This is a genomic window from Phaeodactylibacter luteus (assembly GCF_007993045.1).
Taxonomy (GTDB): Bacteria; Bacteroidota; Bacteroidia; order Chitinophagales; family Saprospiraceae; genus Phaeodactylibacter; species Phaeodactylibacter luteus.
In genome coordinates this window covers 1-47,449 of record NZ_VOOR01000043.1, presented here as the reverse complement: position 1 = coordinate 47,449, position 47,449 = coordinate 1, and the positions used below count along the sequence as shown (strand labels likewise).

Here is a 47,449-nt window from a genome sequence, read left to right as displayed (position 1 = left end):
GTGTAGAACATGGCCCTGATGTGTTGGGGTATTAAAAAAGCCCTGATGAAGACATCAGGGCTTTGCGCCTCAGCAAGGACTTGAACCTTGGACCTACGGATTAATCCCGCAATCCTGCGGGACCGCTCTAACCTCAAAGGCAGATTTTTTCAACTATGTACGACCGGTATGACGATACAGAGATGAACTGCTCAATGAAAGCACGGCTTTTGCGCTGCTTGATGTACTGCTCCAGGCGGAATGCCGCGGAACGGCTCTGCAGCTCGACGGTGCACGACAATTCCCAGGGGCGGTGCTTCGAGGTATAGGTGCCTTCGCCTAGCTCATTGTGAAAGCGAAGGCGGAGCGCCAAGTCCTGCGTATGTCCTATGTAATATCTGTCGGCCGAGGGGGAATAAAGGATGTAGGTGTAGAACATGGCCCTGAAGTGTTGGGGTATTAAAAAAGCCCTGATGAAGACATCAGGGCTTAGCGCCTCAGCAAGGACTTGAACCTTGGGCCTACGGATTAATCCCGCAATCCTGCGGGACCGCTCTAACCTCATATAAGGATGTAGGTGTAGAACATGTCCCTGATGTGTTGGGGTATTAAAAAAGCCCTGATGAAGACATCAGGGCTTAGCGCCTCAGCAAGGACTTGAACCTTGGACCTACGGATTAATCCCGCAATCCTGCGGGACCGCTCTAACCTCATATAAGGATGTAGGTGCAGAACATGGCCCTGATGTGTTGGGGTATTAAAAAAGCCCTGATGAAGACATCAGGGCTTAGCGCCTCAGCAAGGACTTGAACCTTGGACCTACGGATTAACAGTCCGCCGCTCTAACCAGCTGAGCTACTGAGGCAACTCTTAAAATAACCTTTCCTTTAAAAGGCGAGTGCAAATTTATACCATCCCGAATAAATGTGCAATATTTGTAGCAGAAAAAATTTTAAAAAATAAGACATGAGCCTCTTAGCTGTTGGAACTGTAGCATTTGACGATATCGAAACCCCTTTCGGCCGTGCTGAAAAGGTGGTAGGCGGAGCCGCTACTTACATCACCCTCGCGGCCTCCTATTTTACAGACAACCTGAAAATCGTCTCTGTGATTGGGGACGACTTCCCCGAAGATGAACTGTCCTATATGAAATCCAGGGGTATCGACCTTGAAGGGCTTCAGGTAAAAACCGGAGAAAAGTCCTTCTTCTGGGCAGGCAAATACCATGATAACCTTAATGAACGCGATACGCTGGACACTCAACTCAACGTATTGGCGGACTTCAAGCCTGTGTTGCCTGCCAGCTATAAAGATACCGATTTCCTTATGCTGGGCAACCTGACGCCTGCCGTACAGAAAGAGGTCATCGGCCAGCTCAATAAGCGCCCCAAGTTTATCGCGCTGGATACGATGAACTTCTGGATGGATACGGCTATGGACAGCCTGCTCGATGTGCTTCAGCACATCGATGCCCTCATCATCAATGATGAAGAAGCCCGTCAGCTGTCTGGGGAACACTCTCTGGTAAAGGCCGCTGAAAAAATCCATGCGCTAGGGCCACGCCACCTCGTCATCAAGAAAGGTGAGCACGGGGCGCTGCTCTTTGAAGGCGGCAAGGTTTTCTTTGCCCCGGCACTGCCACTGGCAGAAGTCTATGACCCTACTGGGGCAGGGGACACTTTCGCGGGCGGCTTCATGGGCTACATTGCGCGCACTGGCGACCTCTCTTTCGAGAATATGAAGCGGGCGGTCATTTACGGCTCAGCCATGGCTTCCTTCTGTGTAGAGAAGTTTAGCATTGAGCGCCTCAAAGAGCTGTCTAACAAAGAGATCAACAAGCGTATTTCACAATTTGTAGAGCTGGTCAACTTCGACGCCGACATCGAGCTTTAATAGCTCATTGGCGGTTCAAACAAGAAGCCCCGCGCAGTGCTGCACTGCGCGGGGCTTCTTGATGTTGGGGGGGATTGTTTAGCTGGGCGCAAACCAAAATGCCGAAAGGGCTTAAGCCTGACGGGCTACAGCATAGCGCCGGCCTAGCGCTGCGGAGGGGGGCAAGCCCGCTAGGGCCGAGCGGATAGCGAGCCCCGGAGCATAGCGGCACCTGCCGTTAGGCAGGGGCAGGCCCCATCACTCGAAGCAAGCTGGGCAAGCTCCAAAAAAGAGGCAATCTGGCTGGCGCGCTGTTCAGCCTTCCATTGCTTCTAGGATCTGCTCCGAGTGTGCCTTGGTCTTCACTTTGGCAATAACTTCTGCGATGACGCCTTCCTCGTTGATGATGAACGTAGTGCGGTGGACGCCGTCGTACTCCCGGCCCATGAACTTTTTCAGCCCCCATACGCCATAGGCATTGAGCACCTCCTTTTCGGTATCGGCCAGCAAGGGGAAAGGCAGCTCATGCTTGCTGATGAAATTCTGGTGCTTTTTCGCACTGTCTGGGCTTACGCCCAATAACGCATACCCTTTCTCCTGCAGGATGCTGTAGTTGTCCCTTAGGTTGCAAGCCTCTGCTGTACAGCCCGGTGTATTGTCTTTGGGGTAGAAAAACAGGATCAGCTTCTTCCCTTTGAAATCTGCCAGGGAAACAGTTTCCCCGTTTTGGTCAATGCCGCTGAAATCTGGGGCCTTGTCGCCTTTTTGAAGTGTAGTCATGTCTCGTTCTGTTTTTTGGAATGTTGGATATTCTGTTGGCATTCGCCCAAAAGCGAGCCGAATGCTTTCCCTGTGGAACAAACGGATACGGTACAGGTTTAAAAAAGGCTACACCCCGGATTTTGACCATAACATCCCGGCTTGGGACCTTTACACGGGCTGTCAGCCCCCGTATTTTTGCAACAGTTATTATGACTTAAAACACAGCAAATGATGCAAAAGACCATTCATAGGGCTGGCACCCGCGGCCACGCCAACCACGGCTGGCTCAATAGCCACCATTCCTTTAGCTTTGCCAGCTGGTACAACCCTGAGCGCATGGGGTTTGGGCTGCTGAGGGTCCTAAATGATGATGAAGTGGCACCCGGCATGGGGTTTGGGACCCACCCGCACGACAATATGGAGATCGTATCCATTCCTTTGTCGGGCGCGCTTGAACACCAAGACAGCATGGGCAACAAAACCATCATACGCGAAAATGAAGTGCAGATCATGTCGGCAGGTACTGGCGTCCGGCATTCTGAGTACAACCACTCCAAGGAGGAGGGCGTGAAGTTCCTGCAGATCTGGGTATTCCCCAAGGCCCGCAATATAGCGCCCCGATATGAGCAGCGGGTATACCGCCCAGAAGACCGGCGCAATCAGCTGCTGACGGTAGTGGCCCCTGACGAAGCGGGCGCTTTGAAGATCAACCAAGATGCGTGGTTCTCTTTGGGGGATTTTGATGCGGGCCAATCCGTCAGCTACCACTTGCATCAGCCTGGGCAGGGGGCCTATCTCTTCGTTTTGGAAGGCGAAGTAGAAGTGGCTGGGGAAACATTGGGCCGGCGTGATGCCATAGGCTTGTGGGGTACAGCGGAAGTGGCGGTCAAGGCGGGGGCCAAAGCACAGTTTCTCCTCATTGAGGTACCTATGGAGGCAACAGCCTAGGCGCTAGCACAGAGCAGGGCAGGGCTGAGGCATCATCCCTTTGTCGGTATGCTTCAGCCCTGCTCTGCCTGGCCCCAATCCGCCCAATGCGCTGGCGCTGGCGGATGTTTTTCCTCATTTTCGCCCAGCAAACGGAGGAAGGCTTCCCGGCTGATCAGCTCTGCGCCCAAGCTGCGCAGGTGGTTGGTTTCCTGTTGGCAGTCGATCAGGGTAAAGCCTCGGCTCCGAAGCGCTCGTACTAGAGCTATGAAGCCGAATTTCGAGGCATTAGACCTCCTGGCGAACATAGACTCGCCAAAAAAGACTTTGCCGAGGGCTACCCCGTACAGCCCGCCCACCAATTGCCCGGCCTCCCATACCTCCACAGAATGGGCAAAGCCCTTTTGGTGGAGCGCTGTATAACCAGTAATGATTTCATTGCTGATCCAAGTACCCTCCTGCCCCTGCCTCGGAGCCTTGGCACAAGCTTTTACGACTTCCGCAAAACATGTGTCATAACTGACCGTAAACTTCTGTTGGTTGAAATAAGGGCGCATGCTCTTGGACACCTTCAGCTGTTCGGGAAAGAGGACAAACCGGGGGTCGGGGCACCACCAAAGGGGCAGCTCTCCTGGGTTGTACCAGGGGAATATGCCAAGCTGATACGCAGACAGCAGCCGCTCTGCCGATAGGTCTCCGCCTATAGCGAGCAGGCCATCAGGGTTGGCTTCAGATGGGTGAGGGAATCTATTGTCCGAGGGGTCTAGCCAAAAAACAGGCATATTTGTTGGGTTTGAGTCAGACGATACGCAAGGTACGCATTAGACCGGTCCGGTGCATAATTTTGACTCGGCTGGGCAACTTGGCGGGCTGTTCAGCCCAGCCGGCGAGCACTCCCTTGGTTTTTGGCGGTAAGCCGCAAAAAGCGCAGCGTCAGTAAGATAGCACTGGCACTGAGCCCAATGACCAGCCCGATCCAAATACCGCCAACATCCATGCCATACCAAAATGCCAGGGCATAGCCAGAAGGGATCCCAATAGCCCAGTATGCCAGGAATACGAACAGGGTAGGCACCCTGACGTCCTGAAGCCCGCGCAGCAGCCCCACGCCAATGGCCTGCACGGCATCTGAAATCTGGAACACAGCGGTCAGGAATAAGAGGACAGCAGCGTAGGTTACCACCTTTGCTTCATCATTGAAGAGCAAGGGGAGCTGATGCCGGCCTAGCACGAAGAACACAGCACATAGCACACCGTAGGCGATGGCAATAAGCAGCGTCGATTGCCCGACCTGCCGTGCATGCGCCCAATCTTGCCGGCCATAGGCATAGCCCACGCGTATACTGCCCGCCGCGCTGATGCCCACTGAGACCATGAATGTGAAGGAAGCTATGCTGATGGCAATCTGGTGCGCGGCCTGCTGTACATAGCCCAGCCACCCTGCCATAATGCCCGATAAGGCAAAAGCGGCCGTTTCCATACCGTACTGCAGGCTGGCCGGTATGCCAATCCGGAAGATGTCTCTAAAACGCTTATAGCGGAACTGCAGCTGATCCGACAGATGCTGCCGGTAGGGGGCAAAATGCTCACCTTTGGCAATAAGCCAGAAAATGGCAATCATCACGACTATACGAGAAGCCAGTGTGCCCACGCCAGCACCTTCGAGCTCCATGCGCGGCGCGCCCCATTCTCCAAAAATGAAGGCGTAGTTGACCAGGACATTAATGGGTATAGACAGCAGCGCAAGGTACATGGGCACGCGGGTGCGGCCCAAGCCGTCGGCAAACTGTTTCATCGCCATAAAGGCAGCCATGGGTATCATTCCCCAGCCCATCCATATCAGATATGGGCGCGACAGCTCAGCCACAATTTCGTCTTGCCCGAAGTAGTAGACCATATCTGCCCCAAAGTGTATACCTATGGCGAAGAGCAGCGCCATGGCCGTTACGATCAGCCCCCCATTGAAGAGGATGCGCAGGGGCTTCACTTCGTCCTTTTCGCCTAGGGCAGAAGCGACCAAAGGAGAGATGGCGGTAGTCAGGCCTATGGCCAAGATCAGGGGCAGGGCAATCAGGTTGTTGACAAAAGCAGCAGCAGCCAGCTGAGAGCTGTGTATAGCGCCCACCATAGCGCTATCAATAATGCCCAGCGCTATTTGGGTCATATTGCCCAGAATGATGGGCCAGCCTAGGATAAGTGTCTTTTTTACTTCCTGCCACATAGTCTGATCATGGTTTGCGCCGCAAAGGTAAGCCCCGGCAGGGCATAACAAGCACCTGGCCGCGGGTATTTAGCCGCTACTTTGCCGTATTCATTCCAATGTGGCAGATCTCGGGGTTGGGGCTGTGGCCGGAATTTTTTTTCTTTGGGGAGACAACCCATCTCTTCATCCAGGTTTAATACATCATGAGGTCTGCTATTATAAGAATTTTGTTGCTTTTGCCTGCTGTGCTGTTGCTTTCCGCAGGTGCTCCCTACAGCAACGCCCGCCCATGGAAAGTCACGGCTTACATACAGAGCCACCTTTATCTGGCCAAAGAGCTACATTTGGAAACGGGCATCCCTGTGCCGTTTATCTTGGCCGTGGCCGGGCTGGAGAGCGATTGGGGGCGCAGCGAGCTGGCCCGGCATGCCAACAACCACTTTGGCTTGAAGGTCAAGCCGGAATGGCGAGGGCTGCAGTATTGTAAGCAGACTCAAGAGTTCAGCGGGCTGGATGCTTATCAAGAGACCGCCTGCTTCCGAAAGTACCCCCTTATCCGGAGGAGCTACCAAGATTTTGGGAGGTTCATTACTGCCCGCAAAAACTACCAGGCTACGCAAGGGCTTTCGGTTTGGGACTATCAGGGGTGGGCCGAGGCCATACAGCAAGGCGGCTATGCTACCGACCCCGAATACGCTCAAAAGCTGCGCGGCATCATCTGGAGATACCAATTGTCTGAATTTCAGCTCACCGACTGATTATTGTCACTGCTTTTGCCTTATGGGCCTGCTACTTTTGTAGCATCAGCCCTGCCAAATACCATACCTCACTAATTGACTCACAACGCTGCGGGCTTTCCGCAGCTCAAACCAGGAATGGCTATGATTGACCTCAAAATCCCTGTCACCCGCATCATGACCTCATCCCCCAAAACCGTAAAAGTGGACAGCCCGGCCTCCGAGCTCGACACCCTGTTCCGGGAAAACCGCATCCACCATGTGCCTGTAGTGGATGAAGACGGCAAGGTTGTTGGGATTGTAAGCAAATCAGACTTTCTGTACCTGCTGAGAGGGTATACCCACCACGAGAGCGACCGCTTTCGCGAAATGGCTAAGCTAAGGGCGTTTAAAGTACTTGAGCTGATGCAGACGGAAGTGGAAACCTTGCCAGATACGGCTACTGTACAGGATGCCGTGCGCCTACTGGCACAGAACCGCTATCAAGCACTGCCTGTAACCACATCAGAGCAGGCAATTGCAGGCATCGTGACCACTCATGATATCATTGACCTCTTGAACGAATAGGAAAGTGCTTTCCAATTGAGCAAGGGCATTGCGGCTAAAGCACGCAACGCCCTTGCTCTTGTAGCCCTACTCGCCCAGCACTTCCTCTATGCTCGCTTTTTCCAACTCCCGCCCCAAGTAGACCAGCATGATGCCTTCTTCAAAATCCAGCTCTTGCAGCGTAGGGGGGATGGGCTCCAGGCTGCCATCCGGGAATTTCAGGAACAGCGGCGCAGTATGATTGTTGACTGCGGTGCGGTCGATCATCCGCTCCAGCTCTTCCCGGCTCCTAACCTCCAGCTCATGTATTTCTGGGTAATCCCGCGCAACCTCATTGAGGTTCAGGAAGTCATCGGTGTAAGAAAAGATGCCGTGCTGGGGCAGATCTTCCCGGTCTTGTTTCAGCTCATCCGGGTTGATGAGGCGGAAGGAGCCGTTTTCACCAAAAATTTTCTGGTAAGCCCTCACAGCATATTGGTTGACATCGGGGCTGCTTGTCATAGCGATCATATACCCCATGTCTAGCAGTTCGAACTGATCGCTTAGGTCTTCGGTATAAATATTGGCCGTGTAAGCTTCCAGCCCGGCCTCTTTTGCTTTTTTGACACTGCTCTCGCTATTGTCCACCAAAACAACGTGCCGGTTCTGTCCTTCGAGGTATTGCCCGATGATACGGGAAGCCCCATTAGCGCCTACCAGCAGTATGCCCTCGGAGCCATCAAGGGTTACCTTGAGCAAACGGGCCACTGCACGGGCCGTTGTGGCATTGATCAAAACGGTGCCCAGCACAATCATAAAAACCAAGGGCACGAGGTACTCTGCGTCCTCCACTTGGGGGTCGCCAGAGGTAAGGGTCAGGCCGAAGAGCGATGCAATGCCAGCAGCCACGATGCCCCTTGGCCCTACCCAGGAAATGAAAACTTTTTCCCGAAAGTTGAGGTCTGACCGGTTGGTGCTCAGGAATACGCCCAAAGGGCGGAGCACCAGCGTAACCGTCAGGAAAAGCCCGAGCGCCCGCCAGTCGCTGATGATGATGTAAATATCCTCTACATTAATAAGCGCAGAGAGGATGATGAAGAGTATAGAAATGAGCAGTACACTAAGGGACTCCTTGAAGGATAAAATCTCCTTGAGCCTTGGCACATCAGTATTGCCCAGCACCAGCCCCATGATGACGACAGAAAGCAGGCCGGCCTCATGTGCGAGCAGGTCAGAAAATACAAAGACGAGCAGCACAAAGGCCAGGGTAAAGACATTGAGCAGGTAATGCGGGATAAGATCGCGCTTGATCAGGTGGTATAACGCAAAAGCCGCGAGGCTGCCCAAGGCCAAGCCAATGAGCAGGATCTGGAAAAACGTTACCAGGGCATGCGAGGTAAATTCTACCCCGCCCTCTGCCGACCGGATGAACTCGAACACCAAAACCGCTACCAATGCCCCTACCGGATCGATAAGGATGCCTTCCCACTTGAGCACTGTGCTCACGTTGCGGTTGAGAGGTATGTTCTGCAAGATAGGAGCGATCACGGTAGGCCCGGTCACGATGACAAGCCCGGCAAAAAGAAAGGAAATCGCCCAATTGAGGTCCATAATGAAATGGGACGCCAGCCCTGCGCCGATAAAGGTGACGAGGGAACCGACCGTGATCATCTTGAGGATAGCCGGCCCCACACCAGCAATTTCTTTGCGCTTCAACGTAAGCCCTCCCTCAAAAAGGATGATGCCAATGGCCAGGGACACAAAGGAAAACAGGTATTTGTCTGGAAATATGCCATAGCTCCCCCCTTCTCCACTTTCAATCAGCAAGGGCTCAAGGAGTTTCTGCCCATCGTGTGTGAAGAAAGTCGAGATTGGGCCTACGGCCAGCCCTGTGATGATAAGGGGTAGGATGGCCGGCACCTTGATGCGCCATGCCAGCCACTGAGCCATAATGCCCAATACGATGATTCCTGCGAGTTCTACCATTGGCTTTTGTTGATGTTCGTTTTTAATCAGGGCCTGCCCCGCCCTCTCGCGGTGCTCGGTGGCGGCGGGAAGGTTGTGCGTGACCAGTGATAGCGGATTTGGAAATAGCGCGCTACAGCAACTGCATGGGTCAAGGGTGCTTGGAGGGGTGTTGCAATCGAGGCTCTTCCCCTTCACATACCTGTCGGCAGCTGCCACCTGCGGCGCTTACAAGTTAATAAAATATACCTGCTGCTCCACAGTATTGCTCCCTACTTTAAACCCCTCTGCCGCTCGCTTGGTTCTAACCGCCGCAGAAGTGCCTTCCGGGAAAGCAGGCTTCGGCAACAGAGGGCGCGCCTCATTGGCACGAAATCATTACCTTTGCCGTTTTGAAAACAACTTGCAGGGTGCTGCCATTAGCCGCCCATTCATAATAGCATTTATGTCTGTCAACCTCAAAGAGCTCAAACGCCGCCGCACATTCGGCATCATCAGTCACCCTGATGCCGGCAAGACTACCCTCACCGAAAAACTCCTGCTCTTCGGTGGCGCCATTCAGGTGGCTGGCGCAGTGAAGTCCAATAAAATTAAGCGCAGTGCAACTTCCGACTTCATGGAGATTGAACGGCAGCGGGGGATCTCCGTCGCCACTTCTGTCATGGCTTTTGATTACCGCAACCTGAAAATCAACATCCTCGATACGCCTGGCCACCAAGATTTCCAAGAGGACACCTACCGTACCCTGACCGCTGTGGATAGCGTTATTGTCGTCATCGACGTAGCCAAAGGGGTGGAGGCCCAAACGGAGAAACTCGTCAATGTCTGCCGGATGCGCAACACGCCTATCATGGTTTTTATCAACAAATTGGACCGGGAGGGGCTCGATGGTTTTGACCTGCTCGATGAACTGGAGCAAAAGCTGGGCCTGACGGTCCGACCTTTGAGCTGGCCGATCGGCATGGGGCAGCGCTTCAAAGGGGTGTACAACCTTTACGAACAGAAGATCATCCTCTTCCGCCCACATGGCAAGCAGGATGAGGAGGACGTGGTCGAAATCACGGACTTATCTGATGGGCGCCTGGACGAGCTGGTAGGGACAGCTGCTGCTGATGAACTGCGCGAAGAGGTCCACATGGTGGAGTCGGTCTATCCTAAATTTGACCGGGAGGCTTACCTTAGAGGAGAGCTCTCCCCGGTATTCTTCGGCAGTGCCATCAATAATTTTGGGGTCCGGGAACTGCTCGACTGTTTTGTAGAGGTGGCGCCTCCGCCACTTTCCCGCCCGGCAGAGGAGCGGGAGGTCAAGCCGGAAGAGGGCAGCTTCTCCGGCTTCGTCTTCAAAATACACGCCAATATGGACCCCAAGCACCGCGACCGCATTGCGTTCATGCGTATTTGTTCGGGCACCTTCGAGCGCAACACCAATTACCTCCACGTACGCCAAAACCGGAAGATGAAGTTCCCCAACCCTACCAGTTTTATGGCGGAGAAAAAAATGGTGGTGGACGAGGCCTTCCCGGGTGATGTGATCGGCCTGTACGATAGCGGCAACTTCAAAATTGGCGATACCCTCACCGAAGGGGAGGAGCTCCACTTCAAAGGTATCCCAAGCTTCTCCCCTGAGCAGTTCCGCTATGTCAACAACGCAGACCCCATGAAGTACAAACAGCTGGATAAAGGGCTTGAACAGCTCATGGACGAAGGGGTCGCCCAGCTTTTTGTCAAAGAGGACAACGGCCGCAAAATTATTGGCACTGTTGGTGCGCTGCAATTTGACGTGATACAGTACCGCCTAGAGCATGAGTACGGCGCCCGCTGTACCTATGAAGGGCTCAACTTGCACAAGGCTTGCTGGGTAACGGCCAAAGACGAGAAAGCGCTGAAAGAGTTTATACAGCGCAGGAAACGGGACTTGGCCCGCGACAAGCACGGGCAGTTGGTCTACCTCGCAGAGTCGGCTTGGTCCCTCAAAATGGCACAGGAGAACCATCCAGAGATTGAATTCCACTTCAAAAGCGATTTCTAAGGGCCGGTTTGGGTTTTGCCCTTCTAGGCGAAAACTGGCAGTTTGGGGTTAGGCAAGGCACGAAAACCGGAGTTTAGCCAAGTCTCGCTTTTTACTTTATAACAACTGGGAAGGATCTTCGAAACGGGATATAAGCAAAAAGTGTCCCCCTGTCTAGCGGGATAGCCCGATTGCTAAAGCCTAAACAGGTGCCAACCAGATGGCCGTTTTTTTTGGGGGCCTGCCCCTGCCATCGGGCAGGTGCCGCTATGCTGCGGGGCTCGCTGTCCGCTCGGCCCTATCGGGCTTGCACCCCTTCGCAGCGCTAGGCCAATGCCAGCCTATAGCCCGGAAAGCATAAACGCCTGCGACATTTAAGCTCACGCCCGTCCAAACAGGCGCAAAGTTGCCCTTGGCCAATTGGGCGAATGCCCCAGGCAAAACAACTGCTAATCAAGCGGTTTGTCTGGCACCGGTGCACTTGCGTGAAAATCCTGGTGGATACGCTCGGCGTAGCCATCAAGCAGCTCCAGTACACGATCGCGCGAAGGCGACTGCACAATAGCGCCGACATGATAGGCTTTGTCCAGCTTCCACACCACTTCCGGTTCATTGAATACACTTTGGTCTGGGTGTTCGTACCGGGCTAGGGAGACCACTATGCCCGCGTGGTCCTGACGGGCTTCAGGAGCCGTATAAGGCAGGCCTTTGGCCATTGCGGTTTCCAGCCGAGCCCATTCTGCCCAGAGGTTGACCCCCGAAGAGTAATATACCATCTCGGCAAGGTGGGCACCACCGACCCGGGAGCTCGTCTCCAGGAAATAGTATTGCCCATCCTCTTTGGACCGGATAAACTCGGTGTGGGAAGCACTGAACTGCATGCCAAAGGCTTCCATGACACGAGCATTGACCGCTTGTAGTGCTTCGTCTTCCTCCCCTCCGAAAGGGACGGTGGCAGAACGGAATATCCCCCCTCCATGCGCCACTTCAAAAGGCGTGTTCAGATAGCGGGACACCCGGCTGAAGCCGACCTGCCCGTCTACTGTCAGGGCATCTACATGGTAAACATCGCCGGGCTTGAACTGCTCTACCAAGTATTGGTGGCGCTCGTCCCCCAAACTGTGGATGACCGCCCAGAGCTCATCGCCATTGTGCACTTTGCGTATGCCAGTGGCAGAAGCTTCAGACCGAGGCTTGACGACCCATGGGGCTGCTGTTTCTTCGATAAATGCATTGACGGCAGCATCGCTGAACAGCGAACTGAAAGGAGGGACAGGGATACCTGCGTCTGCTGCTTTCATGCGCATGGCCAGCTTGTCCCGGAAATAGCGTGCCGTCGTTTGGCCCATTCCAGGTATCCGGAAGGCTTCCCTTAGGAAGGCCCCTTTCTCCACATCGAAGTCATCAAGGGCGACGACGCGGTCCACTGGCTTATTGCGCATCAGCCAGGCCAGCCCTTTCTCCATGTTGGCATAGTTCTCCGGAGTATTCTCATCCGTATCGAGGTAGAAAAACTCATCTACCGCTTCTCGTGGCCAGTCTGCATGCTCCAGCTTTTTTGCGGTAAGCAGGTAAACCGTATTGCCGGCAGCTTTGCAGGCCTTCAGAAAATCACTGCCTTTGAAGTAGCAGGTCACGCAGAGGAATGTCAGGGGTCTGTCCATTGGTTCAACATCTGTGGGTGGAAGAAATATAGCAGCAGCCGATCGTACTGCCACATCGAAAGATAATCAATCCCCCTGCTTTTGCGCGCCTGCCGCTGATATTTTATCGCTTAAAAGGTTTCCAAAAACGCAGTCAGCAGCCTGAGCCCATAGCCAGATGCGCTTTTCTGCACAGAGAACTCATTGTCGCCAAATGCAACCCCTGCAATATCCAGGTGGGCCCAGTTGGGGTGCTGATGGGTAAAAAACTCAAGGAATTTGGCGGCATTGATCGCGCCGGCCATTGGGCGCCCGCTGAAGTTGCGCACATCAGCAGTATCAGACTTGAGGTCTTCCTCGTATACCTCCCAAAGGGGCAAAGGCCAAACCCGCTCCCCAGCTGCTTCGCCCAATGCCATCAGCTGCTGCTGCAGGCTTTCCGAGCTACTGAACAGCGCGGCGGCATGGTACCCGAAGGTGCGCACGGCGCTGCCCGTCAGTGTAGCCAGGTCGATAAGGGTATCTGGTGCGTAATGCTTCAGCATATAGGCAATGCCATCGGCCAGTATCAGGCGGCCCTCCGCATCCGTATCCGTTACCTCTATGGTTTTGCCGCTGTAAGATCCGATAACATCGCCTGGCTTGATGGCATTGGCATCTACGCAGTTGTCTGTCGCTGGCACAATCCCGATCAAGTGCACAGGCAGGCGCAATTTGGCGGCAGCCTCCATAGTGCCTAAGACAGCAGCAGCCCCTCCCATATCGCTCTTCATGTAGTGCATATTGGTAGAGGGCTTGATAGAGACGCCTCCCGTATCGAAGGTGACGCCCTTGCCGACTAAGCCTATTTTGGGCAGGTTGCCCCCCTGTCCTTGATACTCCATGATGATGAAACGGGGCTCTACCTCGCTGCCGCGGTTCACCGCCAGTAGAGCGTGCAGCCCCTCCTGCTGTATAGCAGCTTTATCGAGCACCTTCACGCTATATCCGTGGGCTTCTCCGGAGGCCAAAGCCCATGAGGCGAGCATTTCGGGGGTTTTGTAATTGCTAGGAGCGTTGACAAGGTCCATCATCTGCATCTGAGTAGCTGCCAGGTGCAGCCCCTTTTGCCCCGCGGCCGTCACCTCTTCCGCCGAGAGGCTTTCGCCAAAAAACATAAGCTGAGCACCTTCTTGAGCCAAAGGGTGCTCCTGCCCTGCCGGCTCCTGCCGGAAACGCCCCAACTGATACGTGCCCAACAGCAAGCCGTGTGCAGCTGCTTCGGCCCTGCGCAGGGCCTGTGCTGACGTCAGCCCACCTAGCCATACGCCTGTAGCGGCAGACAGCTGTGCAGCCTGCTTGTGAGAAAAGGACCGGAAAGGCTTGATGAGGTCTGCCCAATTTTTGGGCTCGCCCAGCCCGATCAGATGGATTTTCAGGCCATTGCCATACAGGGTCGTTTTCTCGCCTGCCGCCCCGGTAAAATCAGCAGACAACAGCTCACTGCCCTGTCCGGCCAGCCGGGCGGCTTTGGCCAGCTGATCCTTCACAGCATCAGTCTTGGCAATGGGGAATAGCAGGCAGGATATTGATTTTTCAATGGTGTTTTGGGATGAGATCTCCATCATGAGCAGGGTACTTTAATCTTTAGTGGTTTGGAAAAAAAGCCACTCCACGGCACGGGGGAACTCTTGTCCCCAGCGAGCTTCGTTGTGGGCCCCGTCGGGGTCCAGAGAAAGCTCAAAGGTAAATGAGGCTTCGGTTTGCTGTTCGGATGCATTAATGAAACGGCGGATATTGGGCACCATGTTCGCACTTTCGCCTTCGCCGGCATAAACGTAAACCCTCATATCCCGAGGGTCGAAAAAGTTCATATAATGGAAGTGGATATTGGGGCTCACCCAGAGAGAAGGGGAGAATATCATGAGCTTGCCATATACTTCCGGGTAGATGAGCCCGCCATAAATACTGATGAGCCCGCCCATTGAGCTGCCGCCAATGCCGGTATGCTCCCGCTCAGGGCGCGTCCGGAAGTGCTCATCCACGAAAGGCTTGAGCCGGTCGGCCAGGGCGCGTACGTACTTCTTGCCATTGCCAGAGCCCAGCTGTGTACGGAAGGAGGGGGTATATTCCGCAATGCGGTCTTTTTCTGCGTGGTCAATAGCAATAACGATGATGTCGCCAAAGCCTTGCTCTGCCATCATGGCCAGGCGTTTGTTGACGCCCCAGTTTCCGAAAGGGGCATACTCGTCAAAAAGGTTCTGCCCATCCTGCAGATAGAGCACCGGGTAGCGCTTTCCGCTCGCATCATAGTCGTACGGCAGCAGCGCAGTGATGCGCCGGGTCTTGATGAGCTTAGGCACTTTGAAGTCGGCGCTCAGGTCTACAATTTTCGGCAAGAAGGCAGGATTGTAGTACAGCCCATCTACCATCCAGCGTTCTACGCGGTCTTCAGGGCCGGGCCTTTCTGCAGCCCTCCATTGGCGGTTGGAAATGGCGTTGCCAAAGCGGTCGATCTCCACTTGCTCCCACCCGCCTCTATGGTATTTGTACTCCAGCACTTCTGGCAGTAGCTCGCCAGCCGGGAACTCAAAGGCAAACTGCCCAGGGGCGGTTTCTTGCATGCGGTAGGCCTCATCAGAGACGCGCCAGCTGTTGAAGTTGCCCGCTACGTACACGGGCCTGCCCGTGCCATCCTCAGGGGCTGTCAGGGCCAGCCTCAGCCCTGTGCCCGCTCCGGGCTGATGTTCCTGTGCGGATGAATCACCTGCTGTCATAAATTTGGATGGTGTAAAGTTGTGCAGCTCGCAGGCTTGCCGGGGTGTTCCCGGCAGCGGATGAAGCACTTAAAAAATTGCGTAAAAGTACAAAAATAATGCACAGACTCTTGTAGTTTCAGGGTGACCAATAAAATTCGGGATATGAAAAACCAACTGCTCTGGGGCATAGACCTTGGAGGGACAAAAATTGAAGGCGCTATTATCGAAAGCATCAGCCCGTTGAAAGTGCGTTCGCGCCTGCGCGTGCCGACGGAAAAAGAAAAAGGCTACGAGCATATTATCGGGCAAATTGAAAAAGTCATCCGCCTGCTCATCGACGACTGTGGCGAAAGGCCTGATGCTATAGGGATTGGCACCCCGGGCACTACCGACCCCGACTCCGGCCTGATCAAAAATGCAAACGCCGTGGTGCTCAACGGCAAGCCTCTGCATAAAGACTTGGAAGCCCGTTTGGGCATCCCTGTCGCTATGGCCAATGACGCCAACTGTTTTGCGATAGCCGAGGCACGCCTGGGCAAAGTGCCCCGAGAAGCGCCCAATGCACAGGTCGTGTTTGGGGTCATTATGGGCACAGGCGTAGGCGGGGGTGTTGTCATCAACGGGCAGGTGCGCAATGGCCGGCAGGGCATAGCCGGCGAGTGGGGGCACAACTTCCTCGATGATTCGGGCGGCCCCTGCTATTGTGGGCTCTCGGGCTGTGTGGAGACGGTGATTTCGGGCCCGGCCTTGGAGCGGTTTTATGAAAAAGAGGCCGGGCAAAAGCGCAGCCTCAAGGAGATCATGGCCCGCCTGGAGAATGATAAGGCTGCACGGGCTACGCTAGACCGGCTGCTGCATTTCTTTGGGAAAGGCATCGCCTCCGTCATCAATGTGCTCGACCCCGATGCGATCGTGCTCGGCGGCGGCCTGGGCAACATCCCCCAATTGTATACGGAAGGGGTTGAGGCTGCACGGCACTTTACTTTCAATCACCGGCTCGATACCCGTTTTCTGGCTCCAGAGCTGGGAGACAGCGCAGGGGTGTTCGGTGCCGCTATGCTGGTAGCTGACCGCTAAGGGCGCCCACAATAGTGGAAGGGGGCTAAGCCTTGGAGATACACGGGCCAATAGCAGCCTATTTGTGGGGAGGCTGCAAGGCCACATCTGAAATGCATAGGCCACCTTGATGCCAATCTGAACGTTTTCGTCTGGGCTTGGTACTCCTTACTTGAGGCTATCTTAGAGCATGAAATTGGGCAAGAACAGCCCGGAGGTTGGAAATGCAACGGGCGGAAGCCAGCATATTGCAGGCCCTAGCTTTAGGATAGCGCCGGCCTAGCGCTGCGAAGGGGTTTAAGAGCTGTTCGGATTTTACCCTTCGGGCTGCTCTTGCCAACTTTTGTCCTGCTCTTCGTTGTTTTTCGGTCACGTAGCTAGGCTATTGGATTCAAGAATGGGGCCCTTTGTCCCATTCTTGAATATAAAACGCCTCGATCAGGGCAAAATTTGGCTGCGTTCGCTCCAAAAGCAAAATCTGAACAGCTCTAAGCCCGACAGGGCCGAGCGAAGAGCGAGCCCCGTAGCATAGCGGCACCTGCCTGTTGGGCAGGGGCAGGCCCCAATCCTTTCGGAGGGGGCAGGCCCATCACGCGCAGCAAGCTGGAGGCCCCAAGCCTGACAGCAGATGCCCCAACACATGGGGCCACGGTAGGGGAGGAGCCCTGCACTTGCCCTGCAAACTGGAAACCTAATCGAATTATTAAACCAATATGACTTATGATGTACCGCTTCAACCTATTCATTCTGCTTATTTTTGCAGGCATGAATACAGGACTTGCTCAATACTTTTTCCCGAACACGCCGGCCCGGCCGGTTACAGATACCTTACATGGCTACACCTTGACCGACCCCTACCGTTGGCTGGAAGACAAGGATGACCCGGAGGTGAAAGCTTGGACGCAAGCGCAGCACGACGCTACGCTCCACTTTGTGAATACGCAGTTTGACGACATTCCTGGGCTGAGGGCAGAGATACAAGCTTATATAGACCGTGATGTGGAGAGCCCCATGCAACTGGTAGCCGACCGGCAGTTTTACACCCTCCGCCGTAAAGGCGATAAGCAGTCAAAGCTTTATACCCGCCTAGATGGCAAAGACCTGCTCCTTTTTGACCCGGAGCAGATAGACCCCTCTGGGAAATCTGCCCTCTCTGGCCGCAGCTTCACCAAAGATGGAAGCCGGGTGGCAGTGGGCATACAGTCTAAAGGTGCAGAGATCAACACCTATTATATCGTTGATACCCGTACGGGGAAAATATTGGGCGACCCAATTGAAGGGTTGAGGGGCTTTGCCTGGACCGATGATGAGGCGCATGCCTACATCTGGGTGAGGACACAGGAAATGATCAACGCTCAGCAACCTATTGAGATCCGCCTGCACAAGATTGGCAGCGCCCGGGCTACTGATCAGACCCTGCTGGTGCCTGAAGATGCAAAAAATACGGGCAGTGTGTTTGACGCCCGCTACAGCGATCTGACTTTCTTTAGCGAAGGCGACTTCTACGCCACGCATTCCCTGCGCATGAAGCGTACAGGCAGCAATGACAATCCGCAGGAGATTTATGCCAACCAAAAGTACCGGGCCAGCCCTTATGCCATTGGGGAAAAAATCTACTTCTACACCAACCACGAAGCGCCCAACTTTAAGCTCATGGTAGCCGACAAAAAGCGGCCGGGCTTTGAACATTGGAAAGAGCTTGTCCCCGAACGGGAAGATGTCGTGCTCGAAAGCTATACGATTACCGATGATTACCTGATCACGGTAGAAAAAAAGGACGTGCTGAGCCGGATGGTCCTCCGCCAACTCGACGGCACGATAATCAAAGAGATAGAAGCGCCTGAAGTCGGCAATATTGCCTCGGCCAGCTACAACCGAGATGTCGATGCCCTTTTTGTAGGGCTGAGCACCTTCACCAGCCCTTACAAGATTTTCCGGTTGGACCCTGCTCAGCTGGAATCCCAGAAACTGGACTGGGAGCTGTACTATGAGCAGGACGCCCCTATCGATACGGATGAGCTGGAAGCCAAAATCGTCTTTTACCCTTCCAAGGATGGCGTGAAGGTGCCCCTTTTCATTGTACACAAGAAGGGGCTCAAGCTGGACGGCAACAACCCCACCTTGCTATACGGATATGGGGGGTTCAACATTGGCATTTCCCCAAGTTTTGTAGGCCTTCGGGCTGCATTCATCAATCGGGGGGGCGTGTATGCTCATGCCGGCCTGAGGGGCGGGGACGAATATGGCGAAAGCTGGCATGAGGATGGTATGCTGATGAACAAACAAAATACTTTTGATGACTTTATAGCAGCGGGGGAATACCTCATCCGGGAAGGTTATACCAATACCGGCAAACTTGGCATAGAAGGGGGGAGCAATGGCGGGCTCCTGGTCGGGGCCGTCATTACGCAGCGCCCAGACCTGTTCAAGGCAGCCATCTGCGGGGTGCCCTTGCTCGATATGGTACGCTTCCACAAATTCCTCATCGCCCGCTATTGGATACCTGAATACGGTGACCCCGATAAAAAAGAGGATTTCCAGAACATCCTCACGTATTCACCTTACCACAATATCCGCATGGGCATAGACCACCCGGCTACCCTCATCACAGCGGGAGAAAACGACTCGCGGGTAGACCCCCTGCACGCTAAGAAGTTTGCAGCAGCCCTACAGAACAACCTAGGGCAGAAAAACCCTATCCTATTGTACATCAACTACGACAGCGGCCACGGATCAGGACAGTCGACAGATCAGCTGATCGACTATTATGAATTCCGTTACCGCTTCATGATGCGGCAGCTTGGCATGTAGCAAAGCCTCCACCTTCCGGGGAAAGGCCCACCAAGCGTTGTCGTTGATTGAACACAAAGCCCCGCTGCCCCCTTATCGGGAACAGCGGGGCTTTGTGCTAAAAAAGGGCACCGGCTTTATACAGCCAATGCCCTTTTTTCCTTATTCACCGAGTGGCAGAAGCCTAATCAAGGGTCTGTTTGATTTCAACAATCTCATAACCTTCGATGGTATCGCCCACCTTGATATCGTTGTAATTGTTTACCGAAAGGCCGCATTCAAACCCAGCTTTCACCTCGCGCACATCGTCTTTGAAACGCTTGAGGGAAGAGAGCTCTGCCGTCTGCCCTTCTTTGGTCGGGTAGATCACGATGCCGTCCCGGATAACGCGGACCAGCGTATTGCGGGTAATTTTGCCTTCCTGCACGTAGCAGCCGGCAACTGTGCCCACTTTGCTGATTTTGAACACCTCGCGCACTTCCACCTGAGCAACGATTTTCTCTTCCTTAGTCGGTTCGAGCATGCCCTCGATAGCCGAGCGGATTTCCTCAATCGCTTCGTAAATGATGGAGTAAGTATTGATCTCTACACCTTCGCGCTCAGCCAGTTTGCGGGCCCCCAATGATGGGCGCACCTGGAAACCAATGATAATAGCATCAGAAGCAGAAGCCAAGAGGACATCAGATTCGATAATCTGCCCGACAGCTTTGTGGATGACATTGACCTGTACGCTTTCGATAGACTGCTTGATGAGAGAGTCAGAAAGGGCTTCGACCGATCCATCCACATCACCTTTGACAATGAGGTTGAGCTCTTTAAAGCTGCCCAGTGCCAGACGGCGCCCGATTTCATCGAGGCTGATCCGTTTGGTTGCCCGGTTGGCCTGCTCCCTTGCAATCTGCGCCCGCTTAGTTGCCAGTTGGCGGGTTTCCTGTTCAGACTCTAGGACACGGAAGCGCTCGCCGGCTTGTGGCGCGCCGCCCAAGCCCAGTACGAGGACAGGAGTAGACGGCCCCGCCTCTTTGACCCGCTTGCCAAATTCGTTGAACATGGCCTTCACTTTGCCAGAGTGCTCACCGGCCACCATAGGGTCGCCGACTTGCAGGGTGCCAGTCTGCACCAAAAGCTTGGTGACATAGCCCCGCCCCTTGTCCAAAGAAGCCTCGATGACCGTACCGCTGGCAAAACGGTCAGGGTTGGCCTGCAGCTCCAGGATTTCGGCTTCCAGCAGGATTTTCTCCAATAGCTCATCGATGCCCTGCCCCGTTTTGGCGGAGATATCCTGGGATTGGTATTTGCCGCCCCATTCTTCCACGAGGAAGTCCATAGAAGCCAGCTCCTGTTTGATGCGTTCAGGCTGCGCCCCCGGCTTATCCACCTTATTGATGGCAAACACCATAGGCACACCCGCCGCCTGAGCGTGGCTGATGGCTTCTTTAGTCTGCGGCATGATGTTGTCGTCCGCCGCAATGATAATGATGGCGATATCGGTCACCTTAGCACCACGGGCACGCATAGCCGTAAAAGCTTCGTGGCCAGGGGTATCGAGGAAGGTGATCCGTTTATCATCTGCTCCTACATTGACTTCATAAGCACCGATGTGCTGTGTAATACCACCGGCCTCTGCATCAGCAACCTTCGCCTTACGGATGTGGTCGAGCAGAGAGGTCTTACCGTGGTCAACGTGGCCCATGACCGTAACGATAGGCGCACGGGGCTGCAGGTCTTCAGGGTCATCTACGATCTCTTCCTCCTCGTCATCCTGTTCGCCAGCATCAATGAATTTGACTTCATGCTCAAACTCTTCGGCTACGAGCTCAATGATTTCAGCATCGAGGCGTTGATTGATCGATACAATGACCCCCAAGTTCATACAGGTCATGATGACATCCGTGACCGGCACGTCCATGAGGTTGGCCAATTCCTGCACTGAAATAAATTCAGTGACTTCCAGGAATTTGGATTCCATTTCCATTTCCCGCTCTTCCTGCCGTTCCCGCAGGCGCTCCCGGTTATCGCGGCGCAATTTTTGGCGCTTGCGTTTTCCGCCACCAGAAATGCGGGCCATAGTGGCCTTGATCTTATCTTCAATTTCCTTTTGGGAAACCTCTTTGACTTCATCCTCTTTGCGGTTGCCGCGCTTGCGGGCTTTGCCTCCTCCGGCAGCAGTGCTGCGCTGCCCGGCCGTCTCTGTAGGCGCTACCTTTTTGCGCTTGCGCTTGCGCTTTTTACGAGGCTCGTCATTATTGCCCGCTGCGGGGGTTGCGCTTGGGGCATCCTTCTTTTCGTCCTTTTTCTTCTTTTTGCCACGGCCCGAACGATCAACTTTATCAACGTCGATTTTGCCCAATATCTTCAGCCCGCGCAGCTCGGGGGCTTCGGCTTTGAAAACACCGGGGTTGGCAGCAGCTTTTTCCGCAGCACCTGCATCAGCAGGCGCATCAGATTTAGGCTCCGCCTTTTGCCCTTCTTCCGCAGCAGGGGCTTTTGCAGCAGGCTGTTCGGTTTTAGGCTGTCCGGCGGCAGGCTTATCCTCGTTGGCAGCAGGAGCAGCCGGCGCTTCCGTTTCGGACGGTGCCGGCTTGGCTGTTTTCTTATCTTCTGCTTCAGCCGGCTTGGCCAGCTCTTTTTTCTCTTCCAGATCCTTGGCCTCAGGCTTTGGCGTTTCCGCCTTTTCTGTTTTCTGCGGCTCTTGGGCAGCGGGCGTTTCTGGCTGTTCTGTTTTCTGCGGCTCTTGGGCAGCAGGAGGCGTTTCTTCCACCACAGGCTTCTGCTTTAAGCGGCCTGATTTATCCCGGGCGTCAAGATCAATCTTGCCCAAGATTTTAGGGCCGCGCTTAGCAGGCTCCTCAGCCTTCTTAGGCTCAGGCTCTTTCTCGGCTGCGGCAGGCTGCTCCACGGCAGGCTTTTGCGCGGCAGGCTTTTCCTGATCCGGGATAAGCGGCTTAGGCTTCGGAGGGGCCTCTTTTTGGGGAGCTTCTGCTGCAGGGGGGACTTTGGGGAGAGGAGGAAGCCCGTTCGAGTCTTGCTCGGCTTTGGGCTTTTCATTTTCAGCGGCAGGGCGGCTGCCGATCACCAACTGATCGGCTTTCTCTTTGATAGCTATCGACTTCTGAAATTCCTTCAGGAGCTCGGTATACATCTCATCAGAGATTTTAGCCGTAGGCTTGTTCTCTATATCGAACCCACTCTTCGTGAGGTGGTCTACGATGGTAGAGGTACCTACGTTCAATTCCTTAGCTATCTTTACTAAACGTTTCGCCATTATGAAGTTTTACTACTTTGCAACGTTGGCAGATAGGCATCAGCTTCGCTCAGTCCTTTACATATCTTATTAATCTTGTTTGGATGAATAAAATAGAAGATGGCACTTAAAAATCAGCTATGGCCTATCATGCTTATTGAAGTGGCGTGCTTTCCGTCTTTCCCAGAAAATTTGCAGCACGGCCACAAAGATAAGACGATTACGGTCTAATCCGTAAATCTACAGGGCAAAAACCCTGAAAATCCTAATTATGAGCACTTTCATGACTCAAGGCTCTCCTGCAGCCAACGCAAAGTGGCCTTAAAGAGTTCGCCCATTTCTTTTTTTGTTCCCGCCGGGCTTATTTCTCCCGGCCCGCCTATGCATACACGGGCAGGCCGGGAGCCTTATTATTTAGCATTGAAGCTATGGGCACAAACCAGAGCGCTGTTTTTAGGGGGCTTCCCCTGCCCCACGGCAGGAGCCGCTATGCTGCGGGGCTCGCTCTTCGCTCGGCCCTATCGGGCTGGCCACCCCTCCGCAGCGCTAGCCCGATGCCCTATTGAAGCCAGGGCTAGCCAACTACCGCTCTGCTTAATCTTCAAACTCAGCAGCCAAGATCCCCATCACATCGTCGATGGTTTCCTCCTCCAAGTCTGTACGGCGCAGGAGCTCATCCTTGCTCAGCTCGAGCACAGAACGGGCGGTATCGCAGCCGATAGCCTTGAAGGCATCAATGACCCAGCTGTCGATTTCATCTGCAAATTCGTCCAGATCGACATCGTCGATTTCAATTTCCTGTACGGTATTGCGGAATACGTCGATTTCGTAGCCGGTCAGGCGGCTGGCCAGCTTGATATTGGTGCCGCCTTTGCCGATAGCCAAAGACACCTGATCGGGCTCGAGGAATACCTCCGCCCGCATAGTTTCCTGGTTGAGGTCGATACGGCTGATTTTGGCGGGCGTAAGGGCACGCTGTATGAAAAGGCTGTCGTTGTTCGTATAATTGACGATATCAATGTTCTCGTTGCGCAGCTCGCGCACGATACCATGAATGCGGGACCCCTTCATGCCCACACAAGCCCCTACGGGGTCGATGCGGTCGTCGTAAGACTCTACCGCTACTTTCGCCCGGTCGCCGGGGATGCGCTCAATGCGCTGAATGGTAATCAGCCCGTCCTCGATTTCAGGCACTTCCTGCTCGAGCAGTTTCTCGAGGAAGAGAGCATCTGTACGGGACATGATCACAGCAGGGTTGTTGTTCCGCATTTCTACGGCTTTGATCACCCCGCGCACCATATCGCCCTTGCGGAAAAAGTCGCCACGGATAGTCTCACTGCGGGGCAGCACCAGCTCATTGCCGGTGGCATCGTCCAGTACTAAGAACTCCCGCTTGAGGATTTGGTGTACCTCGCCAACGATGACTTCGCCAATGCGCTCGCTGTAGCGCTTGTAGATCTCATCCTTTTCCAGCTCCATAATCCTGGAGATGAGGGTTTGGCGGGCAGCCATAATGGCACGCCGCCCAAAGTCCTCCAGGTGCAGCTGCTCATAGCACTCTTCCCCGATTTCATAGTCCTCATCGATAGAGAGGGCTTCAGAGATGGAAATTTGGCTGCGGTCGTCGGTCACTTCGCCATCGGGCACAATCTCGCGGACGCGCCACAGCTCAAGGTCCCCCTTTGTCGTATTGACGATCACGTCAAAGTTTTCATCGGTGCCGAACTTTTTCCGGATCAGCGTACGGAAGACATCTTCCAGTACCCTTACCATCGTCGGCCGGTCAATATTCTTCCCGGACTTGAACTCCGAGAAGGTTTCCACCAGGTTCATCATGGTTCTGCTAGTCTATTTAAGCCTGCCCCTACAGGGGCAGGTTGATTGATTGTATTTAACCCAAAGCATGTTTAGTGCTCGTCCCTATTGCAAATCAACACTTTAGGGGCTAGGCCTCCTCGCTAAGTTTTCCTGAAGAAGCCGCTCCCAACAAGCGCTAAAAGGTGACTTTCACTCTGGCCTCAGCGATACTGCCAAAGGCAATCTCGATTTCGGCAATTTCTGTTTTATTCCGTTTGCCGTCTTTGACCCTTACTTTTTCTTCCAATACGATACCGCTTTCCTGCACTTCCTTGAGGATGCCCGAGCGCTTTTCCCCATCGGTCAGCTTCACTTCCAGCTTTCGCCCTACGTTGTTGGGGTACTGCCGCAAGAGTTTGAGCGGCCGGCCTACGCCAGGGGAAGACACTTCGAGGGTGTAGCGCTCGCCCAGCCACTTCTCCTCATCGAGGTATTGCTCGAGGTAGCGGCTCAGCTTTTGGCAGGTTTCGAACGTAATGCCAAAGTCGCTGTCCACAAAAACCTCCAGTTTGTTGTTGGCGTGCAGCTTGAGGTCTACTAGGAAGCATTCCGAGAAAGCATCTTCCCGGAACTTCTCCTCCAGCAGGTCTGTAATTTTTTCTTCTACCACAATTTTCAGAATCGTTGATCAAAAACTTCTTTTCGTCGGGCAAGGCATACAACGCAAAGAGGGAACGCGTCAACGTTCCCTCTTTGCTTAGTTCAGTGCTCTGGCGCAAATATAAGGGCTTATTTGCTGAAAAGCAAGCTGCTGTGGATTTGGCCGTTGCAAAGCCCTGCTTTCAAATCATTTTGAACGAACTGAGGGGGGCTGGCAAACCAGGCGGCTGTATATTTGTTCCCTGAAAAAATGAAAAAAGATAACCGATGAATGTCGATCAGCTTCTACACCGTGCCCTCAACCTGGAACACCTCGCTGCTGAAGAGGGGGTCTTCCTTTTTGAAAATGCTACCACTGCCGAGCTTATGCATGTGGGGCATCAGCTCCGGCAGCGCCAAGTGCCGCACAACAAGGTAAGCTGGATCATCGACCGCAACTCCAATACGACCAATGTCTGCATTGCCAACTGCAAGTTCTGCAACTTTTACCGGCGGCCAGGCCACGAGGAGTCTTACACGACTAGCATAGAGGAGTACAAAAAGAAAATTGACGAGCTGTATGCTTTCGGTGGGCGGCAGCTGCTGCTGCAAGGTGGGCACCACCCCGACCTTGGGCTGGCTTTCTACACCGACTTGTTCCGGCAGCTGAAGGGGCTCTACCCCGACCTGAAGCTGCATGCCCTCGGCCCGCCAGAAATTGCCCACATTGCTCAGCTCGAAAGCCAGAGCCACGAAGAAGTGCTCCGGGCGCTGAAAGAGGCCGGGCTCGATTCCCTGCCTGGCGCAGGGGCCGAAATCCTGAGCGACCGGGTGCGCCGGCTGATCTCTAAGGGCAAATGCGGAGGGCAAGAATGGCTCGACGTCATGCACGCTGCCCATAAGGTAGGCCTGACCACCTCAGCCACTATGATGTTTGGCCATATAGAGACTAATCTTGAGCGCATGGACCACCTGGTGCGCATCCGGGAAGTACAGGATATGCGGCCGCAGGGGGCCAAGGGGTTCATTGCATTTATCCCCTGGCCTTTCCAAGATGAAGACACCATCCTGCGCCGCCTCAAACGGGCGCGCAATACTTGTACAGGGGACGAGTACGTGCGCATGATCGCCATGAGCCGGATTATGCTGCCCAATATCACCAACATACAGGCTTCCTGGCTCACCGTGGGCAAACAGGTAGCACAGCTTTGCCTCCACGCCGGCGCCAATGACTTCGGCTCTATCATGATCGAGGAGAACGTGGTGTCGGCTGCAGGGGCCCGCTTCCGCTTTACCGCCAACGGCATACAGGAAGCAATACGCGAGGCAGGCTACGTGCCGCAATTGCGCAATCAGGAGTATGAATTCATCGACCTCCCGGAGAATATCCGCCAACAGGAGCTCGATACGCAAGAAATGATCGTGGACTAAGCGGGCACAGTGGGCTTTGCATTTTGGGGGTTCACCTCAGCTGCTGTTGCCCCTATGCGCCAACGGGCGCTTGCTGAGCCCCTTATTCTGCATTCCAGCGCAGGATGACCAGCTTTCGCCGCTTGCTCAATGCGGAAGCAACAGAAGCGATATAAAACACAGCAGCCTGCCCTTCTGCTGACACCTGCCGCACTGTGTCATCAAAATAAGGGAGGAAGTAGCCCCAATCCACATCTTGGTAAATGATAGAGTTGCTGAAGGCCCCATCCGGGGTGATCATGACATGGAAAAGGCTTGTAAACTCGAATTCGTCTACCGTATCCCCCCAGTGCAACAGGTGGAAATGCTCCGGGCTTGCCCATGTTATGCCAGTTTGGTTCAAGTAATGGCTGAACGTATTGATCGCATCTACGTGCACCGTCCACTTCAGTTCTCCTGATGGGCTCACCAAGCCGATGTACCAATCTCTTTCTTTACTGAACCGTTGGCCAGAATCCGAATACTGGTACGCCTTGCCTTCGTAGGCATCCTTTCTCCCTTTATTGATCCTCCGCTTCAGGAACAACCTTTCTTTGCCGATGGTAATGTTGCGCCAATGCTCTGCCGCAACGATCGTGCCATGCTCGCCCCAGCTCTGTACGTACTGTGCCCTCAGCCCATCAATCTCCAGGAGGTTTTCGTCTTCCTCTATCTCATCGCGGATGTCCTCTGGCATAGCTTTGCGGAGGGTGCCCGGCTTGAAGGGCGTTTTGTAAAAAGCAGATACCTCCCCTGTTGGGAGGGCTATTGCCGCCGTAAAAAAGCCTTTTGCCGTTTCGTATTTGGTGTTCTCCTCAGAATATACCCCGCCTACAACAAGGCCTTCTCCTGCAGGGGCTACGGATACAGTTTTGGGGTAAAAAGCCCCGGGCTCATGGGAGATGCTGCACCACTTGCCTTCTGGGCTGCCCTTCATCGAGACCCGGAACGCAACAGTGGCCTCCGAGCCGTCTTTTGTGTAAACGAGGACGTGGGCGCCGTTGTCGAAAAGCGCCTCCTCCCTCTGCTTTAGCCCTCTGCTCATGCCCTCAGGCACGTCCACCTCCACGGCTTGCAGGAGTTGCAGCTGGGCATCAAAATACCGGACAACTCCCCCTCTTGCCAGCTCTTGGCTATACATGCCCGATGCGCTGCGGACCGTAAAGAACTCCTGCCCGGGCGCAACTTTGATATGGGCCAGGTAGGTGTGGCCTATCCAACTCGCTTTAGCTTTAAGGAGCTGCACCGGCTCTGCTGCGAACTCGAGCGTTTCCTGGTCCAGCTCTACCGCGTAGAGTTCATGCTGCTCTTCTTCGTCTTTGTAAATAAAATAGACAAAATAAAGCCGCTCTTTCAGCACAATCAGCGTCTTGGCCTTGAAGTCGTGCCCGATATCGCTCCGTTTGTAGCTCCGCACTGCGATTTGTTGGGCATCCCCGTCGCGCTTGGTGAGTTGTACGGGCGTATTCCGGTCTCTTGGCCAGTTGTACGACAGGTAGTCCATGGTGTAATGATACCCATTGGCCACCGCCGCTTCGCTGCGGGGGGAGTCGACTGTGTACGTTTCCCCTTCCGTATGCTCCCAACGATCTTGGGCAGCGGCTTGCTGTACTATGGCAAAAAAAGAAAGCAGTAGGGTTAGGCGTAGTAATTGCATAGGGTGTTATGTGTCTGAGTGATGGCCTTGGCGTAGGGGGGCATTGTAAGGTTGAAATGGCGCTTTCCTTCCCACGCTGGGCCTTTTTCCAGCTATTGAGAGCGTGATAAAAGCCTGCGCGTGGCCTGGAAACAGCATGCTTCCCGCTTTGCTCTGCCCAGCACACCAAAGTCTGATGAATAAGCTGCTAAAGTAAAAAATCATGCTGCACTGTACAAACTCACATTGCTATTTTGCTCTGGGTTTTTATTTCACGCAGCTTTGCCGGGCGGCCCCAATTTTTAAATTATCTTGCAGCTAAAAGCACATGGCTCAACCGCTCTTCGACCAAATACAAGAAGCCCTTAGCAGTATCCGCGCCCGGACCGGCTTCAAGCCCGAGCTGGGCATCATCTTGGGCACTGGCCTGAGCGATCTGGCCGGCCACATCGAGACCGCTGCTGAAATCGCCTACACGGATATCCCTCATTTCCCAGCCTCCACTGTGCAAAGCCACAAAGGCAAGCTGGTATTCGGGTATTTCGAGGGCAAAGCAGTAGTGGCGATGGCTGGCCGTTTCCATTATTATGAAGGGTACTCTGCCAGACAGATCACTTTCCCTGTCAGGGTGCTGCATGCGCTCGGTGTCCAGCGCTTGGTCATCTCCAATGCTGCGGGGAGTGTGAACCCGCACATCGAAGCCGGAGATATCGTTTTTGTCCGTGACCACATCAACCTCCACCCGGAAAATCCGCTACGTGGCGAAAACGATGAGCGCCTCGGGCCGCGTTTCCCGGATATGCTGCAGGCCTACGACCGTCAGCTCAATGCCGTAGGGCTGAAAGCGGCTGCAGCATTGGGCATACGTGCGCATGAGGGGGTATACCTTGGGCTGCAGGGCCCCAACCTGGAGACCCCGGCAGAGTACCGATTTGCCCATATCATCGGGGCCGATCTGGTGGGCATGTCTACCATACCAGAAGTGCTCGTGGCCCGTCATATGGAGCTCCCGGTCCTCGTCATGAGCGTAGCGACCAACAAATGCTACCCGATCGAAGAGCTCACAGAAACTACGGTGGATGAGGTCATTGCGGTAGCCCAAGGGGCAGAGCCTAAGATGAGGCAGATTTTGTCAGCCTTGCTGCCAGATCTGCTGCCGGGCGCCTAACGCACTACCACTTACAGCATGCAATAGGACAAGCTTGATACTGGCCTAGCGCTGCGGAGGGGTGGCAAGCCCGATAGGGCCGAGCGAAGAGCGAGCCCCGTAGCATAGCGGCTCCTGCCCTCAGGCAGGGGCAGGCCCCCCTCACACGTGCAGGGGAGGGCAGCTATTCCGGCGTTTCTCCCCCATTGGCACCAAAGTTGAGCTGAAACCCGATACGCTTATTGGGCTCGTCATCGTCGTAGTCTTCCCAGTTGGCAACCTCCTGTACAAATTCCTCCATGTGGCGCACAAAGTAGGGCTCGCGCAGCTCCTCCGGGCGGTAGATCGCGATGGTCTTGGGCGGGCTGGGCTTGCCGTAGTTTTCGATGAAGGGGTAATTGAGCAAGACGATAATCTTACCATTGAACAGCTGCTGGTACACGAGCGAGCCATTATGCTTGATCAGGTGGCGCTGTATATCCTCGCTCACACGCTGAAACATGCCGCTTTTGGCCTGCCCCAGCGTCAGCACTACCGCTTCCAGGTTTTCAATATCCTGGTGCAGCTCGATACGGGCGGGCAGGCCCGTAGCGTCGATCATGTGCTGCAAGGTATCCTTGATCTGCCCTCGCGTCTCGCTCTGCCATTGTTCCCGGTAGTTGAGGGTGTTCTGCAGCACTTCTTCGTACTGCCTGACTTTCCGTTTAAGGTTGTGAAGCTCAATTTCCATTGGTTAGGTTTTGAGCATAAAATAGAAAGTATGCCTGACTTTTAGGGCAAAGCAGGCGTGTGAATTTAGCACAACTGTAAAAGTACGGGGCTACAAAAGGCAAGTTAGCGGAGCACTGCTTCCCGGGCAGCTTTCATGGGGATGCCAATGCACTTCTTCTCCATATAAGCGAGCATCTTCTCCATCAGTGCCTTGGTCGGCTCATCTAGGAGTGCTACTTCTTTGTGGAAAACTTCGTTCAGCGCCCGGTCTTTGACGGCCTTGATCTCTACCGGCACGGTGCGCATAGCCAGCTCTATCTGCCGCTGCTGCAGCAAAGCCGGCATTTCCGCTAGAAAATCGGCAATAACTTTGTGGGCCCTTTCGATCTCGCGCTCACGGAAGGCAAGGTTCTGTTTGGCCAGGTTGCGCAGCCCCTCAATTTCGATGTACTCAAAATCAAAGGCTGCCACGGTGGCCTCGTCTACGTTATTGGGGATAGAAAGGTCGATGACCACCTTGTGCCCAGCCTCGCCATTGAGCAAAGAGCTGTAGACCTCATTGGTAATGACCGGCTCCGTAGCTCCAGTGCAGACCACCAGGCAGTCGAAGCCTTCCCGGTACTCCCGGATGTCAGCGAGCGGCAAAGCCTTGCCGCCAAGGGTAGCAGCCAGCTGCTCCGCCTTTCCGACAGAACGGTTGAAGACCGTCACATTGGAAAAGCCATACTTGGACAAGAACTTCCCAACCAACTGATTGGTCTGCCCCGCACCTACGAGCAGGACGCGGCCGTCCTTATGGACATGCGCCCGCAGCATTTGCTGAAAAGCAAGAGAGACGACAGATACCGGCTTATCGCCTATGCGCGTCTTGTTGTAAACCGCTTTAGCCGCTACTACGGCCTGCTGAAAAGCGAGGCGGATGTACTCGCCGGTCAGGCCCTGCTCCTGCGATTGTTCGTAAGCTTCGCGCAGCTGCCTCAAGATCTGCCGCTCGCCAATGACCAGCGAGTCGATAGAAGCAGCCACATCAAACAGGTGCGACAGGGCGTCTTGCCCCTGATAGTGGTAGACCGTCTCGTCCAGGCTGTTGAGGATGTCCAGCGGCATATCCGGGTTGACCCGCTGAAAGAAGTGAGAGATGAAGCGCTCGTCCACCTCTTCGGATGTAGTAAAAAAGTACATGACCCGGTTGCAGGTCGGCAGGTACAGCAGCTCCTTGATGTGGAACTGCTGCTTGAGGGCTTCGAGCTGTAGGCGCACAGCCTCCTGATCGGGCGCTTTCAGCACGAAATCGCCGATTTCCTTCAGGTTGGTCTTCTTGTGAGTAACAGTGAGGATGTTATAATTCGCCAGCATACAGCCTAATTCAGTGTTCGGTTACAAAAATAGATTGCGGTGCCGGGTTTAATGTCACGGAACTGCAACAAGGTTCAACAAAACTACCGGGAGCACAAAAACGCAGGTATGACAATTGTCACTGACCCTGAACAGCTTACGCAAAAATGACAATCCTTGCGTAGGTGAGCTTTTCGGTTGAACCAGGCTGTACGCCTTGCCAGCCCTTGATTCCCGGGAGTTGGAGCGCCTGCTTTTAACTCCGGAATAAATACACTGTCTGGATTTTTTCCGTTGTCAGGCTTTTGTCATATTGCTCAACACCCTTCCTTTTTGTTGAGGGGTGTTGGGCCCTTGCCGATGTGTGCGGATCCTGTTGAGGAGGAGAGGAGGGCGTATGCTGTGCATGTTCGCACCAGGCCAAAGCGTGGTGTTTTCTTGGGGGCTCCCCCTGCCCGGCGGCAGGGGGCGCTACGCTCCGGGGCTCGCTACCCGCTCGGCCCTAACGGGCTGGCCACCCCTGCGCATCGCTAGCCCGATGCCATGGCCAAGCCCATCAACCTGCGGCGCTTTGCCCCACCTTATTTGATGCGGATCTGCGCAGCAGCATTCACGAAGAGGGTATTGCCAATCCCTTCATACCCTTTGAAGAGCGCTGCCCCCTGATGCTTGAGGGGCCCGTCTCTGAACCCGACTATCGTCAGGTCTGCATCCTTAGATTTCTCGCAGATGATGGAGGTAGGGTCGATGTCTTGCTTGCGGGGGATGACCTCGATATTGTGCTGCGAGATGGGCAGCTGGCCGGCCTCTATCAAGCTGAAGAGGCGGTTCCGCTCTAAGTCGCAGGTATCTTCGGGGTAGATGGCGAAGATCTTGATATACCCTTGGCCCCATTCTCGGTGGCCGAGGATGATATACCCCAGAAGGATCATCAGGTTGGCGTTCTCATAGTCATTGGAAGTAATCCAAATATGTATGCTCTGTTTGAGCCCGTAGCCCCGCTCGGTGCTGCCCAATATCGCCAGGTCAAAATCTACCGATTTGATCAGCTTGAAGTTATCGACAATATCCTCCAGGTTTTGCGGCTGCATTTTGCTGAACTCCACGAGCAGGAGGTTGTTCTCCGTGCCGGATATGCCGGGCAGCTGAATGACCTGCGCTACGGCAGAGGTGTAAGAGGGGCTGATGAGGGTATCAATGTAGATATTGGAATGGCTGGCTTCTGCCATTTTGATGAGGCGGTCTTTGGAGGCTGTCGCCTCCTGATAAGTCGAGCGGGAAAGGTAGCCATTGATTTTGTGTATATAAGTGCCGAAGCCGTAGCGCTGTGCGATCCAGCGCAGCATATCAAACGCAGCCAGGCGGTCGAAGGAGTGCTCCGAAATGCAGACCGCAGAAGGGCGCCAGCTGCCTGTCTGTTCTTTATCTGCTTTTTGGAGGAAGACCTGCAGCTGCCGGCTGATCTGGAAAATCACCCCTTGGAAAATGATGGCAATGTTCTTCTTGTCCGGGTTGAAGCGGCTGACGAGCACGTAGATACCGACCATAAACAGCAGCGCCATGATGGCGTAGCCGGCGTTCATAAAGAACATAAGCCCGAAACAGGCGATAGCGCCAAAAAGGGAAATGTACCACCTCGATCGGAACGTGGGGCGGTAGGAAGGATCGGCGGCAAAGTGCTGCAGGAAGGAAATGAGGCAGAGCGAGCCGTAGGTGACCATGAAAAACATAGAGATGATTTCCGCAACAGCGTCTAGCCCGCCCATCATGATAAATACAAATGCCAGCCCCACCGTGACCACGGTGGCGTTGAAGGGCTCGTCGTTCTTCCCCCGCCCCCTAGACAGCCAATAGTTGACCACCCGGGAAGGGATGAGCTGATCGCGGGCAATGGCCTGCAAGGTACGGGGTGCCACGAGGATGGAGCCGATAGCAGAAGAGATGGTCGCTGCGGCCAGCCCAACCGGAATGAGCCACCATCCTTGCCAGGCAATCTCGCCCATAACGAGCCGGCTAGTGTCAGCCAAGTCTTCCGGGCTGGCAGAGGAAGCCAGCTTATAAGCAATGAACAAGTAGACAATCATGCCGGTCAGGGTGCCGGCCAAGGTGCCCAATGGTATAGATTTGCCCGGGTTTTTCAAATCCCCCGATAGACCTACCCCGGCCGTCATGCCGGTGAAAGCGGGGAAAATGATGGCAAATACGCTGAAGAAGCTCAGGGCGGCAATAGGCAGGGCAGCCCCTCCGGCAGCCGTTGCGGGCGGCGCCGGCCGCAGTTCTTCGATATTGGGGTTCGAGCTGGGCGCGGCCTCATCTGCGGCAGGCTGCCCAAAGCGGGCCACCGTATCGGGCAGGGCACCTGTTCCCGCAGCACGCGCTTCCTCCTGCACGTTTTGGATATTGGCGAAGGGGTCGAGGCTGTGCGTCCGCCCGTATTCTGTCTGCCCGGCAAAAAAGGCAATAAGAGCGATAAAAAGGGTGGCGACAACAAAGTAGAGCGTCTTGACGCCAAGGTCGGCCCCTTTGGCCAGCACAATGACGGTCAGCAAGATGAGCGCGGGGATACTCACCGTCTGTTTTTGCTCCAACAGCCAGGCTACAGCAGGATGGAAGGTATAATTGGCCTGCAGGAAATCGAGCAGAGGCGTGAAGGCTTCTGCAAAGGCAATGATGTAGAAGGCTACGCTGATGGCCTGGGAGAAATAGAGGGCTATGCCGATAGAAGAACCGATAACAAGGCCAAAGGAGCGGGATATGATGTAATACTCGCCTCCGCCTTCTACTTTCTGGTTGGTCGCAATTTCAGCTATGGCCATAGCTGTGGGTATGGTCACGGCATGCCCGATCATTATGATCAGTATGGTGCCCAACAGCCCCACCTGCCCTACGGCGAAACCAAAGCGCAGGAACATCACAGCGCCAAGGATAGTAGATATGGCGGTGAAGAAAACAGGGGCTGTGCCGAACTTGCGGGCAGAATTGCTCATACGGATGGTGTTTGCTAGCCCGGGCAAGATAGGGAAGTTGAAGCGCCCTGCCAAGAGGGGCGCCTTCTGGGCAGTCGCTTTTCCTGCAGCCTTATGCAAGCCTGCCCCTTTTCCAGCCCACGATAACCCTTGCTGTGCAATGGGAAATCAGATAAAGGCGATACCTTTGTGCTATGACACACCCACGCCCCGTTTATCAGTTTGCCTCCCCTGCCTTCCGGCGGCTCGGCTATGCTTTCATGCTTGGCCTGCTCGCCCTGGCCCTGCTGTTCTACAGGGAGCGCACCTGGATATTGGATATTGCTTTTCAGACTTTCCTCATGGCTAATGAAGGCAGCCTGCAGGTCATGGTCAACCGTTTTGGCTCAGCGCTGGTACAGCTGCTCCCGCTGGGCGCTATCCGGGCCGGGGCGCCCCTGCCCGTCGTTTCCATGTTGTACTCCGCTTCCTTCCCCCTGCTTTACCTGGGCTTTTACGCCCTTACGGTAAAAGTGCTGCGCAACGACCTGCTCGGCTGGGCGATTGTGCTGCTGTACACCCTCGTCGTCTATGATGCCTTCTACTGGGCCACCTCAGAGCAGCAGCAGGGGCTGGGCGCAGCCTTGGCCTTCTTTGCCTATTGGCTCCGGTTCCCGGTACAGGAGAAGCCCTGGATGTGGGGGGTGAGCGCCTTGGGAGTGGTCGCCCTGGCTTATTACCACCCCTTGATTTTTTTGTCTTTCTATTTCCTTTGGGCATTTTTTGCGCTCCACTTTGGGCGGGCCATCATAGGGCAGGCTTACCTGCTCTTGGCTGGCGGCATGGCGGCGGTGCTGGGTGCCAAAAGCTGGCTTTCGGCCAACTGGTACGATGCGGCCAAGTACAGCTCTTTCTCCGACAACCTCGTGGCCCTCTTCCCCAATTACCTCAGCTTGCCAGCACACAGCAAATTCCTGCAGCACGCCTTTACCATTTGGTGGGGCTTCCCACTGTTGCTCGGCATAGTCACCATTTTTTATGCTTACCGCAAAAAATGGCTCAAGCTGCTGCTCGTCTGGGTGAGCTGTCTAGGCTACCTCCTCCTGCTCCACATCGGCTCCCCGGAGTCGGAGCACCGGTTTTACGTAGAGGTCAACTATATGGCACTGGCTATTTTCACAGGCGTCCCTTTCCTCTTTGATGTAGCCCCCGCAATACCAGAAAAGCGCCTGCTCTGGGGGCTCGGCCTGCTCATTGCCCTGCGGCTGTTCCTGATCGGCGCTCACCACGAGCCGTTCCGGGAGCGTTGGCAATGGATCGAACGGCAGCTGCAAGCACAGGAGGGCGGCAGCCGGTTTTATTTGAAGGAGGGGCAGGCCCCTATGGACACCCTCCTCATGAGCTGGGGCATGCCTTATGAAAGCCTCATCATCTCCAAGGTGCGCATGGGGGAAGCCAAAACCTTGCTCGTACACCCCGACCTGGCACCTTTTGAGAATAGCCTGCAGGACGGCCACCGCTTCGTTACGCCTTTCCAAACTTACCCCGACAGCGCACTGAGCCCACGTTACTTCCCCTTGCCACCTGGCCCCTACCGCCCGCTTCAGGCTACCGGGCAGCAACCCCCTGCGGGGCACAGGTAGAATGCCATTGGGACGGCAACAGTGATTTTCAAAACACCGCAAGCAGGTCGGTCAGGGAGTGGCGTAAACCAAAATGCCGCAGGCGTTTATGCTCTTCGGGCTTCCCACCCCTCCGCAGCGCTAGGCCGGCATCATCATGGCACTGAAGTTTGCGGCATTACGGTTGGTGTCCACCGGAGCCCTAGTGCGACTAGACCGGATTAAGAGCGTGTTGGGACTTTAGTAATCGGTCTGTCCCGCTAGACAGCGGGACATTTTTTTGCTTATACTTCGCCCCGAAAACCCTTCCCGCTTTTGTGCATCAAAAGCGGGACTTGGCTAAACTCCAGTTTTCGGGTCTCGTTTGATCAAAAAATTGCTAGTTTCCGACTAGAAGACCAAAATCCCAACACGCGCTAAGTCTTAAGTTCAAACAAATTTGAGCAATATTAAAGGGGGCTTTGAAGTGATGCGCCAGGCATAGCGCACCAAAAAAAGGGCTTTCAGTGCAAGCGGCACTAAAAGCCCTCTCCCTTGCCGGGGGCTCTGCAGCCCTTCTCTTCTTATCAGGCTTTCGCCCAAGATGTGCCCTCCTTGCTGTCTTTGAGGACGATGCCTGCCGCCTGAAGGGCATCCCTGATTTTATCAGAGGTGCCCCAGTCTTTGTTGGCGCGGGCTTCCTGACGGATATCGATGATCAGGTCCATCAGGCTATCGATTGGGCCGGCGCCCTCGCCTGCCCCTTCCTCGTCGGTCAGTGCAAAGACGTCGTAGATGAAGTGGCTGAAGGTCTCTTTGAGCTGTGCCAGCGTAGCAGGCGCCAAGTCGTTCAGGCTCAGGTGTCCAGCATTCAGGCTATTGATTTTGGTCACGGCCTCAAACAAGACGGCAAGCGCTTTGGGCGTGTTGAAGTCGTCGTTCATTTCAGCATGTACCTGTGCAATCAAGGCCTTGACCTCTTCATCGAGTGCAGCAGGGCTGCCGTTGCCAGGATGAGCCATTTGCTGTAGCAGCTTATTGCCCTCCATGAGGCGTTTGTAACCCTTTTCTGCAGCTTGCAGGGCTTCGTCTGTCAGGTCGAGCGTACTGCGGTAATGAGACTGCAGCATGAAAAACTTTACGACCATAGGGCTGTAGCCTTTGGAAACGTGCGGGCTATCGCCAGTAAACAGTTGTGTGGGCGTAATGGTATTGCCATCGCTCTTGGACATTTTACGGCCGTTCATCAGCAGCATGTTGGTGTGCATCCAATAGCGGGCGCCACTGCAGTTGCAGGACCCCATATTCTGGGCAATCTCATTTTCGTGGTGGGGGAATTTTAGGTCGTTCCCCCCGCCGTGTATGTCAAAGGTTTCGCCCAGGTATTTGGTGCTCATAGCAGAGCACTCTAAATGCCATCCGGGGAAGCCTTCCGACCAAGGCGACGACCACCGCATTAGGTGCTCGGGAGCCGCTTTCATCCATATTGCAAAGTCGGCAGGGTGGCGCTTCTCGCCCTGATTCTTGAGGTTGTCGCGGGATTCTGAGAGGAGATCTTCGACCTTTCTGCCAGACAGCTGCCCGTAGGCTTTGGTCTCCTCTATAAATTTCAGGGTATCGAAATAGACCGACCCATTGGCTACGTAGGCGAAGCCGTTGTCCAGGATGTCTTGCACCATTTTGATCTGCTCCGGTATATGCCCGGTAGCACGAGGCTCGATGCTCGGCGGTAGTGTATTGAAAACCCGCATCATATCGTGGAAGCCATTAGCATACTTTTGTGCGATCTCCATGGGCTCAAGCGCTTCGAGCCGGGCTTTTTTGGAAATTTTATCCTCCGCATTGGTATCTGCATCCCCTTCCAGGTGGCCTACATCCGTGATATTGCGCACATAGCGCACCTTATACCCCAAGTACATCAGGTAGCGGTAGATGACGTCGAAGCTGGTAAAAGTGCGGCAGTTCCCCAAATGGACATCGCTGTACACGGTAGGCCCGCAAACGTACATGCCGACGTACCCCTCTGTGAGGGGCGTAAAACTTTCTTTTTCGCGGGTCAGGCTGTTGTAAATCTTAAGCGTATTTTCCATTCAGGGATGATTTTTGATCGCGCAAAAATAAGAAGCCCGGCGGCGGATGTCAAGCCGGGCAGAAGATAATGAAGCGGTTATTCCAACTGAAGCCGGGCTGTTACAGAGTAATGGTCAGACAAATGCTCTTTTTTTACTTGAAAGCCGAGCGCCCGCCAATGCCGGCTGTGCAGCACATAATCGATGCGGAGTGCAGGGATACGCCCTCCATAAGTGGTGCCCAGACCTGTGCCCGCCTCCCGGAAAGCGTCTGAAAGCCCGGCAGATACAGTACGGTAGGCATAAGACTGCGGCAGGGCATTGAAGTCTCCGGCCACAAGGGAGGGATAGGGGCTTTGGCGTATGGCCTGCGCCACTTCCTCTGCCTGAAGGGCCCGGCGCTGCGATGCCCGGCGGAAGCGGCCTGCAATGCCTTTGATGTTCGCCCAAGTCTGTGGCTCCTGCAGGTTGCCGTTGGCCGCTACCTCATCGGCCATGCCAGATACCCCGTTCGACTGCAGGTGGAGGTTGAACACCCGCACCGTCTGCCCTGCCGGCAGCACGATGTCGGCCCATTGGTAGCCATTGAACTGCTTTACGAAAAAGTGGGTTTGAGCTTGCTTTATGGGGTAGCGGCTGAACAGCGCCAATGCCCCGCCCGGCGTGTAGGCTGCGTACGGCAATCCGGTTTGTTTCTGGAAATGCCGCACAAAGGGGTTGTCCTGTTTCAGCGCAGGGAACTCCTGAAAGCACAGCACATCAACCTCCTCATTTACTGGGAACACCTGCTCTAAAGTGCCTGTATCATAACGCTGCCCGCCCCCGGAGACCCGGAAGCCGTATGCGTTGAAAGACTTGACCGTAATGCTCGCCTCAGGGCTGCCGGGCGGGAAGTTCAGCCCTACGAAACCTGTGACATGAGGCCAGCCTGCCAAGAGGCAGCCCAGGGAAAGCAGCACCTGATAGCGGCGCAGCGCAGCCCAGGTTATTATAAACAGCAAGTGGCCCACGAAAAGGCCAGGGAAAAGCAGGCTGAAAAAAGCCATCGGCCAGAAACGGGCCGGGCTGACGTAAGGCGACAGGTAGCACAACAGCGTGAGCAGCGCCCAAATGATGTTGAGCCACCTGAATACTTTCATGAAGGTTGCGTTTTATCGGGTGCAGGTAAACAAGGTGCTCGCCCTATGGCAAGGCAGCTCCGCAGCGGCCTACTTCTTGCTGGCATTGAACAGAAACTCCTTCTCCTCCTTGCTCAGGCTATCGTAGCCAGCGTCCTTGATCTTGTCCAAAATGGCATCTAGCTTCTCCTGATAGGCTGTGCTCTGTGGGCCATCAGGAGCCGCCTGCCCCCGCCCTGTGCTTTTGCGCTCGGGGTTGCGGTAAACCACCTTAGGGCCTTTGCGGCCGCCCTGTCCGGAAAAGAGCCGGTTGAAAAAGCCCTGTACCTTCTCCAGCACCCGGTTGACCGGCTCTGCAAAATCATTGCCTTGCCGGAGCTGCGCCACGAACAGCCAGCCGAAGGCTGCACCGCCCAAGTGGGCAAAATGCCCGCCTGTGTTGCCGCCCTGCGGGATGAAGATCAAATCTAAAAAGACCAGCACGGCTACAATGTATTTCAGCTTCACATCTCCAAGGAAAAGCAGGCGCATGATGTAGTCTGGCGCTATGCTGCCAGCAGCCACAACGATGGCCATGACGCCCGCAGAAGCGCCGAGCGCAAAGCGCCCGCCCGCGCCGTAGGGCAAAAGATTGGCAGAAATGAAAAAGACGATGCCGCCGGCTATGCCGCCCAACAGATAAAGCGGAAGGATGCGCTGATCGCCTATGAAGTCCCCTACAATACGCCCAAACCAGTACAGGAACAGCATATTCCACAAGATGTGGAAAAAACCTTCGTGCAGGAAAATACTAGTGAAGAGCCCCCAGGGGTGGGTCAGAAAGAATGTCCAGTCCGAGGACATGCAAAAGAAGTGCAGTATCGTATGGTACAGGCCAGGCACCACGCCGGCATTGCCCAGGTAGAGGAACAACTGCACCAAGTTGATCAGTACGAAAACGGCTACGTTGATAATGATCAGCTGAGTGATCATATTACCCCGGCTGAGCTCCCGTTTTACGTCATCCCAGATAGACTGTAGCATAGGTTCTTTGGTTCAAATGAAGTTTTCAATGGCCTGCACTGCAAGTTAATGGCTTTGCGCCAAATTCTCCAGCAGCGCTAAAGGCGAGAGCCATAGCGGCGCCAGTACAAGATGAGCAGGAAGCCGAACAGCGCCCCCCCTAAGTGGGCGTAATGCGCTACTCCGGTATTAAAATTGCCCAGCCCCATGAATAGTTCAATCCCAGCATAGATGAGTACAAAGTACTTTGCCTTCAGCGGGATGGGCGGAATGAGGAGCATGATGCGGCTCTCCGGGAATAGCATGCCATAACCGATCAGCACGCCAAAGACGGAGCCCGATGCGCCCAGTACGGGCACATTGGCCATAAAAGCAGAGGTATCCGCCCCTCCCAAATCGATAGCGCGTACCAGCGTATGCAATAGGGCTGCACCAAAACCAGTGAACAGGTAATAGAACAGGAAGCGCTTCGGCCCCCAGGTGGCCTCTAAAGGGGGGGCAAACATAAAAATGGCGAACATATTAAAAAACAGGTGCCTCAGGTCGCTGTGCATAAACATATGGCTGACCAGCTGATAGGGGCGGAAGTAATCGGATGTAGGGTAGAACATGGCCAGCCGGAAACGGCCCCAGTTGGAAAAGTCGGTCATGCGCTCATTCACCAGGTCGTTCATCACGCCCGGGCCGGGGTCTCCCAAGAGCATAGTGCCCAAATACATGAGGATGTTGATGAAGAGTAGGTGCTTGACGACTTCTGTGACTCTGAACATAGCTTCAATCGTGGTTCGGCAGCAAGTTTGTTGGATAATTGCGCGCTTATTGGGCAACGGCCCGCTACAGTACCTGCATAGGCGGGGAAAGTAGCTGCTGCAGGTTCTTTTCTGCTCCCCCACTGGCAATCAGTGCTGGCACAGCCTGACAGCTCGATACTCCTGAGAATAAGGGCACCCCCTTTTTTCCTAAAGCAAACTTGCCCTTCGGGCATTCAGCCGAGGTAGCAAGCTGGAGACCGCCAACGCCGCAAGTATGTGCTGTGGCACGCAATAAGCCTCATTAAAAGCCATAGCCGCGGGTGTTTGTTTGCGGTGTAAGGTTTAATTTTTACGGACGTCCAGGTTTTCAGGGCCAATACCGCTTGCCCTCAGACGGCTGCAGGCTGGGCTGCTATCTCTGAAAGCGGCCAGCCAGCTCATCGAGGTCCATGGTAATAAAGCACCGTTTGCCTGACGGGCTCTGAAAAGGGACCTCACAGGCAAAAAGCTGATCGATGAGGGTCTGCATCTCCCGTTCATCAAGCATCTGTCCTGCTTTGACCGCTGCACTCCTAGCCATTGCCCGCGCAATGCGCTCCTGTACATCAAGCTTCATATCCTGGTTGCCCTTGTACTGCTCCAGCAGCCCTTCAAGCAGGGCGAGCTCATCCTGTTTGCCAGAAAGCTCTGCCGGTATGCCGTTGACCACAAAAGTGTTGGCCCCAAATTCCTGCAGGTCAAAGCCCAATTGGTTGATGGGCTGCAGCAGATCCTTGAGCAGGGCCGCATCAGCTGGGGAGAGCGTAAGCGTGCGGGGGAACAGCTGCTTCTGTGTGCTTTGCTTCTGCTGTTGTAGCACGTGCAGGTAGCGCTCGAACAGGATGCGCTCGTGTGCTGCCTGCTGATCGAGTATCATCACGCCCGACTTGATCTGTGTAAGGATGTAGGTATTGTGCAGTTGCTGAGGCGATTTCCGAACTTCCTGCCCTTGCCTCGTTTCAGCCGGGCGGGCGTCATCGGTTTCTTGGTCATCCTGCCAGTCGCTTTCCAAAGTGAGCGCTTTGGGCGCTGCCGGGGCCGGGCCTCCTCCTGAGCCTTCCTGGTCAAAGGCATCCAAGCCCTCATAGGCTTTCTCCCAATTGCGGAGGTTGCTGGCCTGCCGCTTGGCCTCTTCCCCAGGGAGAGGCCGCTTTACGCCTCCGCTCAGGGCAGCGCTACCCGATGCAGCGGCACCCTCACGCTCTGCTGCCGGCCGGGAGACCGCAGGCAGTTGCGCAAAAGCCGGGTCCTGTTCAAAATCGAGGGTAGGCATGATATTGTACTGCCCCAGCGCATGCCGCACCGTTACCCGCAGGTAGTTGTAGACCAGGCGCTCGTCTTCAAACTTGATCTCTTGTTTAGTCGGGTGCACATTGATGTCTATCCGTTTGGGGTCCAAGTCTATGAAAATAACGTAGAGCGGATAGGTGCCTTCCGGCAAAAGGTCTTCATAGGCGGCTACCAGGGCATGATTGAGGTAAGCGCTCTTGATAAAACGGTTGTTGACGAAAAAATACTGCTCGCCCCTCGTCTTCTTGGCAAACTCAGGCTTGCCCACATAGCCAGAAAGCTTCAGCACATCGGTCTCCTCGTTCACCGGCACCAGTTTTTTGTTGGCCGCGCTGCCGAAAACGCCGATGAGCCGCTGCCGCAGCTTGCCTGCGGGCAAGTGGAACAGCTCGGAGCCATTGTGGTGCAGCGAAAGGAATACATCTGCATTGGCAATAGCGATGCGCTGAAACTCATCGATGATGTGGCGCATCTCTACGGTAGCCGACTTGAGGAAATTCCGCCGGGCGGGCACATTGAAGAAGAGGTTCTTGATGGAGAACGTCGTGCCGGCAGGGCACTGACAGGGCTCCTGCACTTTCACCTCCGTGCCCTCTATGACGAGGCGTGTCCCCAGCTCGTCGCTGTGCCGGCGGGTTTTGATCTCCACTTGTGCTACCGCAGCGATGGAAGCCAAGGCTTCGCCCCTGAACCCCATAGTGCGTATGGAGAACAGGTCGTCTGCCTGCCGGATTTTGGAAGTAGCGTGGCGCTCGAAAGCCATGCGCGCATCGGTAGGCGACATGCCGCAGCCGTTATCGATCACTTGGATGAGCGCTTTGCCGGCATCTTTCACCACCAGCTTGATGCTCGTAGCACCGGCATCGATGGCATTTTCAATTAGCTCTTTCACGGCTGATGCCGGACGCTGAATCACCTCGCCTGCGGCAATCTGATTAGCTATGGCATCGGGCAACAGCTGAATGATATCAGCCATATTGGATGTTTATTTTGTAGATAAGTTCTGGTTCAAATTCTGCGCCTTAGCGCTTGTTTGGCTCGGTTTTGTCATGAAATTTTAGCGAGGAAGCCAGGCTTGTAAAGCATTGATCTGCAATAGGGGCGAGCTCCACGCATACGCTTACCCTCCAATCGAAGCTGCAATCTCCGGCAGGTATACACTGATGAACATATACGAGAACAGCAGCAGCAGTACGATGATGCTCAGCAGTACGAGGTTGGACTTCCGGACCTGCCGGCTGCGGAAGCGGTTGTCCTCCGCTTTTTGGTACCCCCTGCGGAAACTGCCGGACAAGCGGGCTTTCACGCCGTCTGCTTTGCCTGCTTTCACTTCTTCGACACGCTTGAGCCGCTCCTCAAGGTCTTCTTTCTCGGGGTTCCAATATCGGGGCTTGTACTGATATTGCTGGTGCTTGGGCAGCTTTGAAAATCGGATAAAGGCCATAATTGTAAAATACGGTTAAGGGGGCCTGCCAAAAGGCAAAGGCCAGACCCAAGTTATGAAAAATTATAACAAGGTGCGTACTCAAATGGTTATACCTGGGCAGTTGTGGCCAGCAGATGGCAGTGGGCGTGAACCAAAATGTCGCAGGCGTTTATGCTTTTGGGGCTCTAGCCTGGCATTGGCCTAGCGCTGCGAAGGGGCGGCAGGCCTGATAAGGCCGAGCGAAGAGCGAGCCCCGTAGCATAGCGGCACCTGCCCTCACGGCAGGGGCAGGCCCCCCAAAAAAAACGACAATCTGGTTGGCGCCCATGGCAGTCTTCTGGCCTAGGCATGTCGTTTATTGGCCGCACCATACAAGCAGATGGCCGAAACCTCGTTTTTGGCGCAGCCATTTTGTCCATTTGTGGCGTCCTGCTCTAGGCAAATCCTCTATTTTTAGCCTTTGCCGAAAGGCCTAACCACCCTAAACATTATGAAGTATATCCTGCTTTTTGCCTTATTTGCCGCCCCCTTTTGCCTCATTGCGCAAGCCGGGCTCTCCGGGCAAGTGACCGATACAGATGGCGCGCCCCTTTCTTTTGCCACCATCTTCGTCAAAGAGACGGGCAGCGGGGCGACTACCAACGAAGAGGGCCGGTACGAGATCCGCCTACAGCCAGGAAGCTATACTTTGGTTTTTCAGTTCCTCGGCTACGAAACCGCCTCCCGGGAGGTGCGCGTTGGCAGCCGCTTTGAGCAGCTCAACGTAAGCTTAAAGCCACAGGCTTTGCAGCTGGAAGAAGTGGAAGTGGTGGACGGGGAGGAAAACCCTGCCTACACGGTCATGCGCAAGGCGATTGCCAAAGCGAGCTACCACCGGCAACAGCTGAGCAGCTACACCGCAGAGGTCTACATCAAGGGCACTGGCCGCCTGCTGAAAGCACCGGCCTTGCTGCGCTCCACTATGGAGGAGGAAGGGATCGACTCCTCCTTCGCCTTCACCACGGAGTCGGTAAGCGAGATTGCCTATGAACACCCTGGGGTATTCCGGGAGCGTGTCATTTCTGTTTACAGCACGGGCAACGACAACTCCACTTCTCCTGCGGCTTTTATCAATGGCAGTTTTTACGAGCCCGAGATCGGAGAGGCCGTCTCCCCCCTTTCCCCAAGGGCATTTGCCTATTACCGCTTTGAGCATGCCGGCTTTTTCCTGGACCGCGGTTTTGGCGTCAACAAAATAAAAGTGATCCCGCGCAGCCCCGGCGATCGGGTGTTTGAGGGGGAGATCTACATCATCGAAGACCTGTGGAGCATTTACAGCCTCGATATGCAGACTCAGCGTTCGGGCTTTACGGTAGACATCAATCAGGTGTATGCGCCTGTAGAAGCTAAAGCCTGGCTGCCCGTTAGCCATCAGTTTGAGGCCGTCGGCAGTGTGTTGGGCTTTATTTTCGAATATAAATATCTGGCTACCGTGAGCGGCTACGACATTACCCTCAACCCGGACCTTGATGTCACCTTTACGGTCATAGACGAAGACTTAGAGCCTGAGCCCGCAACGCGCGCGCCCGGCAAAAGCCCGCAGGAGCGGCTGGAGCTGGGGCAGGAGCTTTCCCGGAAAGAGCTGCGCAAGCTGATGCGGGAGTACGAAAAGGAGGCCCGCAAGGAGCAGGATGAGCCGGAAGTGGTAGAAGAGCGCTACTATGAGATCGACTCCACCGCTTACCGCAAAGACGCTGACTATTGGGCCGAAGTGCGCCCGGTGCCCCTTACCCCGATCGAAGTGCGCAGCTACGCGCGCCTCGACAGCCTTAGCGAAGCCAAGGACTCTATCGCCGGGCTTGATTCCCTAGAGCTGGAGGGCAATGATTTTGGGCTCGGTTTTGTTGGCGGCCTCATCGGCGGCAGCAGCTACAAACTGGGGGAAGGGCAGGTGTTTGCCCACAGCGCCCTTTGGAGCCGCACCTTGTTCAACCAGGTGGAGGGCTTTAGCCTCCACACCGACCTTTCCTACGCTCTGAACCGGGGCAATACCCGTTTTTCTGCTACGGCTACCCCCCGATATGCGTTTGGCCGAAAGGCCCTTACGGGAAAAGGGGAGCTGGGGCTGAGCTATGGGGGCAATGGGCAGCACCGCACTGCCCTGGAAGGCGGCCGCTATGTGCACCGCTATAATGGTGAGCAGGCTATCGATTTCTTTTTTAACACTTATGTCAACCTCTTCACTGACCGCAACTTTATCCGGATCTTTGAAAAAGACTACCTCAAGCTTTCCCACCGGCATACCTTGCACGACAACTGGAGCATCGATGTCTCTGCTGAATGGGCAAGGCGCTACCGCCTGGAGAACATCACCCGGCAGGTATGGGTAAATTATGACGACCGCTCTTATGCATCTAATACCCCACAGAGCCTAGAGCTCATCAGCTCGGCAGAGGGGCTGCCGGAAACGGAGCGCGCCATGATCGTACAGGCTGCTGTGGAGGCCCGCCCCTGGCAGAAATACCGGGCATACAATGGGGAGCGGCAGCCCATAGCTGGCACCTCGCCTACGCTGACGCTCCGCTACCGGCAAGGGCTGAGCGGTGTTTTTGATAGCCAAACCGACTACGCCCTGCTCGAAGCAGGCGTAAAGCAGCAAATCGATATCGGCGCGCGCGGCCGCCTTGATTTCCGGGTGGACGCTGGGCTCTTCCTGCACGACCGCTATGCCGGCTTTGCGGATTACCGCCACTTTGCTGCCAATCAGCTCAACCTGACGCTGGCTGCTGGCACAGAGAGCTACCGCCTGCTGCCTTACTATATAGCTAGCACCCGCGACCGCTACCTGAGCGCTGCAGTACAGTATCAGTTCCGCAAGCTGCTGGCTACGCAGTTCTCTCGTGTACAAATGCTCGGCATCAAGGAAAATGTCTTTGCGGATTACCTCATTACCCCTTCCTTTGGCTCTTATTACGAGGTAGGCTACTCCCTCGACAACGTGCTGCGCTTGTTCCGCATAGAGCTGGCTTTCTCCTTCGATGAGCAGGGCTACCGCGACTGGGGTATTTTGATGGGGGTCGCCACCGGCATCAGCACTGGCAGCGATGGCAGCTTTAGCCTGACTGTACAGTAGTTTTATCGCTGCTTGAACGCCCATGCCGAGGCATAAGCTACCACTCAACCGATAAGCAAGGCGCGGCCGGTATGGAAGAACAATTGAGGGGCACGTACTGCTGCCGGGCCCGGCAGCAGTACGTGCCAGATCAGTGCAGCGGTGAACAGGAATATGGCAGAACGTAAAAGCTTTTCTTTCATAAGGATGTGCAGTGGTTTGGAAAAAGGGGGGCAAACCAGCCGCCCCCAAACAGCGTGGCTGGATCAGGTATTTCTCTCCATTTTGCCCATCAGCTTTGAGAGAGGTATTTTCGGTATTGAACGCTCGGCTGTTGCGTTGGATCACGAACAAGTACAAATCATTCCGAAGGCGTAAATACCAAGCTTGGCAGAAGTTGAAGGAAATCTCCAGCGACTTTCCTAACCTGTTCGAGCATTGGAAATACGGCTATACCCCCTAATCACCTTCTAGTCCTGAAGAGCCGTATGAATCGAGAGGTTCACGTATGGTTCTGTGAGAGGTTTGGGGGTGAAATTCCCCCTTACCTACTCGACTTCTCCCTATATTTCAATAATTATTTTATTTTCTGAGAACCCTCCAAATATGCCATATCCATTTTTGATATTTGAGAAGATGAAATTGGGTTCTGTAAACGGAACTTCAAATCCTTCCGGTTGAGGGCGGTTACTTTTTAGATACTCATAATAATCTTGTGAAATACCTTTGACTGAAATTTCAACATCTTGGGCAATTTCTTGGTCTAATGATTTCGTTTCCATTCCCAACTTTAAAGAATAGTTTTGACCATTGAAGCAATCATCGGGAAAAAAAAACTCGTCCGTTTGGCAAGGGTCAGCGGAAAAATCGGATTTACCGGGCAACCAAAAATTAAAATTAGATGATGCTTCACCATTTATTATTAACGTAGCTTCTACAAAATAATAATTTTT

The 47,449-nt window shown here is 54.6% G+C and carries 35 protein-coding genes and 1 tRNA gene; 12 read left to right on the top strand and 24 right to left on the bottom strand.

Going from position 1 to position 47,449, the window contains the following annotated elements; translation table 11 throughout:
* Positions 1–133 precede the first annotated feature (133 nt).
* Positions 134–418: a GIY-YIG nuclease family protein gene (locus FRY97_RS17045; RefSeq protein ID WP_147168773.1), complete on the bottom strand. Its 285-nt coding sequence runs from the start codon at positions 416–418 to the stop codon at positions 134–136.
* Between the two features lie 352 nt (positions 419–770).
* A tRNA-Asn gene (locus tag FRY97_RS17040) sits at positions 771–844 on the bottom strand.
* A 101-nt stretch (positions 845–945) separates the two neighbouring features.
* Here FRY97_RS17040 and FRY97_RS17035 point away from each other — a divergent pair.
* On the top strand, positions 946–1,872 hold the full coding sequence (locus FRY97_RS17035) for a PfkB family carbohydrate kinase (protein WP_147168772.1): 927 nt from the start codon (positions 946–948) through the stop codon (positions 1,870–1,872).
* 294 nt (positions 1,873–2,166) lie between these two features.
* Here the strand turns inward: FRY97_RS17035 and bcp are convergent, their stop codons facing one another.
* Complete coding sequence (gene bcp, locus FRY97_RS17030) at positions 2,167–2,631, bottom strand: thioredoxin-dependent thiol peroxidase (RefSeq protein ID WP_147168771.1); 465 nt, start codon at positions 2,629–2,631, stop codon at positions 2,167–2,169.
* A gap of 213 nt (positions 2,632–2,844) precedes the next feature.
* Between bcp and FRY97_RS17025 the strand changes: the two genes are divergently transcribed.
* On the top strand, positions 2,845–3,561 hold the full coding sequence (locus FRY97_RS17025) for a pirin family protein (protein WP_147168776.1): 717 nt from the start codon (positions 2,845–2,847) through the stop codon (positions 3,559–3,561).
* A gap of 53 nt (positions 3,562–3,614) precedes the next feature.
* On the opposite strand, the gene aat is transcribed toward FRY97_RS17025, so the two are convergent.
* Both aat and FRY97_RS17015 read right to left on the bottom strand, forming a co-directional pair.
* Positions 3,615–4,322, bottom strand: a complete 708-nt coding sequence (gene aat / locus FRY97_RS17020; RefSeq protein WP_147168770.1) for a leucyl/phenylalanyl-tRNA--protein transferase — start codon at positions 4,320–4,322, stop codon at positions 3,615–3,617.
* 92 nt (positions 4,323–4,414) lie between these two features.
* Entirely contained in the window at positions 4,415–5,761 is a 1,347-nt protein-coding gene (locus FRY97_RS17015; RefSeq protein ID WP_147168769.1) for an MATE family efflux transporter, read from the bottom strand.
* A gap of 185 nt (positions 5,762–5,946) precedes the next feature.
* Here FRY97_RS17015 and FRY97_RS17010 point away from each other — a divergent pair, with 185 nt between their 5' ends.
* Entirely contained in the window at positions 5,947–6,501 is a 555-nt protein-coding gene (locus FRY97_RS17010) for a glycoside hydrolase family 73 protein (RefSeq protein WP_147168768.1), read from the top strand.
* Positions 6,502–6,624: 123 nt separating this feature from the next.
* The gene (locus FRY97_RS17005; protein ID WP_170254709.1) at positions 6,625–7,047 is read left to right on the top strand and encodes a CBS domain-containing protein; all 423 of its coding nucleotides are present in this window, start codon (positions 6,625–6,627) and stop codon (positions 7,045–7,047) included.
* Positions 7,048–7,113: 66 nt separating this feature from the next.
* Here FRY97_RS17005 and FRY97_RS17000 read toward each other — a convergent pair whose 3' ends face one another.
* Positions 7,114–8,991, bottom strand: a complete 1,878-nt coding sequence (locus FRY97_RS17000) for a cation:proton antiporter (protein ID WP_147168766.1) — start codon at positions 8,989–8,991, stop codon at positions 7,114–7,116.
* A gap of 424 nt (positions 8,992–9,415) precedes the next feature.
* Between FRY97_RS17000 and FRY97_RS16995 the strand changes: the two genes are divergently transcribed.
* A complete protein-coding gene (locus FRY97_RS16995; RefSeq protein WP_147168765.1) occupies positions 9,416–10,999 on the top strand; it encodes a peptide chain release factor 3 in 1,584 nt (527 codons plus the stop codon).
* A gap of 428 nt (positions 11,000–11,427) precedes the next feature.
* Here the strand turns inward: FRY97_RS16995 and FRY97_RS16990 are convergent, their stop codons facing one another.
* From FRY97_RS16990 to FRY97_RS16980, 3 genes are all read right to left on the bottom strand, one after another.
* A complete protein-coding gene (locus FRY97_RS16990; protein WP_147168764.1) occupies positions 11,428–12,642 on the bottom strand; it encodes an ATP-grasp domain-containing protein in 1,215 nt (404 codons plus the stop codon).
* Positions 12,643–12,752: 110 nt separating this feature from the next.
* The gene (locus tag FRY97_RS16985; RefSeq protein WP_211356902.1) at positions 12,753–14,228 is read right to left on the bottom strand and encodes a leucyl aminopeptidase family protein; all 1,476 of its coding nucleotides are present in this window, start codon (positions 14,226–14,228) and stop codon (positions 12,753–12,755) included.
* A gap of 12 nt (positions 14,229–14,240) precedes the next feature.
* A complete protein-coding gene (locus FRY97_RS16980; protein WP_147168763.1) occupies positions 14,241–15,377 on the bottom strand; it encodes an alpha/beta hydrolase in 1,137 nt (378 codons plus the stop codon).
* 144 nt (positions 15,378–15,521) lie between these two features.
* On the opposite strand from FRY97_RS16980, the gene FRY97_RS16975 reads away from it, so the two are divergent.
* Complete coding sequence (locus tag FRY97_RS16975; RefSeq protein ID WP_147168762.1) at positions 15,522–16,436, top strand: ROK family protein; 915 nt, start codon at positions 15,522–15,524, stop codon at positions 16,434–16,436.
* Between the two features lie 699 nt (positions 16,437–17,135).
* Entirely contained in the window at positions 17,136–19,226 is a 2,091-nt protein-coding gene (locus FRY97_RS16970) for a prolyl oligopeptidase family serine peptidase (RefSeq protein WP_147168761.1), read from the top strand.
* A gap of 163 nt (positions 19,227–19,389) precedes the next feature.
* On the opposite strand, the gene infB is transcribed toward FRY97_RS16970, so the two are convergent.
* The 3 genes from infB to rimP all read right to left on the bottom strand — a co-directional run bounded on the left by infB (position 19,390) and on the right by rimP (position 24,916).
* Positions 19,390–22,470 (bottom strand): translation initiation factor IF-2, encoded by a 3,081-nt coding sequence (gene infB, locus FRY97_RS16965; RefSeq protein WP_147168760.1) that lies wholly within the window; start codon positions 22,468–22,470, stop codon positions 19,390–19,392.
* Between the two features lie 573 nt (positions 22,471–23,043).
* Complete coding sequence (nusA, locus tag FRY97_RS16960) at positions 23,044–24,282, bottom strand: transcription termination factor NusA (RefSeq protein WP_147168774.1); 1,239 nt, start codon at positions 24,280–24,282, stop codon at positions 23,044–23,046.
* 160 nt (positions 24,283–24,442) lie between these two features.
* Positions 24,443–24,916, bottom strand: a complete 474-nt coding sequence (gene rimP / locus FRY97_RS16955) for a ribosome assembly cofactor RimP (protein ID WP_170254707.1) — start codon at positions 24,914–24,916, stop codon at positions 24,443–24,445.
* 257 nt (positions 24,917–25,173) lie between these two features.
* On the opposite strand from rimP, the gene mqnC reads away from it, so the two are divergent.
* Entirely contained in the window at positions 25,174–26,316 is a 1,143-nt protein-coding gene (gene mqnC / locus FRY97_RS16950) for a cyclic dehypoxanthinyl futalosine synthase (RefSeq protein WP_147168758.1), read from the top strand.
* A gap of 82 nt (positions 26,317–26,398) precedes the next feature.
* Here mqnC and FRY97_RS16945 read toward each other — a convergent pair whose 3' ends face one another.
* Positions 26,399–27,991 (bottom strand): hypothetical protein, encoded by a 1,593-nt coding sequence (locus FRY97_RS16945; RefSeq protein WP_147168757.1) that lies wholly within the window; start codon positions 27,989–27,991, stop codon positions 26,399–26,401.
* 307 nt (positions 27,992–28,298) lie between these two features.
* Here FRY97_RS16945 and FRY97_RS16940 point away from each other — a divergent pair, with 307 nt between their 5' ends.
* Positions 28,299–29,138 carry a purine-nucleoside phosphorylase gene (locus FRY97_RS16940; protein ID WP_147168756.1) on the top strand — a complete coding sequence of 280 codons (840 nt, stop codon included), beginning with the start codon at positions 28,299–28,301 and terminating at the stop codon, positions 29,136–29,138.
* A 163-nt stretch (positions 29,139–29,301) separates the two neighbouring features.
* Here FRY97_RS16940 and FRY97_RS16935 read toward each other — a convergent pair whose 3' ends face one another.
* The 3 genes from FRY97_RS16935 to FRY97_RS16925 form a co-directional block, all read right to left on the bottom strand.
* Complete coding sequence (locus FRY97_RS16935; protein WP_147168755.1) at positions 29,302–29,847, bottom strand: hypothetical protein; 546 nt, start codon at positions 29,845–29,847, stop codon at positions 29,302–29,304.
* A gap of 104 nt (positions 29,848–29,951) precedes the next feature.
* Positions 29,952–31,184, bottom strand: a complete 1,233-nt coding sequence (gene hemA / locus FRY97_RS16930) for a glutamyl-tRNA reductase (protein ID WP_147168754.1) — start codon at positions 31,182–31,184, stop codon at positions 29,952–29,954.
* A gap of 560 nt (positions 31,185–31,744) precedes the next feature.
* A complete protein-coding gene (locus tag FRY97_RS16925) occupies positions 31,745–34,150 on the bottom strand; it encodes an APC family permease (RefSeq protein WP_147168753.1) in 2,406 nt (801 codons plus the stop codon).
* Between the two features lie 173 nt (positions 34,151–34,323).
* On the opposite strand from FRY97_RS16925, the gene FRY97_RS16920 reads away from it, so the two are divergent.
* Positions 34,324–35,751 (top strand): hypothetical protein, encoded by a 1,428-nt coding sequence (locus tag FRY97_RS16920; protein ID WP_147168752.1) that lies wholly within the window; start codon positions 34,324–34,326, stop codon positions 35,749–35,751.
* Positions 35,752–36,296: 545 nt separating this feature from the next.
* On the opposite strand, the gene cysS is transcribed toward FRY97_RS16920, so the two are convergent.
* The 6 genes from cysS to FRY97_RS16890 all read right to left on the bottom strand — a co-directional run bounded on the left by cysS (position 36,297) and on the right by FRY97_RS16890 (position 43,423).
* Positions 36,297–37,799 (bottom strand): cysteine--tRNA ligase, encoded by a 1,503-nt coding sequence (gene cysS, locus FRY97_RS16915; protein ID WP_147168751.1) that lies wholly within the window; start codon positions 37,797–37,799, stop codon positions 36,297–36,299.
* A 77-nt stretch (positions 37,800–37,876) separates the two neighbouring features.
* The gene (locus FRY97_RS16910; protein ID WP_147168750.1) at positions 37,877–38,917 is read right to left on the bottom strand and encodes an endonuclease/exonuclease/phosphatase family protein; all 1,041 of its coding nucleotides are present in this window, start codon (positions 38,915–38,917) and stop codon (positions 37,877–37,879) included.
* A gap of 69 nt (positions 38,918–38,986) precedes the next feature.
* Entirely contained in the window at positions 38,987–39,919 is a 933-nt protein-coding gene (locus FRY97_RS16905; protein WP_147168749.1) for a rhomboid family protein, read from the bottom strand.
* 77 nt (positions 39,920–39,996) lie between these two features.
* Positions 39,997–40,668, bottom strand: a complete 672-nt coding sequence (locus tag FRY97_RS16900) for a rhomboid family intramembrane serine protease (protein WP_147168748.1) — start codon at positions 40,666–40,668, stop codon at positions 39,997–39,999.
* A 394-nt stretch (positions 40,669–41,062) separates the two neighbouring features.
* Complete coding sequence (gene mutL, locus FRY97_RS16895) at positions 41,063–42,955, bottom strand: DNA mismatch repair endonuclease MutL (protein WP_147168747.1); 1,893 nt, start codon at positions 42,953–42,955, stop codon at positions 41,063–41,065.
* Between the two features lie 144 nt (positions 42,956–43,099).
* Complete coding sequence (locus FRY97_RS16890; RefSeq protein WP_147168746.1) at positions 43,100–43,423, bottom strand: hypothetical protein; 324 nt, start codon at positions 43,421–43,423, stop codon at positions 43,100–43,102.
* Between the two features lie 472 nt (positions 43,424–43,895).
* Here FRY97_RS16890 and FRY97_RS16885 point away from each other — a divergent pair, with 472 nt between their 5' ends.
* Positions 43,896–46,517, top strand: coding sequence for a DUF5686 and carboxypeptidase regulatory-like domain-containing protein (locus FRY97_RS16885; protein WP_147168745.1), 2,622 nt, complete (start codon positions 43,896–43,898; stop codon positions 46,515–46,517).
* 44 nt (positions 46,518–46,561) lie between these two features.
* Here FRY97_RS16885 and FRY97_RS22445 read toward each other — a convergent pair whose 3' ends face one another.
* Positions 46,562–46,699 carry a hypothetical protein gene (locus FRY97_RS22445; protein WP_170254705.1) on the bottom strand — a complete coding sequence of 46 codons (138 nt, stop codon included), beginning with the start codon at positions 46,697–46,699 and terminating at the stop codon, positions 46,562–46,564.
* A gap of 11 nt (positions 46,700–46,710) precedes the next feature.
* Between FRY97_RS22445 and FRY97_RS23370 the strand changes: the two genes are divergently transcribed.
* Positions 46,711–46,959 carry a group II intron maturase-specific domain-containing protein gene (locus FRY97_RS23370; protein WP_147168744.1) on the top strand — a complete coding sequence of 83 codons (249 nt, stop codon included), beginning with the start codon at positions 46,711–46,713 and terminating at the stop codon, positions 46,957–46,959.
* A gap of 100 nt (positions 46,960–47,059) precedes the next feature.
* Here FRY97_RS23370 and FRY97_RS16875 read toward each other — a convergent pair.
* Positions 47,060–47,449, bottom strand: a 390-nt coding sequence (locus FRY97_RS16875; RefSeq protein ID WP_147168743.1) for a DUF4249 family protein, incomplete at its 5' end; no start/stop codon positions are given.

What these genes read in the sequence shown, in the direction of transcription:
- FRY97_RS17045 (WP_147168773.1), bottom strand. Translation starts at nt 418, where the DNA reads ATGTTCTACACCTACATCCTTTATTCCCCCTCGGCCGACAGATATTAC.
- FRY97_RS17035 (WP_147168772.1), top strand. Translation starts at nt 946, where the DNA reads ATGAGCCTCTTAGCTGTTGGAACTGTAGCATTTGACGATATCGAAACC.
- bcp (WP_147168771.1), bottom strand. Translation starts at nt 2,631, where the DNA reads ATGACTACACTTCAAAAAGGCGACAAGGCCCCAGATTTCAGCGGCATT.
- FRY97_RS17025 (WP_147168776.1), top strand. Translation starts at nt 2,845, where the DNA reads ATGCAAAAGACCATTCATAGGGCTGGCACCCGCGGCCACGCCAACCAC.
- aat (WP_147168770.1), bottom strand. Translation starts at nt 4,322, where the DNA reads ATGCCTGTTTTTTGGCTAGACCCCTCGGACAATAGATTCCCTCACCCA.
- FRY97_RS17015 (WP_147168769.1), bottom strand. Translation starts at nt 5,761, where the DNA reads ATGTGGCAGGAAGTAAAAAAGACACTTATCCTAGGCTGGCCCATCATT.
- FRY97_RS17010 (WP_147168768.1), top strand. Translation starts at nt 5,947, where the DNA reads ATGAGGTCTGCTATTATAAGAATTTTGTTGCTTTTGCCTGCTGTGCTG.
- FRY97_RS17005 (WP_170254709.1), top strand. Translation starts at nt 6,625, where the DNA reads ATGATTGACCTCAAAATCCCTGTCACCCGCATCATGACCTCATCCCCC.
- FRY97_RS17000 (WP_147168766.1), bottom strand. Translation starts at nt 8,991, where the DNA reads ATGGTAGAACTCGCAGGAATCATCGTATTGGGCATTATGGCTCAGTGG.
- FRY97_RS16995 (WP_147168765.1), top strand. Translation starts at nt 9,416, where the DNA reads ATGTCTGTCAACCTCAAAGAGCTCAAACGCCGCCGCACATTCGGCATC.
- FRY97_RS16990 (WP_147168764.1), bottom strand. Translation starts at nt 12,642, where the DNA reads ATGGACAGACCCCTGACATTCCTCTGCGTGACCTGCTACTTCAAAGGC.
- FRY97_RS16985 (WP_211356902.1), bottom strand. Translation starts at nt 14,228, where the DNA reads ATGATGGAGATCTCATCCCAAAACACCATTGAAAAATCAATATCCTGC.
- FRY97_RS16980 (WP_147168763.1), bottom strand. Translation starts at nt 15,377, where the DNA reads ATGACAGCAGGTGATTCATCCGCACAGGAACATCAGCCCGGAGCGGGC.
- FRY97_RS16975 (WP_147168762.1), top strand. Translation starts at nt 15,522, where the DNA reads ATGAAAAACCAACTGCTCTGGGGCATAGACCTTGGAGGGACAAAAATT.
- FRY97_RS16970 (WP_147168761.1), top strand. Translation starts at nt 17,136, where the DNA reads ATGATGTACCGCTTCAACCTATTCATTCTGCTTATTTTTGCAGGCATG.
- infB (WP_147168760.1), bottom strand. Translation starts at nt 22,470, where the DNA reads ATGGCGAAACGTTTAGTAAAGATAGCTAAGGAATTGAACGTAGGTACC.
- nusA (WP_147168774.1), bottom strand. Translation starts at nt 24,282, where the DNA reads ATGAACCTGGTGGAAACCTTCTCGGAGTTCAAGTCCGGGAAGAATATT.
- mqnC (WP_147168758.1), top strand. Translation starts at nt 25,174, where the DNA reads ATGAATGTCGATCAGCTTCTACACCGTGCCCTCAACCTGGAACACCTC.
- FRY97_RS16945 (WP_147168757.1), bottom strand. Translation starts at nt 27,991, where the DNA reads ATGCAATTACTACGCCTAACCCTACTGCTTTCTTTTTTTGCCATAGTA.
- FRY97_RS16940 (WP_147168756.1), top strand. Translation starts at nt 28,299, where the DNA reads ATGGCTCAACCGCTCTTCGACCAAATACAAGAAGCCCTTAGCAGTATC.
- FRY97_RS16935 (WP_147168755.1), bottom strand. Translation starts at nt 29,847, where the DNA reads ATGGAAATTGAGCTTCACAACCTTAAACGGAAAGTCAGGCAGTACGAA.
- hemA (WP_147168754.1), bottom strand. Translation starts at nt 31,184, where the DNA reads ATGCTGGCGAATTATAACATCCTCACTGTTACTCACAAGAAGACCAAC.
- FRY97_RS16925 (WP_147168753.1), bottom strand. Translation starts at nt 34,150, where the DNA reads ATGAGCAATTCTGCCCGCAAGTTCGGCACAGCCCCTGTTTTCTTCACC.
- FRY97_RS16920 (WP_147168752.1), top strand. Translation starts at nt 34,324, where the DNA reads ATGACACACCCACGCCCCGTTTATCAGTTTGCCTCCCCTGCCTTCCGG.
- cysS (WP_147168751.1), bottom strand. Translation starts at nt 37,799, where the DNA reads ATGGAAAATACGCTTAAGATTTACAACAGCCTGACCCGCGAAAAAGAA.
- FRY97_RS16910 (WP_147168750.1), bottom strand. Translation starts at nt 38,917, where the DNA reads ATGAAAGTATTCAGGTGGCTCAACATCATTTGGGCGCTGCTCACGCTG.
- FRY97_RS16905 (WP_147168749.1), bottom strand. Translation starts at nt 39,919, where the DNA reads ATGCTACAGTCTATCTGGGATGACGTAAAACGGGAGCTCAGCCGGGGT.
- FRY97_RS16900 (WP_147168748.1), bottom strand. Translation starts at nt 40,668, where the DNA reads ATGTTCAGAGTCACAGAAGTCGTCAAGCACCTACTCTTCATCAACATC.
- mutL (WP_147168747.1), bottom strand. Translation starts at nt 42,955, where the DNA reads ATGGCTGATATCATTCAGCTGTTGCCCGATGCCATAGCTAATCAGATT.
- FRY97_RS16890 (WP_147168746.1), bottom strand. Translation starts at nt 43,423, where the DNA reads ATGGCCTTTATCCGATTTTCAAAGCTGCCCAAGCACCAGCAATATCAG.
- FRY97_RS16885 (WP_147168745.1), top strand. Translation starts at nt 43,896, where the DNA reads ATGAAGTATATCCTGCTTTTTGCCTTATTTGCCGCCCCCTTTTGCCTC.
- FRY97_RS22445 (WP_170254705.1), bottom strand. Translation starts at nt 46,699, where the DNA reads ATGAAAGAAAAGCTTTTACGTTCTGCCATATTCCTGTTCACCGCTGCA.